A 57,671-nucleotide genomic window follows, 5' to 3' on the forward strand; every position below is an offset into this window, starting at 1 on the left:
CGTCCGGCTTGGGATTCTGGTCCATAGCGCGGTCGGCGGGGTTTGGCGGGTTTGGGGTTTCTTTGATCATGGTCTTGCTCCTAGAGATGGAGCTACCACCGAGTCTTCTCACGGACTGGAGGGTGGCAGCCGTACGCGGGGTGAGAATCCGGACTCTAGGAACCCGGCCACGCAGAAGCGTGCCCGCGCACAGCCGCCATAACATGATGCATAGGCGAAATGCGCCTGCACTTTATATGGTGGGCGCCTGTGCGCCTAGAGATGCTCGGATTCTCACGTCCGGTCGCTGAATTGGCAGCGACGCCCAAAGACTAGAACCCTGACTTCCGAGGGACAACCTTAAAAACATGTCGGAAATTTCGGGGCGTCTGACAGACCAACCATCTGATCCGGGATGTTTCCCACAGAGTTCGGGTAGCTTTTTTGGAGTTGAATGGGGGTACATATCCTTTGCTGCGGTCACGGCCGGTAATGGTTCCGCTTTTACAGCGGGTCACTTTTGGAAAGAGCGCCAAAAGTAACCAAAAACGCTCTGCCCCACCACTCGGCACCTCGCCAAGGCTCGGTGTCCCCTCACTCCGGCATTGCTCCGTGGGCCCGCCGCGAAGGGCCGTCCCTGGCCCAGCGCGGCTATCCCGGCATCCATGCCGGGATGCCCACTCCACAATGCCTGCGTTCGGCCAGCGTGGTTAACGGGGCGCCGAAATCAACGTCCGCCACGAGGCGGCCTGAAGCCGACCTGGTTTTGGTGGGACCGCACTCCTCCTGTGGGAGCGAGCCTGCTCGCGAAGAGGCCGGTACCGCCAACATCTTCATCGGCTGTGACATCGCCTTCGCGAGCAGGCTCGCTCCCACATTGGGTCTTCAGCAACTACAAAATTTGCGTAGGCCACAGCCCCTGTGGAGCGAGCCTGCTCGCGAAGAGGCCGGCACATCCAGCCTCTTCATCGACTGACATTCCGCCTTCGCGAGCAAGCTCGCTCCCACATTGGATCTTCAGCAGCTACAAAATTTGCGTACGCCACAACCCCTGTGGGAGCGAGCCTGCTCGCGAAGAGGCTGGTACAGCCAACATCTTCATTAACTGAAAGTCCGCTTTCGCGAGCAGGCTCGCTCCCACATTGGATCTTCAGCAGCTACAAAATTTGCGTACGCCACAGCCCCTGTGGGAGCGAGCTTGCTCGCGATGAGGCCGGCACATCCAGCCTCTTCATCGACTGACATTCCGCCTTCGCGAGCAGGCTCGCTCCCACAGATGGATCGAAGTACCACCGCCAAAGACAGGCCGGCTCTTGCTCTTGCTCTTGCCGTGCTTTTGACTTTGATCTCAGCGCCCCGTTAACCACGATGGCCGAACGCAGGTATTGTGGAGTGGGCATCCCGGCATGGATGCCGGGATAGCCGCGCTGGGCCAGGGACGGCCCTTCGCGGCGGGCCCACGGAGCAATGCCGGAGTGAGGGCACACCGAGCCCAGGCGAGGTGCCGAGTGGTGGGGCAAAGCGCTTTTGGTTACTTTTGGCGCTCTTCCAAAAGTGACCCGCTGTAAAAGCGGAACCATAAGTAGCCATCACCGCAGCAACGGATATACACGCCGCCCCCTCCGGTCGCAAAAAAATAAATATCAAATCCCCTAATTTACAACCCATGCATACCACTGCCCTCCTGAAACCACCACCCAACGCCGTACGCTCACGAACCCTCCTCCGCCCGGTAATACCACTTAAAGCCAACCCCCTCGAAACACCCCATAAACGCCCAAAAACCAACCAGATCCCACGTTGACATGGTATTCAAGTGGTATTAGCTTCCACCCCACTTACCGAGCGACAACGCCCAAAAAAACCGCATCGGACATCCCCATGAACGACATCCAGACCCTGCGCCCTGACGATACCCAACCCACCCCGCTCTACCTGCAACTGGCCCGCAACCTGGAAGCCGCCATCCACGCCGGCCAATGGAAAGCCGAGCAGGCAATGCCGTCCGAGCGCAGCCTCAGCGAACAACTGGGCATCTCCCGGGTCACCGCCCGCAAAGCATTGGAAGTGCTGTTCGAACAAGGCCTGATCCGCCGTAACCAGGGTTCGGGCACGTTCATCACCCCGCGCCTGGAACAACCGCTGTCACGCCTCAGCGGCTTCAGCGAGATGCTCCGACTCAAGGGCTTTGTGCCCGGTTCGCAATGGCTGGAGCGCGAGATCACCCCGCCGACCCACGAAGAACTGATCCGCCTGGGCCTGTCGCCCACCGACAAAGTCGCGCGGCTCAAGCGCTTGCGCAAGGCCGATGACACGGTCATGGCGATTGAAATGAGCACCCTGCCCGCATCGATCATTCCCAAGCCACAGGCAGTGGGCGATTCGCTGTACGAGTTCCTCGATGGCATTGGCAAACCGGTCGTTCGCGCGCTGCAGCACATCCAGGCGATCAACGCTTCGGATGAATTCGCCGCCCTGGTGGGCATCGCCCCCGGCACCGCGATGTTGCTGATGACGCGGGTCGGCTACCTGGAAGACAACACGCCCATCGAAGTCACCGACACCTATTGCCGTAACGACTACTACGACTTTGTTGCCGAGCTGCGGCGCTAGAGACCAGAGAATTCCCATGTCCGAAGACAACATCCTCACCGCCAACGGCTGGATACGCGGCCGCCTGGTCCACGAACACGGCAAGGTCGCGGCCATCGAAGGCCAGCCCTGCGACCCGGCGAGCAACGACCTGCCCTATCTGCTGCCCGGCTTCATCGACCTGCATGTGCACGGCGGTGGCGGCAAGGACATCATGGAGGGCGCGACGGCGTTCGAGACGATCGCCCGAACCCACGTGCGCTTCGGCACCACGTCGCTGCTCGCCACCACCATGACGGCACCGAGCGAAGAAATCGCCGGGGTGCTAAAGGCCCTCGGCGAATACTGCGAACAGCGGCCCGGCGGCAGCGCGCGGGTGCTCGGCGTGCATCTGGAAGGGCCTTATATCAACCCCGGAAAACTCGGCGCCCAACCGAATTTCGCCCACACCGCGTTGACGGCGGAAGTGGAGGCTTATCTCGCCCTGGCGCCGATCCGGGTGATCACCATTGCGCCGGAAATCGCCGGGCACGATGCCTTGATCCGCGCGCTCAGCGCCCGCGGCGTGCGCATGCAGATCGGCCATACCCTCGGCAGCTACGAAGAAGGCGTCGCGGCGCTGGCCGCCGGGGCCAGCAGTTTTACCCATTTGTATAACGCCATGAGCCCGCTGCATCACCGCGAACCGGGCATCGTCGGCGCGGCGCTGGCCCATGCGCAATATGCCGAATTGATCCCGGATCTGCTGCACGTTCACCCCGGGGCCATGCGCGTGGCCTTGCGTTCGATCCCGTGCCTGTATTGCGTCACCGACTCGACGGCCGCCGCCGGGATGCCCGACGGCGAATACAAGCTGGGCAGCCACACCGTGACCAAATGCCTGGGCGGCGGGCGGCTGGCCGACGGCACGCTGGCCGGCAGTACCCTGACCATGGACCAGGCCCTGCGCAACCTGGTGAAGATCGGCCTGCCCATCGCCGAAGCCTCGCAACGCCTGTCGCAATTTCCCGCCGATTACCTCGGCCTGCCCGAACGCGGACGCCTGCGCCCCGGCGCCTGGGCCGACTGTGTGCGCCTTGACCGTTCCCTGAACCTGACCGACGTGATGGTCGAAGGAGAAGCCATTGTCTTCCAGAATGCTTGAAGAGGCCCTCGCCTCGTCCGATGCCGTCGAGCGCCAGTTGCAGCGGCTGGATCCGGCCCTGCAGGAAATCGCCGGACGCCTGAGCCGCCAGCCGCCGCAAGTGGCGATGACTGTCGCCCGGGGCAGTTCCGATCATGCCGCCAGTTACTTCGCCTACCTGACCATGCAGCACCTGGGCTTGCCGGTGGCGTCGTTGCCCATGTCGGTGGTAACCCTGCAACAGGCGCCGCTCAAGGTCAGCGGCCAGGTGGCCTTTGCCTTTTCCCAGTCCGGGCAGAGCCCCGACCTGGTGAACAGCCTGCGTCTGTTGCGCAAGCGTGGCGCGCTGAGCGTGGCGATGGTCAACGCCGAGGATTCGCCGCTGGAGGCTGCCTGTGAATTCAGCGTGCCGCTGTGCGCCGGCGTCGAAAACAGCGTCGCCGCGACCAAGAGTTTCATCGCCACCCTCAGCGCCAGCACGCGGCTGGTGGCGCACTGGAAGGACGATTCCGAGTTACTGGAGGCTGGCCGCGCGTTGCCCGAAGGCTTGCGCGACGCCGCGCGCCAGGATTGGAGCCCGGCCGTCGAGGCCCTGCGCGACTGTACCCGGTTGATGGTGATCGGCCGTGGCGCCGGGTTCGCCATCGCCCAGGAAGCGGCGCTCAAATTCAAGGAAACCTCGGCGATTCAAGCCGAGGCCTTCAGCAGCGCCGAAGTCCGTCACGGGCCGATGGCGCTGATCGACGAACACTACCCGCTGCTGGTCTTCGCTCCGCGGGGAGCCGAGCAGGCCGGCGTGTTGAGCCTGGCCGCCGACATGCGCCAACGCGGCGCGCGGGTGCTGCTGGCCGCCCCCGATGACATTGCCGAACGCGACCTGACCCTGTCCCGCGCCGGACACCCGGCCCTGGATCCGATCCTGGCGATCCAGAGCTTTTATGGCATGGCCGCCCGGCTGGCCGTGGCCCGAGGCCTGGATCCGGACCAGCCACGGCACTTGAGCAAGGTCACCCGAACCCACTGAGCCGACGGCGTCTTTTAACGCAAGGCCAACCCGATTTCAAAGAGAGCGAGCCCATGCCCAATAACAATAAAGAGCTGACCCTCAGCGCCCCGCTCAGCGGTCCGCTGCTCACCCTCGCTAACGTCCCGGACGCGGTGTTCGCCAGCGGCGCGATGGGCGACGGGATTGCCATCGATCCACTGAACGACACGCTCTACGCGCCCTGTGACGGCGAGGTAATCCATGTCGCTCGGACCGGCCACGCCGTGACCCTGCGCGCCGACAACGGCGCCGAACTGCTGCTGCACCTGGGGCTGGATACCGTCGATTTGCAGGGCGACGGGTTCTCGATGCTGGTCAAGCAAGGCGCCCGGGTCAGCAACGGGCAGGCGTTGCTGCGCTATGACCTGGACCGCGTGGCACTGCGCTGCAAAAGCCTGGTGAGCCTGCTGGTCATCACCAATGGCGAGCGCTTCCAGGCACGGCCCATCACCCTCAAAGCGGTCAAGGTCGGCGAGCCGTTGCTGCATATCGTCGCCCGGGCGGCGGGCGAAACCCGCAGCGATGAACCGCAGGTCGGCATCGAAGTGTCCGGCCAGATCCGCATCGTCCATCGAGGTGGCCTGCACGCCCGCCCCGCCGCCCTGGTTCGTCAGACCGCGCAACGCTTCAAGAGCCGCTCGCACCTGCATTTCGGCGACCGCTCGGCGCCGTGTGACAGCGTGATGGGCATGATGGGCCTGGCAATCACCGAGCAGGCCGAAGTCCATGTCAGTTGCCGCGGCAGCGATGCCGAAGCGGCGTTGCAAGCGTTGTTGAAGACATTATCCACAGCCTTGGCCGAAGAGGTTCACGCCGACACGCCACGGGTCCAGGCGCCGAACCATGCCGCCGAGGATGGCGTGCTGCAGGGTGTCTGCGCCGCACCCGGCCTGGTCACCGGCCCGCTGGTTCGATTGGAGGGCATTCAATTGCCCGAGGACCCCGGTGGTCACGACGTTGAAGAACAACGACAACGGCTGCGCCAAGCCCTGGAGCAGGTCAGCCGCGACATCGGTGTTACGTTGGAAAACGCCAAGGCCCGGCACCACGCGGATGAGCAGGCGATTTTCAGCGCTCATCTGGCGCTGCTGGAAGACCCGGTCCTGCTGGACGCCGCTTACCTTTCCATTGATCAGGGTTGCGCGGCGGCCCACGCCTGGAGCCGCTCCATCGACGTGCAGTGCCAGGTGCTGCGGCAATTGGGCAGCACGTTGTTGGCCGAGCGCGCCAATGATCTGCGCGACTTGCGTCAGCGGGTCTTGCGGGTGTTGCTTGGTGAAGCGTGGCAATTCGACGTGCCGGTGGGCGCGATTGTCGCCGCGCAGGAGCTGACCCCCTCGGACCTGCTGCAACTCGGCGCCCAGGGCGTGGCCGGCGTATGCATGGCCGAAGGCGGCGCGACGTCCCACGTAGCGATCCTGGCCCGGGGCAAAGGCCTGCCCTGCCTGGTGGCGTTGGGCGAGGCGCTGCTCGAACAGGCGCCGGGGCGAACGGTGGTGCTGGACGCTGACAATGACCGCCTCGAACTCACGCCCAGCGCCGAGCGCCTGACGCAGGTCCGCCAAGCCCAAGCCCAACGCGCCGCCCTGCGCACCTGGCATCAGTCCCTGGCCCACACGCCGGCGCGAACCGTTGATGGGGTCGATGTCGAAATCGCCGCCAACGTCGCTTCCAGCGCCGAAGCGGGCGAGGCCTTCGCCAACGGTGCCGATGGCGTCGGTTTGTTGCGCACCGAATTTCTTTTTGTCGACCGTCACACGGCCCCCGACGAAAGCGAGCAACGCCAGGCCTATCAAGCCGTGCTCGATGCCATGGGCGACAGGCCGGTGATCATCCGCACCATTGATGTCGGCGGCGACAAGCAGCTGGATTACCTGCCGCTGCCGGCCGAAGCCAACCCGGTGCTCGGCCTGCGCGGCATACGCCTGGCCCAGGTACGCCCGGAATTGCTCGATCAACAGTTGCGCGCCCTGCTGCAGACCCGTCCGTTGAATCGCTGCCGAATCCTGTTGCCAATGGTCACCGAAGTCGACGAACTGCTGCACATCCGCCAGCGCCTTGATGCCTTGGGCACCGAGCTGGGCCTGGGCGAGCGTCCGCATCTGGGGGTGATGATCGAAGTGCCGGCCGCCGCCCTGCTCGCCGAGCAACTGGCCGAGCACGCGGACTTCCTGTCCATCGGCACAAACGACCTGTCCCAGTACACCCTCGCCATGGATCGCGACCACGCCGGCCTCGCCGCCCGGGTCGATGCCCTGCACCCGTCGCTGTTGCGGCTGATCGCCCAGACCTGCGCCGGCGCGGCCAGGCATGGACGCTGGGTCGGCGTGTGTGGCGCCCTGGCTTCCGATCCCCTGGCGACACCGGTGTTGATCGGGCTGGGTGTACGGGAGCTATCGGTCAGCCCGCCACAGATTGGTGAAATCAAGGACCGCGTGCGCCACCTCGACGCTGCCCAATGCCGCCGCATCAGTACCGATTTGCTGAATCTGCCGAGCGCCGCCGCTGTGCGCCAGGCCTGTCACCAACACTGGCCTCTGGGCTGAGCCACGTCGAACAACAACAAAAAGGAGAGACGCCATGTACCAGCATTTCATCGAAGGGCTGCAACGCCTCGGCCGGGCGCTGATGCTGCCCATCGCGATCCTGCCGATTGCCGGCCTGCTGTTGCGCCTGGGTGACACGGACCTGTTGAATATCGCCATCATTCACGACGCCGGCCAGGCGATCTTCGCCAACCTGGCACTGATTTTCGCCATCGGCATTGCCGTGGGCTTCGCCCGGGACAACAACGGCACCGCCGGGCTGGCCGGGGCGATCGGCTACCTGGTCATGATCGCGACGCTGAAGGTACTCGACGCGACCATCAACATGGGCATGCTCGCCGGGATCATCAGTGGCCTGCTGGCCGGCGCGCTGTACAACCGTTTCAAGGACATCCGGTTGCCGGAGTACCTGGCGTTTTTTGGCGGCCGGCGTTTCGTGCCGATTGTCACCGGTTTCAGTGCCGTGGGCCTGGGCGTCGTGTTCGGCCTGATCTGGCCGCCGATCCAGCATGGCATCAACGGCTTCGGCGAACTGCTGATGGCCAGCGGCAGCTTCGGCGCGTTCGTGTTCGGCGTCTTCAATCGGCTGCTGATCGTCACCGGCCTGCACCACATCCTCAACAACATGGCCTGGTTCATCTTCGGCAGCTTCACCGACCCGGCGACCGGCGCGGTGGTCACCGGTGACCTGACCCGCTATTTCGCCGGCGACCCCAAAGGCGGCCAGTTCATGACCGGCATGTTCCCGGTGATGCTCTTCGGTCTGCCCGCCGCGTGCCTGGCCATGTACCGCAACGCCCTGCCCCAGCGGCGCAAGGTGATGGGCGGGATCCTGCTGTCGATGGCGCTGACCTCGTTCCTGACCGGCGTCACCGAGCCGATCGAATTCGCCTTCATGTTCCTTGCGCCACTGTTGTACCTGGTCCACGCGTTGCTCACCGGTCTGTCGATGGCGGTGACCAACCTGTTGGACATTCACCTGGGCTTCACCTTTTCGGGTGGTTTCATCGACATGGTGCTGGGCTGGGGCAAATCCACCAACGGCTGGCTGGTCGTCCCGGTGGGCCTGGCGTATGCGCTGATCTATTACCTGGTGTTCGACTTCTGCATCCGCCGCTTCGATCTCAAGACCCCGGGGCGTGAAGAGGTGCCGGCGGGCGACAAACCGGTCATCACCGAAAACCAGCGAGCCGCAGCCTACATCCAGGCGCTGGGCGGTGCCGACAACCTGATCACCGTCGGCGCCTGCACCACTCGCCTGCGCCTGGACATGGTGGACCGCAACAAGGCGTCCGACGCCCAGCTCAAGGCCCTCGGCGCCATGGCCGTGGTTCGCCCGGGCTATGGCGGTAGCTTGCAGGTGGTGGTCGGGCCGATGGCTGACAGCATCGCCGATGAAATCCGCCTGGCATTGCCCTCCTCCGAACAGAAGGCCCCTGTCGCTGTACTGGATAGCGTTGAACCGTCACCACAGGTCGGCGCTGTCGAAGCACAGAAATGGCTGGATGCCTTGGGCGGCAATCACAACGTGGTGCAACTGGATTGCGTGGCGATGAGCCGGTTGCGGGTGCAATTGGCCGATGGTAAGGGATTGTCGGAAAGCCAGCTAAAGGCGTTTGGCTGCCAGGGGGTCAGCGCGCTGGAGGATGGCGTGTGGCATTTGTTGCTGGGGGAAAAAGCGCCCGGGGTGTGGCGGGCGTTGGAGGCGGTGGTGGTGAGTCGTAAGGCGGATGTCAAAGCCTGATCTTTCATTGCCTGGAAGTACGCCATCGCGAGCAAGCTCGCTCCCACAATGGATTTTTTTGATGTGCAGATATTTGTGATTCACACCCTACCCTGTGGGAGCGAGCTTGCTCGCGATGGGGCCGGCACAAGCAACATCAAATATCCGATACACACAATCCCCGTGGCGAGGGAGCTTGCTCCCGCTGGGTCGCGCAGCGGCCCCGGTTTTTTGCGACTGCTACGCAGCCGAGCGGGAGCAAGCTCCCTCGCCACGGGATTTGCGTACACCGAATCGCAGCCAATAAAAAACCCGCTGAATCAATCAGCGGGTTTTTCATTTCGGCCTGAGGAGGATCAGAAATCCTCCAAGCGCCACACTTCATACGCCGGTGTCTCGTAGGGGTGGCTCTGTTTCAGGGCCTCCACCACGGACCGGATCAACCCGTCGGCCACTACCAGCTCAACCTTCCATTCCTCGACCTGCTCGACCTGCCCCGCCTCGCCAATGAACGGCTGGCTGCCGTCCAAGGGGCGAAACTGGCCCAGGCCCAGCACTTGCCAGGCGCAGTGGTCATACGCGCCGATCCGTCCGCCACCGGCGGCGAATACAGCGTTTTTGACCACGTCCACATGGCTGGCCGGGACGAAGAAGCAGAGTTTGTACACCGCCTCAGTTCACCCAGACGCGCGCGTTGCGGAACATGCGCATCCATGGCGCGTCTTCGTTCCAGTCGTCCGAACGCCACGAGTTCTGCACCGCGCGGAATACCCGCTCCGGGTGCGGCATCATGATCGTGACGCGGCCGTCGCGGCTGGTCAGGCCGGTGATCCCGCGTGGCGAGCCGTTCGGGTTGGCCGGGTAGGTTTCGGTGACCTTGCCATGGTTGTCGACAAAACGCAGCGACACACAACCGGACAGATCGGCTTCAAGCAATGCTTCTTCGCTTTCGAATTCCGCATGGCCTTCGCCGTGGGCAATGGCGATCGGCATGCGCGAACCGGCCATGCCCTGCAGGAAGATCGAGTTCGACTCCTGCACCTGGACCATCGCCACGCGCGCTTCGAACTGCTCGGAGCGGTTGCGCACGAAATGCGGCCAGAACTCGCTGCCTGGGATCAGCTCGTGCAGGTTGGACATCATCTGGCAACCGTTGCACACGCCGAGGGTGAAGCTGTCGGTGCGTTCGAAGAAGCCCTGGAACGCGTCGCGGGCGCGGCTGTTGAACAGCGCCGACTTGGCCCAGCCTTCACCGGCACCCAGCACGTCGCCGTAGGAGAAGCCGCCGCAAGCGACCATGCCCTTGAAGTCGTTCAGGTCGACACGGCCGGCGAGGATATCGCTCATGTGCACGTCGATCGCGTTGAAGCCGGCGCGGTCGAACGCCGCGGCCATTTCCACCTGGCCGTTGACGCCCTGCTCGCGCAGGACCGCCACTTGCGGGCGAATGCCTTTCTTGATGTAAGGCGCGGCCACGTTGTCGTTGACGTCGTAGCTGAGCTTGGCGCTCAGGCCCGGGTTGTCTTCTTCCAGGATTGCGTCGAATTCCTGCTCGGCGCAGTCGGCGTTGTCGCGCAGGCGCTGGATCTGGTAGCTGGTCTCGGCCCACTGGCGCTGCAACAGGCGGCGCTGGCCTTCAAAGACGGTGTCGCCATTGAAGGTGATGTTGATGTGGGCATTGTTGATCGGCTGGCCGATCACCGAGACGCACTCGGCCAGGCCGGCGGCGCTGAACTGGGCGAGGATATCCGGGGTGGCGTCCTGACGAACCTGGATCACCGCACCGAGCTCTTCGTTGAACAGGATGGCCGGGATTTCGCTGGCCGATTCGGCCACGCTGTCCAGGGTCAGGTTCAGGCCGCAGTGGCCGGCGAAGGCCATTTCCATCACGGTGGTCAGCAAGCCGCCATCGGAACGGTCATGGTAAGCCAGCAGATGACCGTCGGCGTTGAGGCCCTGGATCACGGCGAAGAACGCCTTCAGGTCTTCGGCATCGTCGACGTCCGGCGCTTGCGAGCCGAGCTTGCCATGCACCTGGGCCAGGATCGAGGCGCCCATGCGGTTCTGGCCACGGCCCAGGTCGATCAGGATCAGATCGGTGGTGCCCTTGTCCATGCGCAGTTGCGGGGTCAGGGTCTGGCGGATGTCGGTGACCGGGGCAAAACCGGTCACGATCAGCGACAGCGGCGAGGTCACGCTCTTGTCCACGCCTTCATCGTTCCAACGGGTGGCCATGGACATGGAGTCCTTGCCCACCGGAATGGTGATGCCCAACTCAGGGCACAGCTCCATGCCGACAGCCTTGACGGTGTCGTACAGGCGGGCGTCTTCACCAGGATGGCCGGCGGCGGACATCCAGTTGGCCGACAGCTTGATGTCGGAGATCCTGCCGATGCGCGAGGCCGCGATGTTGGTCAGGGTCTCGCCGATCGCCATGCGGCCCGACGCCGGGGCGTCCAGCAGCGCCAGCGGGGTACGTTCGCCCATGGCCATGGCTTCGCCAGTGTAAACGTCGAAGCTGGTGGCGGTCACGGCCACGTCGGCCACCGGCACCTGCCATGGGCCGACCATCTGGTCGCGCGCCACGAGGCCGGTGATGCTGCGGTCGCCAATGGTGATCAGGAAGCTCTTGCTCGCCACGGCCGGGTGATGCAGGACGCGCTCGATGGAGTCGGCGATGTCGAGGGTGGACGGATCGAAATCATCCCCCAGCTCGGCTTCGCGGACGGCCGAACGGTGCATGCGCGGGGCTTTGCCCAGCAGCACTTCCAGCGGCATGTCCACCGGGCTGTTGCCGAAATGACTGTCGGTGACGGTCAGTTGCGGCTCGGCGGTGGCTTCGCCGACGACCGCGAACGGGCAGCGCTCACGCTCGCAGATCGCCTTGAAGCGCTCGAAGTCGGCCGGGCCGACCGCCAGGACGTAACGTTCCTGGGATTCGTTGCTCCAGATTTCGTGCGGGGCCATGCCCGGCTCGTCGTTCGGAATGTTGCGCAATTCGAAGCGACCACCACGACCGCCGTCGTTGACCAGCTCCGGGAAGGCATTGGACAGGCCGCCCGCGCCGACGTCATGGATGAAGCTGATGGGGTTCTGCTCGCCCAGCTGCCAGCAACGGTCGATGACTTCCTGGCAGCGGCGTTCCATTTCCGGGTTTTCGCGCTGGACCGAGGCGAAGTCCAGGTCCGCCGAGCTGGTGCCGGTGGCCATGGAGGAAGCGGCGCCGCCACCCAGGCCGATCAGCATGGCCGGGCCGCCGAGGACGATCAGCTTGGAGCCGACCAGGATCTCGCCCTTCTGTACGTGTTCGGCGCGGATGTTGCCCATGCCGCCGGCGAGCATGATCGGCTTGTGATAGCCACGAACCTCTTCACCGCGCGGGGTGTTGATGGACTGCTCGAAAGTACGGAAGTAACCGGTCAGGGCCGGACGGCCGAATTCGTTGTTGAATGCCGCGCCGCCGAGCGGGCCTTCGATCATGATGTCGAGGGCGTTGACGATGCGCTCAGGCTTGCCGTAAGGCTTTTCCCACGGCTGTTCAAAGCCCGGGATCTGCAGGTTCGACACGGTGAAGCCGGTCAGGCCGGCCTTGGGCTTGGCGCCACGGCCGGTAGCGCCTTCGTCGCGGATCTCGCCACCGGAACCGGTGGACGCGCCCGGGAACGGGGCGATGGCGGTCGGGTGGTTGTGGGTTTCGACCTTCATCAGGATGTGCACCGGCTCCTGGACCGCACCGTACTGGCGGGTCTCAGGGTTCGGGTAGAAGCGACCGGCAACGTTGCCGACGATCACCGCCGCGTTGTCCTTGTAGGCCGACAGCACACCTTCGTTGTGCATCTGGTAGGTGTTCTTGATCATGCCGAACAGGCTTTTTTCCTGGCTCTGGCCGTCAATGTCCCAACTGGCGTTGAAGATCTTGTGGCGGCAGTGCTCGGAGTTGGCCTGGGCGAACATCATCAGTTCGATGTCGTGCGGGTTGCGCTGCAAGCCCTGGAAGGCGTCGACCAGGTAATCGATCTCGTCTTCGGCCAGGGCCAGGCCCAGCTCGGCGTTGGCTTTTTCCAGCGCGGCGCGGCCACCGCCCAGCACGTCGATAGCGGTCAGCGGCTTGGGTTCGGCGTGGCTGAACAGGCCGGCGGCCTGCTCCAGGTTGCCCAGAACGACCTGGGTCATGCGGTCATGCAGGCCATCGGCAATCAGTTGGGCCTCGGCCTCGCTGAACTCACCGGCGACATAAAAGGCAATGCCGCGCTCCAGACGCTGGATTTTCGCCAGGCCGCAATTGCGCGCAATATCGCTGGCCTTGCTCGACCACGGCGAAATGGTGCCGAAACGCGGCAATACCAGGAACAGACGACCGGTCGGCTCCTGGACGGGAACGCTGGGACCGTACTTCAGAAGGCGCGCGAGCACCTGCTGTTCGTCGCCGGTCAAACCGCCGGTGACTTCGGCGAAGTGAGCGAATTCAGCATACAAGCCACTGACAGCCGGAACGCATCGGCTCAGTTGCTCAAGGAGTTTGCTGTGGCGAAAGGCAGAAAGGGCAGGAGCGCCGCGCAGGATCAACATCTTCGGGACAGCCTCGGGAAGGGGGTGTGCTTTGAGGCCGTGCATTCTAGCCTAAACCGCTGGCAACGGCACCCGAAACGCTACGTGCGATGCCAGCCGGACGTCGGTCATCCCTTGGACGGCTGCAGCCAGGCGTCATTGGGATAATTCAGCGGAGTTATTTTTTTCCGGCGCAACCGCCGCCGCACGCCGGCCCGCCTGTGTTGCGGACACGTTTTGCAACCTCTAGCAGACTGGCCTTTTGCTGTCGATATATGGCGGTCGAGGCCGTTTGCGTATACTGCGCAGATGTTTTCCCCAACGGCTTTGCGTCCGCGGTACGCCAGATGGCTGATCGCAACCGGACTCTTCCTGGTGCTCAGTGGTTGTGTTGAGAAACCCAACACACTGGAGCGCGTAAAGGAGGATGGCGTGCTGCGGGTGGTTACCCGGAACAGCCCCGCCACCTACTTCCAGGATCGCAATGGTGAGACCGGCTTCGAATACGAGCTGGTGAAGCGCTTCGCCGAGGATTTGGGGGTCGAGCTGAAGATCGAGACCGCTGACAACCTTGACGACCTGTTCAGCCAGGTCGGCAAGCCCAATGGCCCGGTGCTGGCCGCGGCGGGCCTGGTCAGCAGCGAACAGCGCAAGAAACAGGTACGGTTCTCCCACGCCTACCTGGAGGTTACCCCGCAGGTCATCTACCGCAACGGCCAGTCCCGCCCCACCGATGCGGCCGCCCTGGCGGGCAAGAAGATCATGGTGCTCAAGGGCAGCTCCCACGCGGAGCAGCTCGCGCAGTTGAAACAGCAGTATCCGGGAATCGAATACGAGGAATCCGACGCGGTTGAAGTCGTCGACCTGCTGCGCATGGTCGATGAAGGCCAGATCGACCTGACGCTGGTGGATTCCAACGAAGTGGCGATGAACCAGGTGTACTTCCCTAACGTGCGCGTGGCGTTCGACCTCGGCGATGCCCGCAGCCAGAGCTGGGCGGTGGGCCCCGGCGAAGACAACAGCCTGCTCAACGAAATCAACGCCTACCTCGACAAGGTGCAGAAGAACGGCACGCTGCAACGCCTCAAGGACCGCTATTACGGGCACGTCGACGTCCTCGGCTACATGGGCGCGACCACCTTCGCCCAGCATCTGCAGCAACGCCTGCCCAAATACGAGCAACACTTCAAGACCTACGCCAAGAAGGAAAAGGTCGACTGGCGCCTGCTGGCTGCCATCGGCTACCAGGAATCGCTGTGGCAACCGACGGTCACCTCCAAGACCGGCGTGCGCGGCCTGATGATGCTGACCCAGAACACCGCCCAGGCCATGGGTGTGTCCAACCGCCTCGATCCGAAGCAGAGCATCATGGGCGGCGCCAAGTACCTGGCCTATATGAAGGAGCAACTGGACGAGAGCATCGAGGAGCCGGACCGCACCTGGTTCGCCCTCGCCGCCTACAACGTGGGCAGTGGTCACCTGGACGACGCGCGCAAGCTCGCCGCCAAGGAAGGACTGAACCCGAACAAGTGGCTCGACGTGAAGAAGATCCTGCCGCGCCTGTCCCAGAAACAGTGGTACAGCAAGACCCGCTACGGCTACGCCCGCGGTGGCGAACCGGTGCATTTCGTGGCGAACATCCGTCGCTACTACGACATCCTCACCTGGGTGACGCAGCCACAGCTCGAAGGTGACCAGGTAGCCGAGGGCAACCTGCATGTACCGGGCGTGGACAAGAGCAAGCCTAACCAGGAATCTCCACAGCTCTAAAAAGCTGAACACAATTCCTGAGGCTGCGGTGCCCCCGTGGCGAGGGAGCTTGCTCCCGCTGGGCTGCGAAGCGGCCCCGAGATTTTGCGGTTGCTACGCAACCGAGCGGGAGCAAGCTCCCTCGCCACAACGGATCAGGCACGCCTTAAGTAAGCTTTATGGAATGGGCTCAGGATTTGGCAGCCGCCAGGATCAACGCTTTCATCTCCGCCACAGCCGACTTGAACCCGACAAACAACGCATGGGCCACCAGCGCGTGGCCGATGTTCAGCTCGTTGATGCCCTTGATGGCCGCGACGGCTTCAACGTTGTGGTAATGCAGACCATGGCCGGCATTGACGATCAGCCCCTGGGCCAGGCCGAAGCTGACGCCGTCGGCGACCCGCTGCAGCTCATCGGCCACGTCCGTAGGTGTCTCGGCGTCGGCGTAACGGCCGGTGTGCAGCTCGATGGCCGGCGCACCGACACGCTTGGAGGCTTCGATCTGCCGTTCATCGGCATCGATGAACAGCGAGACCTCGGCGCCGATCTTCGACAGGCGCTCCACCGCCAGGCTGATCCGCGACTCCTGCCCCGCTACATCCAGGCCGCCTTCGGTGGTCAGTTCCTGGCGCGTCTCCGGAACCAGGCAGATGTGCGCCGGACGGATGCGTTCGGCGAACGCCATCATTTCCTCGGTCACGCCCATTTCAAAATTCATGCGAGTCTGCAGCACATCCTTGAGCAGCAGAACGTCGCGTTCCTGGATATGTCGACGGTCTTCGCGCAAGTGCACGGTGATGCCGTCGGCGCCCGCCTCCTCGGCGTCCAGCGCGGCCTTGACCGGGTCCGGGTAACGCGTACCACGGGCCTGGCGCAGAGTGGCGACATGGTCGATGTTCACGCCGAGAAGAATGCGATTGCTGGTGCTCACGAAAAGCGCTCCTGAATGGACAGAGATTCGGCCCACAGCATACGGGGAGATCAGGGCTTGCGAAACAACTCGCGACTGACCAGCGGCCGGCCGCCCAGATGAACCGCCAGGGCCTGGCGCATCAGCCGCTTGGCCGCCGCCAGCGCGCCAGGCGCTGTCCAGTCGGCTTGCGCCATGGCCAGCAACTCGACGCCGTTGAACAGTCCCGGTTGCAGCAGGTAGACCCGCTCCAGGCCTGCATCCACTTGCAGGCGATACAGACCGTCGGCCGCAATAGGATCGCCGTGCAGGTCGGCGTCCAGGGCAAAACCGTAGCCCAGGTCATCCAGCAGGCGCCATTCGAAAGAGCGCAGCAATGGCTCCAAGGGTCGACCCTCGGCCAGGGCCAGCAACGTGGCGGTGTAATGGTCGAACACGGCGGGATGGGGATCTTCGGCGGGCAGCAGGCGGATCAGCAATTCGTTGAGGTACAGGCCACTGAACAGCGCTTCGCCATTGAGCCAGGAGGCGACGCCATTGCTTTCCATGCGCCCGACATTCTTCAACTCACCCCGGCCGCGAAACTCGACTTCCAGCGGCACGAACGGCCGCGCCAGGGTCCCGGCCTTGCCCCGAGCCCCCCGCAACACCGCCCGCAGCCGCCCTTGAGGCGTGAGGAAGTCCACCAGGGCGCTGCTTTCGCGGTAGGCGCGGCTGTGGAGGACGTAGGCGGATTGAGCGGTGGGTTGAGACATCGAAGTCACAGTTCTCGATGAGCGAGCACAATTTTATAAACACCCCGAAACCAATGTGGGAGCGAGCTTGCTCGCGATAGCGGTCTGTCAGTCAACACAGATGTTGAATATCAGCCCCTCATCGCGAGCAAGCTCGCTCCCACAATGGTTCTCGGTATATCCAGTCAGATAATCAGAGGTCGCCGTAACCCAGCGAGCGCAGCGCCCGCTCGTCATCGGACCAGCCGCCCTTCACCTTGACCCACAGGTTGAGCATGATCTTGGAGTCGAACAGCAGCTCCATGTCCTTGCGCGCCTCGGTGCCGATGCGCTTGATGCGCTCGCCCTTGTCGCCAATGATGATTTTTTTCTGGCCGTCACGCTCGACGAGGATCAAGGCATGGATGTGCAGGGTCTTGCCCTGCTGCTTGAACTCTTCGATTTCCACCGTGATCTGGTACGGCAGCTCGGCACCCATCTGGCGCATGATTTTCTCGCGGACCAGTTCGGCGGCGAGAAAACGGCTGCTGCGGTCGGTGATCTGGTCTTCGGGGAAGAAGTGATCGTTTTCCGGCAGGTGCTCGGCGATTACCCGCTCCAGCGCGTCGAGGTTGTGACCGTGCTGGGCAGAGATCGGGATGATCTGGGCATTCGGCAACTGCTCTTGCAACCAGCTCAGGTGCGGCATCAGCTCGGCCTTGTCTTCGATGCGGTCGGTCTTGTTCAGCGCAACGATCAAGGGACCGGTCACGTACTGGACACGCTCGAGGACCATCTGGTCTTCTTCGGTCCACTTGGTGCGGTCGACCACGAAGATGACCACGTCAACGTCCTTCAACGCCGCCGAGGCCGTCTTGTTCATGTAGCGGTTCAGGGCCTTCTCGCCGCCCTTGTGCATGCCGGGCGTGTCGACGTAGATCGCCTGGACGGCGCCTTCGGTCTTGATGCCGAGCATGTTATGGCGAGTGGTCTGCGGCTTGCGCGACGTGATCGCCAGCTTCTGGCCGAGAATGTGGTTGAGCAATGTCGACTTGCCCACGTTCGGCCGGCCAACGATGGCGACATAGCCGCAGCGGGTGACGGTTGTATCAGTCATTGCCATTCTCCACGCCCAGGGCGATCAGTGCTGCAGCGGCCGCTACCTGTTCGGCAATACGACGGCTGACGCCCTGGCCTCGGCTTTTTTCATTCAATAGGACCACTTCGCATTCGACGAAGAAGGTTCGGCAATGCGGCTCACCCTGGATATCCACCACTTCGTAGCGCGGCAGTTCGCAGCTGCGCGACTGCAGGAATTCCTGCAAGCGCGTCTTGGGATCCTTGTTGGTGTCCACCAGCGTCAGGCTGTCGATCTCGGAAGTCAGCCAGGCCAGCACACGCTCGCGGGCCATTTCCATGCCGGAATCCAGATAGATCGCGCCAATCAGCGCTTCCAGGGCATCGGCCAGGATCGATTCGCGACGAAAACCGCCACTTTTCAACTCGCCGGAGCCCAGGCGCAGGTAATCGCCCAGGTCGAAACCACGGGCCAGTACCGCCAGGGTCTCACCTTTTACCAACCGTGCACGCAAACGCGACAACTGGCCTTCCCGCGCCAGGGGGAAGCGTTCGAACAACGCCTCGCCGGCCACGAAGTTGAGGATGGCATCGCCGAGGAATTCCAGGCGTTCGTTGTTGCGCCCGGCAAAACTGCGGTGAGTCAGGGCCAGGAGCATCAGCTCCTGATCCTTGAAAGTGTAGCCGAGCTGACGCTCGAGACGGCTTAGAGAAACGCTCACGGTTTACCCACGCTGAGTTCGTGGCTGGATTCCACCGCCACGGCGACTGAGCGCCGTTGGCTTGGGACAATTAACGCTGTGTTCAAAAATGACGTCCTGACTATCGTTGGCTTCATGCCTTCGGGCAGCCTTGTGCAGGCTCCAGAAATGCATTCGGCGCTGTGTTCAACAGCGCCGTGTGTGATTACTTGATCAGGCCAACCCGCGAGAAATTCGGCAGGTGACTGAGTTTGGGTTCCGGCCAGCTCATCCAGACCGCAAAGGCCTTGCCGACGATGTTGCGGTCGGGGACCATGCCCAGCATGTCCCTGGGAATGTTCGGATCATCCCAGTAGCGGCTGTCGTTGGAGTTGTCGCGGTTGTCGCCCATCATGAAATAGTGCCCGGCCGGCACGGTCCACGAATGGTCCGGCGTGGCGCGGTAGCGGCTCATTTCCTTGCGGATCAGGTGTTCCGCCTCGCCGAGTTTTTCCTTGTAGAGCTCGGCACTGCCCAGCGTGCCCGGCTCGGAGCCGATCAACTGCTCGGCCACCAGTTCGCCGTTGACGAACAGACGCTTGTCGGCGGTGTAGCGAATCCTGTCGCCCGGCAGGCCGACCACACGCTTGATGTAGTTGACGTTCGGGTCGCTCGGGAAGCGGAACACCATCACATCACCCCGTTGCGGGTCGCCGATCTCGATGACTTTCCTGTCGATCACCGGCAGCCGGATCCCGTAGGAAAACTTGTTCACCAGGATGAAGTCGCCCACGTCCAGGGTCGGCTTCATCGAGCCGGACGGGATCTGGAACGGCTCCACCAGGAACGAGCGCAGCACCAGGACGATGAACAGCACCGGGAAGAACGACTTGCCGTATTCGACCAGCAGCGGTTCCTTGTTGAGCTTTTCGATGACCACGCCATCAGGCTGGCTGACGCTGCCCTGATATGAGGCAATGGCGGCCCGACGCCGAGGCGCCAGGAACAACAGATCAAGCAACGCCAACAGGCCGCAGACGAACACGGCGATCACCAGCAACAGCGGGAAATTTAGCGACATAGGACCTAACTATCCAACCTGAGCACCGCAAGGAAGGCTTCCTGTGGAATTTCCACGTTACCGACCTGCTTCATGCGTTTTTTACCGGCCTTCTGCTTTTCCAACAGCTTGCGCTTACGGCTGACGTCGCCGCCGTAGCATTTGGCCAATACGTTCTTTCTGAGTGCCTTGACGGTTGTGCGCGCCACAATCTGCCCGCCAATGGCGGCCTGGATTGCCACGTCGAACATCTGCCGCGGAATCAGCTCCTTCATCTTCTCGGTCAACGCGCGACCTTTGTAGTGCGCGTTGTCACGGTGCACGATCAATGCCAGGGCATCGACTTTTTCGCCGTTGATCAACACATCCAGCTTCACCAGATTAGCCGATTGGTAACGATCGAAATGATAGTCCAGCGAAGCATAGCCGCGGCTGGTGGATTTCAGGCGGTCGAAGAAGTCCAGCACCACTTCGTTCATCGGCAAGTCGTAGGTCACCTGGACCTGCGTGCCGAGGAACAGCATGTCGTGTTGCACGCCGCGCTTCTCGATGCACAGGGTAATGACGTTGCCCAGGTGTTCCTGAGGCACAAGGATATTCGCCCGCACGATTGGCTCGCGCATGTCCTCGATGGCCGACAGGTCCGGCAGCTTGGACGGGTTGTCGACGTAGATGGTCTCGCCACTCTTGAGCAGCAGCTCGAAGATTACCGTCGGCGCCGTGGTGATCAGGTCCAGGTCGTATTCGCGCTCCAGGCGCTCCTGGATGATTTCCATGTGCAGCATGCCGAGGAACCCGCAGCGGAAACCGAAGCCCAGGGCGTCGGAGCTTTCCGGGGTGTACTGCAGGGACGAGTCGTTCAGGGTCAGCTTCTGCAGGGCTTCGCGGAAATCCTCGAAGTCGTCGGAGCTGACCGGGAACAGGCCGGCATAGACCTGCGGCTGGATGCGCTTGAAACCCGGCAGCACGTCGACATCGGGGGTCGAACTCAAGGTCAGGGTGTCGCCAACCGGCGCACCGTGGATGTCCTTGATGCCGGCGATGATGAAGCCGACTTCGCCGGCCTTCAGGTCGACGGTGGCGGAGTGTTTCGGATTGAACACACCGACGCTGTCCACCAGGTGGATCTTGCCGGTGGACTTGACCAGGATCTTGTCGCCCTTCTTCACGCGGCCATGGCGCACGCGAACCAGGGAGACCACGCCCAAGTAGTTGTCGAACCACGAGTCGATGATCAACGCTTGCAGCGGATCTTCGATATTGCCGGTCGGCGCCGGAATGGTAGTGACCAGGCGCTCGAGCACTTCATCCACGCCCAGGCCGGTCTTGGCGCTGCAAGTGACCGCGTCGGTGGCGTCGATGCCGATGATTTTCTCGATTTCTTCTTTCACGCGGTCCGGATCGGCCTGGGGCAGGTCGATCTTGTTCAATACCGGCATGACTTCCAGGCCTTGCTCGATGGCCGTGTAGCAGTTGGCGACCGACTGGGCCTCGACGCCCTGGCCGGCATCGACAACCAGCAGCGCGCCTTCGCAGGCCGCCAGCGACCGGCTGACTTCATAGGTGAAGTCGACGTGGCCGGGGGTGTCGATGAAGTTGAGCTGGTAGGTGACGCCGTCGCGAGCCTTGTAATAGAGGGTAACGCTGTGGGCCTTGATGGTGATCCCGCGCTCACGCTCGAGGTCCATGGAGTCCAGGACCTGGGCTTCCATTTCACGCTCGGCCAGACCGCCGCACATCTGGATGAAGCGATCAGCCAGCGTCGACTTGCCATGGTCAATGTGGGCGATGATGGAGAAATTGCGGATATGACTCAAATCACTCACGGATCAACACTCAAAAAGGCTGCAGGCAAGGCCCGCCGAAAAATAGCCGGGAATTGTACCTGATCCATCGTGCAAGCGTCACGTGTGGCGAGGGAGCTTGCTCCCGCTGGGCTGCGAAGCGGCCCCTCGATTATGCGCCACGGCGATGTGTCAGGCAGGCTGCAGGGGACTGCTGCGCAGTCCAGCGGGAGCAAGCTCCCTCGCCACAGAAGCTCCCCTGCCACAATAAAATGGATCAACCCGCCCGGCGCAGCAGCCAGAGCCCGGCCAGCGCGCAGACCGTGGCCGGCACCAGCACCGCGAGCAGCGGCGAAAAACCGAACACCAGGCTCGATGGCCCCAGCAGGTCCTGGGCGATACGGAAGGTGAAGCCCACCAGCACGCCGGTGAAGACGCGCTGGCCGAGGGTCACCGAGCGCAGCGGACCAAAGATGAAGGAAATCGCCATCAACACCAGGGCGGCAGTAACCAGCGGCTGCAATACCTTGACCCAAAATGCCAGCCAGTAGCGGCCATTGTTCAGGCCCTGGTCCGCCAGATAGTGGATGTAACCCCACAAACCGGTGATCGAAAGCGACTCCGGCGCCATCACGACGGTGCTGAGCAACTGTGGGCTGATCTGCACGTCCCAACGTTCCTGCGGAGCGGCGACCACCTCGGTGCGCTTGTCATGGAACAAGGTGGTGGTGACGTCGGTCAGTTGCCAGTGATCCTCGGCGAAATTGGCGCGTTTGGCGAAGCTCGACGACAACAGGTGCCGCTCTTCGTCGAAGCGATACCGGGTCACGCCGTACAGCGTGCCGTTAGGCTGGACCGAGTTGATGTGGATGAACTCGTCACCCTGGCGGTGCCACAAGCCATGCTTGGCGCTTTGGGCATCGCCGCCGCCCTGGGCCAGGGAGCGATTGGCCTGGGCGGTGTTCTCGGTGGCCGGCGCGACGTACTCGCCAACCAGCAGCCCGACCAGCATCAGCACCAGCATCGGTTTCATCACCGCCCACACGATGCGGCCGATGGACACGCCGGCGGCGCGCATGATGGTCAGTTCGCTGTTGCTCGCCAGGCTCCCCAGGCCGATCAGGCAACCGATCAGCGCAGCCATCGGCAACATGTCGTACAGGCGCCTTGGTGCCGTCAGCAACACGTAGCTCGCCACGTCCAGCAATGTATAGGTATCGCTGACATCGCCCATCTCGTCGATGAACGCGAACAGGGTCGCCAGGCCAAGAATGATCCCCAGCACCGCGAGGATCGCCATGAACACGCTGCTGCCGATATAGCGGTCGAGTTTAACCACGGGCCACCTCCAGCGCGCTGCGACGACTGGCCAGCTTCAAGCGCAACGGCTCCCAATAGAGCAAGCCCAGGCCAATGACCAGGAAGATCGAATGCACCCACCACAGGCCCAGGGCCGGCGGGATCTTGCCTTTCTCCAGGGCACTGCGGGCGGAAATCAGGATGGTCAGGTAGGCCATATACAAAAGAATCGCCGGCAGCAGCTTGAGGAAACGACCCTGGCGCGGATTGACCCGCGACAGCGGGACCGCCATGAGGGTCACAATGAACACCAGCAACGGCAGCGACAGGCGCCATTGCAGTTCGGTGCGGGCGCGGATGTCATCACTGCCCAGCAGGCTGGCGGTAGGCATCGCATCGCGGTCGGTGACTTCATCGCTGACATCGGGCTTGGGCAGCAGCACACCGTAGGTGTCGTACTTGATCGCCCGGTAATCGGCCTGTCCCGGGGTGCCATCGTAGCGATAGCCGTTCTCCAGGATCAGGTAGCGGTTGCCGTCGGGGTTGATTTCCTGGCGGCCTTTCTCAGCCACCAGCACGGAAATGCCGCGGTCCTTCTTGGTGTCCGAAGAGACGTTTTTCTGGGTGATGAAGACGCCGCCGAGGTTGACCCGGTCGTCCGACAGTTGTTCGGTGTAGGTGACACGCGTCCCGTCGCGCAGGGCCTGGAAGCGCCCCGGTACCAGGGTGTCGAATTCGGTCATGGCGTCCTGCTGGTTGATCAGCAGCTGGAACTGGTTGGCGCCCTGGGGCGACAGGCTCAGGCTCAGCCAGGCCACCACCAGCGCCACCAATGTGGCCGGGAACAGAGTGATGCGAAACAGACGCTGCTGACTCATGCCGGTGGCCGACAGCACGGTCATTTCACTGTCCAGGTAGAGGCGACCGTAGGCCAGCAGGATCCCGAGGAACAATCCCAGCGGCAGGATCAGTTGCAGGAAGCCCGGCAGGCGGAACCCCATGATCAGGAACAGCGAGCCCGGATCGAGGGCGCCCGAAGCCGCCTGGGCAAGGTACTTGATGAAGCGCCCGCTCATGATGATGACCAGCAGCACGGCACTGACCGCGCTCAGGGTCAGCAGGACTTCGCGGGATAGATAACGGAAGACGATCAAACCAGACACTCCACGATTGTCAGGCTAGGCGGCCAAACAAGAAACGTATCGAGCCGACGCATACTGCGAGCAGCCGAAAAAAGAGCCGCATTATCCTGTGATTGGAGGCGCCTGTCACTGCGCATGCTTTAAGCAGACGCTCCCCAGCCAAAAAAGTTAACCGCTGCGAGGGTTGTCAGCTTCGGGCGCCGGGGTTCAAACTGCGGCCTTTGTCGCCGGCAAGCTCCGGCGCTTCTTTTATATAGAAGACAGCTGTTCAGCGCGCCACTGTCGTCGCGGCGCCTGGCCTCTTGACCATTGACTCAAGGATCCGGACATGGAACTGGTTGTAAAAAGCGTCAGCCCAGAAACGTTGAAGACCGCCACGCTGGTGGTTGCCGTTGGTGAGAACCGCCAGCTCGGCGTCGTCGCCACCCAGCTCGACGCCTTGAGCGGCGGCGCCATCAGCGCCGTACTCAAGCGCGGCGACCTGGCCGGCAAGGTCGGCCAGAGCCTGCTGCTGCACAGCCTCCCCAACCTCAAGGCCGAGCGCGTGTTGCTGGTGGGCGTTGGCAAGGACGCTGAACTGGGCGACCGTCCGTTCCGCAAGATCATTGCCGGCGTCTTGGGCACCCTGAAAAACCTGGGCGGTGGCGACGCCGTGCTGGCCTTGGACGAACTGGTTGTAAAAGGCCGCGACAGCTACGGCAAGAATCGCCTGCTGGCCGAGACCCTGGTGGATGGCGAATACCAGTTCGACCAGTTCAAGAGCCAGAAAGCCGAACCCCGTGCGCTGAAAAAAATCACCCTGCTGACCATCAAGGCCGCCCAGGCCGAAGTCCAGCGCGCCGTGACCCACGCCACCGCGATCGCCAACGGCATGGCCTTCACCCGCGACCTGGGCAACCTGCCGCCGAACATCTGCCACCCGACCTTCATGGGTGAACAGGCCAAGGCACTGGGCAAGGAATTCAAGGGTCTGAAGGTCGAGGTCTTCGACGAGAAGAAAATCAAGGACCTGGGCATGGGTTCGTTCTATGCCGTCGGCCAAGGCAGCGCCCAGCCGCCACGCCTGATCGTGATGCAATACAACGGCGGCAAGAAATCCGAGAAGCCGTACGCCCTGGTGGGCAAGGGCATCACTTTCGACACCGGCGGCATCAGCCTCAAGCCCGGCGCCGGCATGGATGAAATGAAATACGACATGGGCGGCGCCGCCAGCGTGTTCGGCACCCTGCGCGCCGTGCTCGAGCTGCAATTGCCGATCAACCTGGTCTGCATCCTCGCCTGCGCCGAGAACATGCCCAGCGGCACGGCTTCGCGCCCGGGCGACATCGTCACCACCATGAGCGGCCAGACCGTGGAAATCCTCAACACCGATGCCGAAGGCCGTCTGGTGCTGTGCGACGCCCTCACCTATTCCGAACGCTTCAAGCCGCAAGCGGTGATCGACATCGCCACGCTGACTGGCGCCTGCGTCGTCGCCCTGGGCGCCCATACCTCGGGCCTGCTGGGCAACAATGACGAGCTGATCGGCCAACTGCTCAGCGCCGGCCAGCAGGCCGACGATCGCGCCTGGCAATTGCCGCTGTTCGATGAGTACCAGGAACAGCTGGACAGCCCGTTCGCCGACATCGCCAACATCGGTGGCCCGAAAGCCGGGACCATCACCGCAGCGTGCTTCCTGTCGCGCTTCACCAAGAACCTGAACTGGGCCCACCTGGACATCGCCGGCACGGCCTGGACCAGCGGCGGCAAGGACAAGGGCGCCACCGGCCGTCCGGTACCCCTGCTGACCCAGTACCTGCTGGACCGCGCCAAGGCCTGACACCGATGATCGCCGGTGCGTCGCCCTCGGGTGACGCCTCGGCGATTCAAGGAACGCAATGACCAAAGTCGACTTCTACATCCTGCCCAGCGCCGATCCCTCGGCGCGACTGGATTTCGCCTGCAAGCTCACCGAGAAAGCCTGGCGCATGGGCCATCGCATCTATCTGCATTGCAGCGATGCCGCTCAGCGCGAAGACCTGGACGCGCGCCTGTGGGCGTTCAAGGGCGAGAGTTTCGTGCCCCACGGTCCGGCCGAAAGCGAACCCGAAGGGCTGATCGTGCTGGGACTGGGGGAAGACTGCGGTCAGCATCAGGACCTGCTGGTCAATCTCGACCTGAAAGTGCCGGCGTTTGCCCAGCGTTTCGCCCGCGTGGCGGAAGTCGTGGTCGAAGACCCGGCCATCCGCCAAGCCGCGCGGGAGAGTTTCCGTTTCTACCGCGAACAGGGCTATGCTCTGCAAGACCACCGTTTACAGCGACTCTGAGCCTACGATGGACACTCCAAAACCGCCGCAAAAACCTGCTCACCTGCTGGATGACCTCGAGTCGATCCGCCAACTGCTCGGTGACGACACCCTGCAGCCACCGCTGTTGACCGACACGGTGGAACACGAAGCCGTGCATGACGAGCAGATTCCGCTGCTGTTCGAACCGATCAACGGCCAGCCCGAACCCAAGCCAGCCCCCAATGCTGAACCAAAAGGCCCCGACGCCCTGTTGCATCTGGACCAGGAATTGCGCGCCGCCGCCCAACTGATCCTGCAAGACGTGATCGACGATTTCGCCCCGCACATCGAAACCGAGATCAAGCGCCGGTTGGATGCGCGTATGGAGCGGTTGTTGAGCCAGTACGAATAGATAACAGACCTACTGATCTTCCTCTGTGGGAGCGAGCTTGCTCGCGATGGGGCCGGCACATCCAATATAAGTGCAGGCTGAACCACCGCCATCGCGAGCAAGCTCGCTCCCACAGGGTTCACTGCCCCTATATATACCCGACGTGCCGCTCCCAGCCTGTGGCTTGCACTCGCCCCGCCCGCTATACTTCCCGGCTTTTCCTGAATAAATGCCAATAGGGTCCCGCCGCGCATGGATAAGACCTACCAGCCGCACGCCATTGAAACTTCCTGGTACAACACCTGGGAGTCCGAGAACTATTTCGCTCCGCAAGGCGCGGGCGATTCCTACACCATCATGATCCCGCCGCCGAACGTCACCGGCAGCCTGCACATGGGCCACGGTTTCAACAACGCGATCATGGACGCCCTGATCCGTTTCCGTCGCATGCAAGGCCGCAACACCTTGTGGCAGCCGGGCACCGACCACGCCGGTATCGCCACGCAAATGCTGGTGGAACGTCGCCTTGAAGCCCAGGGCCAGAATCGCCATGACCTGGGTCGCGAGAAATTCCTCGAGAAAGTCTGGGAATGGAAAGACGAATCCGGCGGCAACATCAGCCGGCAGATCCGTCGCCTCGGCTCGTCCGTGGACTGGAGCCGCGAGCGCTTCACCATGGACGACGGCCTGTCCGAAGCGGTCAAGGAAGCCTTCGTGCGCCTGCATGAAGACGGGCTGATCTATCGCGGCAAGCGCCTGGTCAACTGGGACACCAAGTTGCACACGGCGATTTCCGACCTCGAAGTGGAGAACCACGACGAGAAAGGTTTCCTGTGGAACCTGAAGTACCCGCTGGCCGACGGCGCCAAGACCGCCGAAGGCAAGGATTACCTGATCGTCGCCACCACGCGTCCGGAAACCATGCTGGGCGACTCCGCCGTAGCGGTGAACCCGAACGACGAGCGCTACCAGGCGCTGATCGGCCAGTTCGTCGAGCTGCCGCTGGTTGGCCGTCGCATCCCGATCATTGGCGACGACTATTGCGATCCTGAATTCGGCACCGGTTGCGTGAAAATCACCCCGGCCCACGACTTCAACGACTACGAAGTCGGCAAGCGCCACAACCTGCCGCTGCTGAACATCTTCGACAAGAACGCCAATGTCTTGCCGGCCGCCCAGGCATTCAACCTCGACGGTACCCTGAACGAAAGCGTCGACGGCCAGATCCCGGCCGAATACGCCGGCCTGGATCGCTTCGAAGCGCGCAAGCAGATCGTTGCTGCGTTCGAGGCCGCCGGCCTGCTGGTCAGCGTCGACGACCATGCCCTGAAAGTCCCGAAAGGCGATCGCTCTGGCACCATCATCGAGCCGTGGCTGACCGACCAGTGGTACGTGTCGACCAAGCCGCTGGCCGAGCCGGCGATTGCCGCCGTGGAAGACGGCCGCATCCAGTTCGTGCCCAAGCAATACGAAAACATGTACTTCTCGTGGATGCGCGACATCCAGGATTGGTGCATCAGCCGCCAGCTGTGGTGGGGCCACCGCATCCCGGCCTGGTACGACGAGTCGGGCAAGGTCTACGTCGGTCGCGATGAAGCCGAAGTCCGCGCCAAGCACAACCTTGGCCCGGACGTAGCGCTGGCGCAGGACAACGACGTTCTCGACACCTGGTTCAGTTCGGGCCTGTGGACGTTCTCGACCCTGGGCTGGCCGCAACAGACCGAGTTCCTGAAGAAATTCCACTCCACCGACGTGCTCGTCACCGGCTTCGACATCATTTTCTTCTGGGTCGCCCGGATGATCATGCTGACCATGCACTTGGTGAAGAACGAGGACGGCACGCCGCAAGTGCCGTTCAAGACTGTCTACGTCCATGGCCTGGTGCGCGACGGCCAGGGCCAGAAGATGTCCAAGTCCAAGGGCAACGTCCTCGACCCGCTGGACATCATCGACGGCATTGACCTGGAAACCCTGGTGCAGAAACGCACCTCGGGCCTGATGCAGCCGAAACTGGCGAAGAAGATCGAGAAGGCCACCCGCGAAGAATTTGCCGAGGGCATCGCCAGCTACGGCACCGACGCTCTGCGGTTTACCTTCTGCTCGCTGGCATCCACCGGTCGCGACATCAAGTTCGACATGGGCCGCGTCGAAGGCTATCGCAACTTTTGCAACAAGATCTGGAACGCCGCGCGCTACGTGCTGGACAAGGGCGAAGACTGCGGCCAGAACGGCGAAACCTACGAGCTGAGCCTGGCTGACCGCTGGATCATTTCGCAACTGCAACGCACCGAAGCCGAAGTGACCCGCCAGCTCGACCAGTTTCGTTTCGACCTGGCCGCACAAGCGCTGTACGAGTTCATCTGGAACCAGTATTGCGACTGGTACCTGGAACTGTCCAAGCCGGTACTGTGGGACGAAAACGCACCGGTCGAGCGCCAGCGCGGCACCCGTCGCACCCTGGTTCGCGTATTGGAAGTGGCCCTGCGCCTGGCGCATCCGTTCATGCCGTTCATCACCGAGGAAATCTGGCAGCGCGTCGCACCGCTGGCCGGTGCCCAGGGCAAGACGATCATGCTGCAACCGTGGCCGGTGGCCAACGAAAGCCGCATCGATCCGGCAGCCGAAGACGACATCGAGTGGCTGAAGACCTTCATGCTCGGCCTGCGCAACATCCGCGCCGAAATGAACATCGGCCCAGGCAAACCGCTGACCCTGTTCCTGAAAAACGCCAACGCCGAAGACCTGCGCCGTCTCAACGAGAACGAAGCGCTGCTCAAGAAGCTGGCGAAACTGGAATCGGTGACGGTACTGGCTACGGGCGAAGAAGCACCGTTGTCGGCCACCGCCCTGGTTGGCGAGATGGAAGTGCTGGTGCCAATGGCCGGCCTGATCGACAAGGCCGCCGAACTGGCGCGCCTGGACAAGGAAATCCTGCGTCTGAAGGGCGAAGTCCAGCGCGTCGGCGGCAAGCTGTCGAACGCCGGCTTCGTCGACAAGGCACCGGCCGAAGTCATCGAGAAGGAGCGGGCCAAACTGGCCGAGGCCGAACAGGCCCTGGGCAAGCTGGCCGAGCAGCACGCGCGGATTGCCAGCCTGTAACGGTGGTTCGTGATTGAAAAGGGAGGCCCAGGTGGCCTCCTTTTTTTCTGCCTGTCCTTTCCCAAAGCAAGCGCCTCCCCCTGTGGGAGCGAGCCTGCTCGCGATGACGGTGGCAAAATTCAACATCCATGCAAGCTGATCCACCGCTTTCGCGAGCAGGCTCGCTCCCACACAGGTTCCCCCCGCTCATTTGAATAGCGCAGTCATCAAGACCGCGCCGAATGTGGGACAATGCCCGCCACTTTTTGAGCCAGCCCTGAATCGACCCGCCATGACCGCCCCTCGCCCTCCCCGCCCTCCCCGCCAGAAGCCCAAGCCCGTCGCCGAGGCCAAAGCGCCGCGGGAGAAGGCCAGCCTGCATCCGCGCAATCGCCATCAGGGCCACTATGACTTCCCGGCGCTGATCAAGAGCACACCGGAACTGGCGAAGTTCGTGATCATCAATCCCTACGGCAAGGAAAGCATCGACTTCGCCAGCCCCGAGGCGGTGCGAGTGTTCAACCGGGCGCTGCTCAAGTCCTTCTATGGCATCGCCTATTGGGACATTCCGGCTGACTACCTGTGCCCTCCCGTGCCGGGGCGCGCCGACTACGTGCATTTTCTCGCCGACCTGCTCGCCAGCCACAATGAAGGCGAAATTCCTCGCGGCGCGGCGGTCAAGGTGCTGGACGTTGGCACCGGCGCCAACTGCGTTTATCCGCTGATCGGCTACAGCGATTACCGCTGGCACTTCCTGGGCTCGGAAATCGACCCGACGGCAATCGCGTCGGCCAAGGCCATCGTCCAGTCCAACGGCCTGAACAAAGCCATCCAGCTGCGCCAGCAACCCAACCGCAAGCACATCCTGTCAGGGCTTCTGGAAAGTACCGAACGGTTCGACCTGACGATGTGCAACCCGCCGTTCCACGCCTCCCTGGAGGAAGCCACCAAGGGCAGCCAGCGAAAATGGCGGGCACTGGGCAAGGCGGATCCGAAGCGCAAGTTGCCGGTCTTGAATTTCGGCGGCCAGGCGGCGGAGCTGTGGTGCGAGGGTGGCGAGGCGCGCTTCGTCACGCAGTTGATCAGTGAGAGCGCCCAGATCGCCGGGCAAGTGCTGTGGTTCAGCACGCTGGTATCGAAGGCCTCGAACCTGCCGGCGATTCAAGCCGCGCTGAAAAAGGCCGGAACGCTGCACAGCCAGGTGGTGGAAATGTCCCAGGGGCAGAAGCAGAGTCGGTTCGTGGCTTGGACCTTCCAGGACCAGGCGCAGCAACAAGCCTGGCGCCAGGCGCGCTGGGCTCGCAAGGACTGAACCTCCCTCAACACAGCCTGATGCGGTTCACTTAAGGTATCGGCATTCCCGTGGCGAGGGAGCTTGCTCCCGCTGGGCTGCGTAGCGGCCCCAAAACCTGCCGAATACGCAGCATCAAACACACCGTACCCGCCGGAATACGACTGCTTCGCAGCCGAGCGGGAGCAAGCTCCCTCGCCACAGGTACGTCGTTTTTCTTGAGTGATCAGCATTACTCACCACTGGCCACTTTTTCAAGGCAACAAAAAACCGTGCCCGGATCGCTCCGCGGCACGGTTTTTCATAAAACGATCTTACTTGTTGACCGCGTCGGTCAGGCCTTTGGCCACAACCAGCTTGATCACTTTCTTGGCCGGGATTTCGATGGCTGCGCCAGTCGAAGGGTTGCGACCGGTACGGGCAGGACGCTCGGTGACTTTCAGCTTGCCAACACCTGGCAAGGTCAGTTCGCCGCCGTTTTCCAGCTGATCGGCAACCACTTGGCCCAGTTGGTCCAGCAGCGCACGCACGGTAGCTTTTGGTGCGTCTACAGATTCAGCCAAATCAGCGATCAGTTGGTCTTTAGTAAGAGCCATGTAGTGTTCCTTCCCTATCAAATTCATATGGATTGCAGAGTGCAGTGTCAGCCATCGAGCCGATCTATCTGATCAGCCGCCCTCGGTCATCACCACGACGGATCGGGGTAATAGATGCCGAAATCCGGGTTTGGTTCGACCTGACAAATGCTGAATGCACGCTTAACGCAGTGACTTCGCGTAAGACCGGGCAAAACTAGCACAACGCCTGTGAAATATCCGCCTCTACCTACCCATTTGGTCAGCTTTATTGCGCTAAATCGGTAAAAAAATGCTCGCCGGGTGTCAGACCGGTCTGAAAGGGCCTTCACCACGATCCAAAACCAGTGATTGCGGTACACTGGGCCCTTTTTCGGGGAGCGCGCCCTCCCCTCTTTCATCAGCCGAGAAATCCATGCCGATCCGTCATTGCATCGTCCACCTGATCGACAAAAAACCCGACGGCACGCCCGCTGCGCTCCATGCCCGCGACTCCGAACTGGCGGAGTCCACGGCCATCGAGAACATGCTCGCCGACCTCAACGAGAGCTATAACGCCAAGCAAGGCAAGGCCTGGGGCTTCTTCCATGCCGAATCAGGGGCGCATCCGTTCAGCGGCTGGCTGAAGGAATACCTCGACGGCGGCAAGGACTTCACTGCGTTCAGTCGCGTGGCGGTGGAACACCTGCAAAAGCTGATGGAAGAATCCAACCTGTCGGTGGGCGGCCACGTGCTGTTCGCTCATTACCAGCAAGGCATGACCGACTACCTGGCGATCGCCCTGCTGCACCACAGCGAAGGCGTGGCCGTGACTGACGAGCTGGACGTGACCCCGTCGCGCCACCTGGACCTGGGCCAGTTGCACCTGGCGGCGCGGATCAACGTGTCGGAATGGCAGAACAACAAACAGTCCAGACAGTACATCTCGTTCATCAAGGGCAAGAACGGCAAGAAGGTTTCGGAGTACTTTCGCGACTTCATCGGTTGCCAGGAAGGCGTCGACGGCCCCGGCGAAACCCGCACCCTGCTCAAGGCTTTCAGCGACTTCGTCGAAAGCGAAGACCTGCCCGAAGACGACGCCCGGGAGAAAACCAAGACCCTGGTGGACTACGCCAGCAGCCAGGCCAAGCTCGGCGAGCCGATGGGCCTGGAAGAGCTCTCGGAGCTGATCGACGAAGAGCGCCCGAAAGCGTTCTACGACCACATCCGCAACAAGGACTACGGCCTGTCGCCGGAAATTCCGGCGGATAAACGCACCCTCAATCAGTTCCGCCGCTTCACCGGCCGCGCCGAAGGCTTGTCCATCAGCTTCGAAGCGCATCTGCTGGGCTCGAAGATCGAATACGACGAAGAGGCCGGCACGCTGATCATCAAGGGTTTACCGACCTCGCTGACCGATCAGCTCAAGCGGCGTAACTGATGCTCACCGGGGTACTGAAGAAGTGCCTGCTGGTTCTGCTGGTGGTGGTCGCGTACCAGAACTGGGGCAAGATCGAGCGGGTGCTCAATCCGTCGCAAATGGTTTCGAAACAGGTTCGCAGCAACGCCCGCGTCGTGCTGTACGCCACCGACTGGTGCGGATACTGCAAGGCAACCCGACGATTCCTGGACGAGAAAGGCGTGCCGTTTCGCGAGTTCGATATTGAAAAGGACGCCGAAGCGCGCAAGACCTATGAGGCGCTGGGCGGCCGGGGGATTCCGATCCTGGATGTGAATGGCACGTTGATTCGTGGGTATGAGCCGGAGAATATTCTCAAGGCATTAGCCGCGATATAAATCCACCGGGCCAGCAGTGATGTCGGCCCCGCCCCCCTTTCGCGAGCAGGCTCGCTCCCACAGTGATTGCGGCAAACACAAATCCTGGGCCCACCCCCGGCCAAATGTGGGAGCGAGCCTGCTCGCGAAAGCGGAAGCCCAGTCACCACCTCAGCAAAAATCAGACCGCCTCGAGGCGAAACCCGAACCGCGGAAAGTGCACATGCACCACCCCGCCACGCTCGTCCTGACGACGCAGAATCAATTCTTCGCTACCGGCAAACAACAACTCCCCAACCACCGGATCGACACCGTAATCAGTCGCCGCGATGCTCACCCGCTGCCCCGCCACAAATCCGTTCGGCTCCTTGAATGACTCATCCGGCAGCGCTGCCGGCGTCGCATCGCGAGACACCTCCAGGGCCTCTTCGGAACTCATCTGGCTCGACGCACCGTGGCCGAAACCCAACACCCGCGCCAGCCACGCCGATACCGCAGGGTGAGCATCCACCAAAGGTGAAGTGACAGGCGTGCCCTTGAGGAACCACAGCGGATGCGCCATGGCAAAGTCGGCAATCGACGGATCACCTAGCAGGAAGTCGCCGTCTTCACGCTGCAACTGCTGCTCCAGGCGCGCCATGATCACAGGCCATTGATGCTTGGCCTGCTCGGCGGACAGACGCGTGGCCGTGCCGCCACTGAACAGCCCGGCACGGTCGCTGATGAACGCCTTGATCGCCTCGGGCGGCAACTTGGCAAAACGCACCGCCACCGATTCCGGCTGGAACACCAGGCTTACCGCATGCTGAAACACCACCGAATCCGCCCATGCCGCAAAGGACGCAGCGATCATTTCCCGGCCCTCGGGAAACAGCGCCGGGGAGGCTTTCTGTTGCTCCAGTCGCCGGGCTATCAACGCCGTGTCGCAGTAGATGTCAGCGCCGATCTGCAACACCGGCGTCTTGCGGTAACCACCGGTCAAGGCCGTCAGGTCCGGCTTGGGCATCATCGGCGGTATACCTACCGAACGCCAGGACAAGCCCTTGAAACCCAGCAGCAGGCGGGCTTTCTCTGCGAATGGGGAGGTTGGGTAATGATGGAGGATCAGTTCAGACATGAGAATCGCCACTGCTGGGATGAAGTCTTGCAGCTTAGCGCGCCTGACCGGACCAGCCTACCGGCCTGATGAAGGCCTATCAGCCTGGCTGATGAAGCGACAGCGCACTGGCCACCAAGCATTCCTTGGCGCTTTTCTTGAGCTTCTTGATCAACCGCTCCTGCCGCAACGCCTCGCCCTTGTCACGGCAGGCCTCGGTATAGACCAGCGCGACCGCCGGGCTGGAGAGAAAGAAACGCGCGCCCTTGCCGCTCTGATGCTTGGCGAAACGCCGCACCGGGTCATCGCTGATGCCGCAGTACAGCGAGCCGTTGGCGGCGCGCACCAGGTAGACGAACCAGGGCTTGGCCGGTTCGGGTGTGGCGGGGGCAGCGAGGTCGGGGGGTGATTCAACGGTGGTCACGGAAATATTCAACAGCCGCGATGGAAACAAGCCGCGATCTTATCAGCGACTGGCCTGGAACGCCCGCAGCCCCTTGAGCGCCTGGGCGCGGACGGCGTTGCGCACCAGCGGTGTCCAGCCCAACAGCAGGCCTTTGGTGCCCAAGGCCTGGCGCGACCAGCGCCACAGGTCGAAATGATCGTGGTGCTCGCAGATCTTGCCGTCACGAAAAACGAAGCGCGCCTGGATGTCGTTTACCACTGTATTGCCGGTCTGGCTGAACAGATAAGTCGCCACCCAATGGGCGCCGCCGGAACGTTCGTCGCTGCGCACGTTATCGAACGTCAGGGAAAAATCCTTGGCCCGCGTGGTGAGCATGCGCCACATGTCGCCGGCATCGCGCCCACGCAGTTCGCCGAAGGCCGGATCACTGAACACCACGTCATCGGTGTAGCAGGCACTCATGGCCTCGGCATCGAGGCGCTGGAATGCCTGGTAAAACCGGGTGATCAGGGCTGTGTGGGCATCGCTCATGGACGGACTCCGGAGATCGTTTCAGTAGGCCTGCACGATAATCTGCCACCGCGTGGAACACTATCGTCATTCGCTATGAAAATGACATTAGCGAAGCTCGCCGACTCTTTCGCTGACGACACCGACATACAACGCCCGGCCGGCGCCGAGGCCGGCGATGATCGCGCCCAGGCCAACCAGGCCAAAGATCCAGCCCAGGGCATTCCAGCCGCCGGTCAAGTCATGTACCACGCCGACCGCGAACGGCCCCAGTGACGCCAGCGTATAACCAAAACCCTGGGCCATGCCGGAGAGGTTGGCGGCCACATGGGCGTCGCGCGAGCGCAGCACGATCAGCGTCAGAGCCAGGGCGAACGTCGCGCCCTGCCCCAGGCCCAACAGGACCGCCCAGCCCCACAGCCCTTCGATGGGCGCGTAGAGGCAGCCGAACAACCCGCCGAGCACCATCAGCATGACGATCACGATGGCCAGGCGCTGGTCTTTGCCGCGCGTTGCCAGCCAGGGCGCCGCGAGGGAGCTGACCAGTTGCACGATTACCGAGCCGGACAGCACCAGCCCCGCCTGGGTCGGGGTCAGCCCGCGACCGATGAGGATCGACGGCAGCCAGCCGAACACGATGTAGGCCAGGGACGATTGCAGCCCCATGTACAAGGTCACCTGCCAGGCCAGGGGATCACGCAGCAACCCGTGGACACGATACGCCGCTTGATGCGCCCCGTGTTTCTGGCCCACTTGCGGCAGCCAGAACACGGCGGCCAGCAGGGCCGGCAGCATCCAGAAGCCCAGGCCGAGGGCCCAGTCATGGCCCAGATGTTCGCTCAATGGCACCGTCGCGCCGGCCGCCATCGCCGCACCCAGGCACAGCGCCATGGTGTAGACACCGGTCATGGTGCCGGCCTGCTTGGCGAAGTCGCGCTTGACGATGCCCGGCAGCAACACGCCGATCACACCGATGCTGGCGCCAGCGAGGATGCTGCCCGCGAACAGGCCGAACTGACCGAACGAGCTGCGCAGGATGATTCCGCCGGCCAGCGTCAGCAGGATGCCGAGCACCACTCGCTCAGCGCCGAAGCGCCGCGCCAGCACTGGCGCCAATGGCGCGAACAGGCCCAGGCAGAGCACTGGCAGGGTTGTCAGCAGACCGGCCTGGGCGGCCGACAGGCCGAGGCTCTTCGACACTTCGCTGAGCAGCGGCGCCATGCTCGACAAGGCCGGGCGCAGGTTCAACGCGACCAGGATCAGGCCCAGCAGCAGCAACCAGGGCCGGCGCACCAGCGGGTGGCTCTGCTGGGCCTGCTCGTCGTCCGCCTCGGCGTCGATCAGCAATTCTTCGAGTTCGGCGCCGCGTTTGTTCGGCGTTGCGGTAGTGCGGTCAAGCGGATCGCGGGACATGGAAAGCTCGGGTTCAGGGTTCATTGATCAACTGCCGGCAGAGGGCCTTGGCCCGCTCCGGATCCTGGCGTTCAACGGCTTCGAGGATTTCGATGTGCAGGTCGAACACGTGTTGATGGCGCGGAATGATATTGAGGCTCTGACGCAACTGAGCGCCGATCACGCTGGAGAAATAGCGATACAGCTCGCTCAGGGCCGGGTTGTGCGCGGCGTCCACGAGCAGGCGATGGAACACCAGGTCGCAGGCGATGTAGTGCTCCAGGTCGCCGTGATAATGCTCGCCGCTGGTTTTCAGCGCTTGGCGCAAGGCAAGCAGATCGTCCTCGGTGCGCCGTAGCGCCGCCAAGCCGATGGCCTCGACTTCAAGGATGTGCCGGGTTTCCCGGGCCTGCTCCAACGAGCAACGGGAGAGCGCCTTGAGCGTGTCCAGCGGGTCGACGACCGCACGCACGTAACTGCCGTCGCCCTGACGAATCTCGATCAATCCGGAAAACGCCAGTACGCGCATGGCTTCGCGCACCGTGTTGCGGCTGATGCCTAGCTCGGCGACCAATTCCGGCTCGGTAGGCAGGCGCTGGCCGACAGCCCACACGCCGTCGCTGATGCGTTGGCGCAGTTGCTCCAAGGCTTGATCGACCAGGGAGCGCTTTATTAGCGGGGACATTTCTGACATGGGGCTCGCCTTTTCATCCAATCATGGGATGAATTTTCTGACATGTTAGTCAGCTTCACGTAGGACGGCAACCGCCTACGTTTTATTGGAGGCAAAGAATCCGAATTTTCGATTAGTCAGATTTACCCTTTATGGGTAATCATTGAGACAAGGCAAACGGCTTCTTATGGAAAAGAGCACACCCCATTACGACCTGACAGTGGTCAAGGCCGAGGTTCACAGGTTGGGAAGCAAGGCGTTCACATTGAACGCCCGCGAAGGCGGACGAAGGATGATGTTGAGTCTCGCCCGGATGCTGCGGATCGTTCACCTGTTGGAATACAGGATGCTGCATAAATCGATGACCACGTATGCCGATCACCGAATCTGGCAAGACGTCTATCACACAACATTTCAGGATCGGGAGATTTACATCAAGGTGACTTACCGCCCCGGCGGTGGGCATCCGGTGGTCTCCTTCAAGGAGAAAAACCAATGAAACCCCAGCAATGTGTCAGCTGCGGCAGCATCGACGCGATGCATCATTTCAAAGGCCGTAGCTTTACGGTCGACTACAGGCAGGTGACTCGGCAAGTACACGATATTGCCGGATGGGAATGCCGGATCTGCGGTGAAATCGAATTCGATCACGACACTGACAGCGCCGAACATTACTCCAGGGCCAGCGACCAATTGCTGGAAGATTACGCGCTGGCGACAGGTGCGGAAATCAAACGCATCCGCCGCAAACTGCATCTCACGCAAAAAGACGCGGTGAAGCTGCTATCCGGAGGCGGGCATAACGCGTTTTCCCGTTATGAACGCGGCGAAGTTACCCCGGCTCAGTCGTTATTCGTGCTGATGCGCCTGCTTGATCGGCATCCGCACCTGATGGCTGAAGTCCACTCGCTGAACGACGAAGCCCATTTGCAGCAACTGTTGTCGGGTCGCCATCCGGAACATGACACGGCGGATCTCTGACCCGAAAAAAAAACAAACCCGGACAAGTCCGGGTCTATTTTCACTGCCTGAGATCGGATCAGTGCAGGATCTGGCTCAGGAACAACTTCGTACGGTCATTCTGCGGGTTGTCGAAGAAGTCATTCGGCGCAGCCTGCTCAACGATTTCGCCTTTGTCCATGAAGATCACGCGGTTGGCCACGGTGCGGGCGAAGCCCATCTCGTGGGTCACGCACAGCATGGTCATGCCGTCTTCGGCCAGGCCGATCATGGTGTCCAGAACCTCTTTCACCATTTCCGGGTCGAGGGCCGAGGTCGGTTCGTCGAAGAGCATGATTTTCGGTTTCATGCACAGGGCACGGGCGATCGCCACGCGCTGTTGCTGACCGCCGGAGAGCTGGCCCGGGTACTTGTGCGCCTGCTCTGGAATGCGTACGCGTTCCAGGTAATGCATGGCGATTTCCTCGGCCTTGCGCTTGGGCATCTTGCGCACCCACATCGGCGCCAGGGTGCAGTTCTGCAGGATGGTCAGGTGCGGGAACAGGTTGAAGTGCTGGAACACCATGCCGACTTCGCGACGGATCGCTTCGATCTGCTTGAGGTCGTTGGTCAGTTCCACGCCATCGACCACGATGCGACCCTGCTGGTGCTCTTCCAGGCGATTGAGGCAGCGGATGGTGGTGGATTTGCCGGAACCCGACGGGCCGCACAGCACGATACGCTCGCCCTGCTTGACGTTCAGGTTGATGTCTTTCAACACGTGGAACTGGCCGTACCACTTGTTCACGCCCTGCATCTGAATAATGCCTTCAGGGCTCACAGGCTGTTTGATCGCTTCACTCATGAGTCAACTCCTAACGCTTGTGGCCAGTGTCCAGCTTGCGTTCCAAATGCATGGAATAGCGGGACATACCAAAACAGAAAATCCAGAACACCAGGGCGGCAAACACATAGCCTTCAGTGGCCATGCCCAGCCATTTCGGGTCGGCGGCAGCTTGTTTCACGCTGTTGAGCAGGTCGAACAGACCGATGATGATCACCAGGCTGGTGTCCTTGAACAGCGCAATGAAGGTGTTGACGATCCCCGGGATCACCATCTTCAGCGCCTGCGGAAGGATAACCAGGCCCATGCTGCGCCAGTAGCCCAGGCCCATCGCCGCGGCCGCTTCGTATTGCCCCTTGGGAATCGCTTGCAGACCGCCACGCACCACTTCGGCCACGTAGGCCGACTGGAACAGGATCACGCCGATCAATGCCCGCAGCAGCTTGTCGAAGTTCATGCCCTCAGGCAGAAACAACGGCAGCATCACCGAGGACATGAACAGCACCGTGATCAACGGCACGCCGCGCCAGAACTCGATGAAGGTCACGCAGACCACGCGAATCGCCGGCATGTTCGAGCGCCGGCCCAGGGCCAGGACGATGCCCAGCGGCAGAGCACCGACGATACCGACGGTGGCGATCACCAACGTCAGCATCAGGCCGCCCCACTGGCTGGTCGCCACGGTATCCAGACCGAAAACGCCACCGTGCAGCAGGCACCAGGCAATGATCGGGTACAGCACCAGGAAGCTGAGGCCGTAGATCGCCTTGCGCGGGAAGCGCGAGATGAACAGCGGCGCCACGCCAAGCACTGCCGCCCACACCGTCAGGTCTACGCGCCAGCGCAGGCCTGTCGGGTAATAGCCGTACATGAACTGGCCGAAACGCTGTTGGATGAACACCCAGCAGGCGCCTTCCTTGGTGCAGTCGGCCTGGGTGGTGCCGACCCAGTTGGCATCGAGGATAGCCCAACCGAGGATCGGTGGAACTATCAGGTAGATCAGGTAGAACGCGAACAACGTCAGCAGCGTGTTGAGCCAGCTGGAGAACATGTTCGCGCGCATCCATGCCACCGGCCCGAACACTTTGCTCGGTGGCGGCATATCAGGTTTGAAAGTATGGGATGTCATGCGCTTTTCCTCACCGCTCGATCAGCGCAATGCGCTTGTTGTACCAGTTCATCAGCAAGGAAATGCTGATACTGATCGCCAGGTACACGCTCATGGTGATCGCGATCACCTCGATGGCCTGACCGGTCTGGTTCAACACCGTGCCGGCAAACAGCGAAACCATTTCCGGATAACCGATACCGGCCGCCAGCGAAGAGTTCTTCGCCAGGTTCAAGTATTGGCTGGTCAGCGGCGGGATGATCACGCGCAGGGCTTGCGGGATGATCACCTTGCGCAGGGTCGGACCGTTGCGCAGGCCCAGCGAGTGAGCCGCCTCGGTCTGGCCATGGCTGACCGACTTGATGCCAGAACGCACGATCTCGGCGATGAACGCCGCGGTGTACACCGTCAGCGCCAGGGTCAAGGCCAGCAGTTCCGGGATGAGAACCCAGCCACCAACGAAGTTGAAACCCTTGAGCTGCGGCATTTCCCAATGCACGGGCGCGCCGAAGATCAGTGCGCACAACGCCGGGATCACCAGGAACAGCGCCAGGCCGACCCAGAATTTATGGAACGGCTCGCCCGTTGCTTCGAAACGCTTGTTGGCCCAGCGGGTCATCAGCACGATGGCGACGATCGCCAGCACGACACTGGCCACGAACGGCCAGAACCCTTCCGCCACCAGCGCCGCCGGCATGTTCAGGCCACGGCTGCTGACGAAGAAGGTGTCGCCGAAGTTGTGGGCAGCCCGTGGTCCCGGCATCGTCAGGAATACCGCGAAGTACCAGAACAGGATCTGCAACAGCGGTGGGATGTTACGAAAGACCTCCACGTAGACGGTCGCCAGCTTGGAGATTATCCAGTTCTTCGACAAGCGTGCGACGCCGATGATGAACCCCAGGATGGTCGCCAGAATCACGCCAATGAAGGTCACCAGGAGGGTGTTGAGCAAACCGATGACAAAGACGCGGGCATAACTGTCCGCTTCGGTGTAGTCGATCAGGTGTTGGGCGATGCCGAAACCGGCACTGCGCTCCAGAAAGCCGAAACCGGACGTGATGCCCCGGTGTTCCAGGTTGGTCTGTGTGTTATCGAACAGAAACCAGCCCAGCGAAATAACCGCCACGATGGTGACGATCTGAAATACCCACGCACGCACTCGTGGATCGCTGAGGCTGAGCCTCTGCTTAGGTGCGCCGATTGAATTTTGCATGAAGTGCCCCGCAAAGAATGGAACAGAACATCACCCGGTGGTTGGCCCACCGGGTGATAGAACCATCAGCGCACTGGTGGTGCGTATTGGATGCCGCCTGCGTTCCACAGAGCGTTCAGACCGCGATCGATCTGCAGCGGGGTGTCCTTGCCGAGGTTGCGCTCGAACATTTCACCGTAGTTGCCGACTTGCTTGACGATCTGCACAACCCAGTCTTTCGGCAGCTTCAGGTCTTTACCGTATTCACCGTCAGCGCCCAGCATACGAGCGACGTCCGGGTTCTTGGTGGACTTGGCTTCAGCTTCGACGTTCTTCGAGGTCACGCCTGCTTCTTCGGCATTGAGCATGGCGAAGCCAGTCCAACGCACGATGGCCAGCCACTCGTCGTCGCCGTTACGCACGACCGGGCCCAGTGGCTCCTTGGAGATGGTTTCCGGCAGGACCACGTAGTCCTTCGGCGAAGCCAGCTTGCTGCGCTGGGCGAACAGTTGGGACTTGTCGGAGGTCAGCACGTCGCAACGACCGGATTCCAGCGACTTGGCGCTTTCATCGGAGGTGTCGAAAGTGATCGGGGTGTACTTCAGGCCGTTGGCGCGGAAGTAGTCGGACACGTTCAGCTCGGTGGTGGTACCGGCCTGGATGCAGATGGTTGCACCGTCCAGTTCCTTGGCGCTCTTGACGCCCAATTTGCTGTTGGCCAGGAAGCCGATGCCGTCGTAGTAGGTAATGAAGCCCGGGAATTTCAAGCCCATGCCCGCATCACGGGAGCTGGTCATGGTGGAGTTGCGCGACAGCACGTCGATTTCGCCGGATTGCAGCGCGGTGAAGCGCTCCTTGGCGTTCAACTGGCTGAACTTGACCTTGGTCGCATCGCCAAACACCGCAGCGGCCACGGCACGGCAGAAGTCAGCGTCGATACCCACGATCTTGCCGGTGGAATCAGGCACCGAGAAACCCGGCAGGCCATCACTTACACCACATTGCACAAAACCTTTCTTCTGCACGGCATCCAGGGTTGCACCCGCCTGAGCGAACCCGCTGACACCGAGGACTGCTGCTGCAGTCACGACTGCCAGGGTGGATTTCAGTAACTTCATTCAAACCTCCAGTTTTGCTCTTGTTGTGTCGGAGCTGGGACCCTGTCGCACCCTTTTGAGGCATTGCCGACCCTTGTTGGCTTTTTTTAGGGTCAACCGACGTCTGGGCCTTCGCTATGAGTCTAATAATGAGAGCGGCTATAAACGGCGCCTTACTCACTTCTCACCAATCGGCCGAACGGGCTGTAGCCCTTCACGTTCGCGAAGCCCGTAGCGGCTATTGGCGAACATCCATCACCGGATTTCTGATATCCCATGCGTCGCGTCGAGCTGATAGTGTTACCGCGCTGCGTAAGAATCATCATTCGGCTAAACCAATAGCAAAGCCCGTACCACACCGCTGCGCTTGTCCGTTACTGGCGACGTCAAGACAAAAACTTGTAGCATTGCGACATCTAATTAACTGAGGCACCAGGCGCGCACCGCAATCAGGCACTGATTGAGCGCACCCGCACATTTTTGGAGCACACCATGACCGACCCCTTGATTCTCGAGCCCTCCAGCACCGCCGATGCGTGCGTTATCTGGCTCCACGGCCTGGGCGCCGATCGCTACGACTTCATGCCGGTCGCCGAAATGCTGCAGCAAAGCCTGCTGACTACGCGCTTCGTATTGCCCCAGGCGCCGACGCAACCGGTGACCATCAATGGTGGCTACGCCATGCCCAGCTGGTATGACATTCGGGCCTTGAGCCCGGCGCGGGCGATCGACGAGCAACAACTGGACGCCTCGGCGCAACGGGTCATCGACCTGATGGAAACCCAGCGAGCCAGCGGAATAGACGCCTCGCGGATTTTCCTGGCAGGTTTTTCCCAAGGCGGAGCAGTGGTTTATCACACGGCATTCGTCAAGTGGCAGGGGCCGCTGGGTGGCGTGATTGCGCTGTCCACTTATGCGCCAACTTTCGGCGAAGAACTGCAGTTGTCAGCCAGCCAGCAACGCGTTCCGGTACTGGCGCTGCACGGACAGTACGACGAAGTGGTACTCAACCCGATGGGCCGGACCGCCAAAGAGTATCTGAAGCAGCATGGTGTCACCGTGACATGGCAAGAATACCCAATGGGCCACGAAGTGTTACCCGAGGAGATTCGCGACATCGGTACCTGGCTGGCGGAACGCTTGCGCTAAGAGGCAGATAGCCACGCCAGCGCTTTGATGATCACACTACGCCGCGCCCGTTTCTTGCATTACACTGGCCGGCGTACATTCCTTAACCAACCGATGAGATGACCGTGCTCAAAGCACTCAAGAAGATGTTCGGTAAAAGCGAGGCCGAGCAACTCGCGCCTGAAGCCAGCGCCCCCGTCCACGGCGCGAGCCGCACCGATGCGCACCAACCACGTCGGACCGCCCCCGTTGCGGACGCAAAACTATCGCCGTCGACCGCATCCGTTGCGCAACCTGTGGCGGCATCCGAGCCGGAAAAACCACGCAGCGAAGCCCCCAAGCCACGTCGCGAGCGCGCACCCAAACCGCCGGTCGTTGCCTGGAAGCTCGAAGACTTCGTCGTAGAACCTCAGGAAGGCAAGACCCGCTTCCACGATTTCAAGCTCGCCCCCGAGCTGATGCATGCCATCCAGGACCTGGGCTTCCCGTACTGCACGCCGATCCAGGCGCAAGTGCTGGGCTATACCCTCGCCGGCAAGGACGCTATCGGTCGTGCCCAGACCGGCACCGGCAAGACCGCCGCGTTCCTGATTTCGATCATCACCCAGTTGCTCCAGACCCCGCCCCCCAAGGAACGCTACATGGGCGAGCCGCGGGCGCTGATCATCGCGCCAACCCGTGAGCTGGTGGTGCAGATCGCCAAGGATGCCGCCGACCTGACCAAGTACACCGGCCTGAACGTGATGACGTTCGTCGGCGGCATGGATTTCGACAAGCAGCTCAAGCACCTCGAGGCCCGCCACTGCGACATCCTCGTGGCGACGCCGGGCCGCCTGCTGGACTTCAACCAGCGCGGCGACGTGCACCTGGACATGGTCGAAGTGATGGTGCTCGACGAGGCCGACCGAATGCTCGACATGGGCTTCATCCCCCAGGTACGCCAGATCATTCGCCAGACCCCGCCGAAAAACGAACGCCAGACATTGCTGTTTTCCGCCACGTTCACCGAAGACGTGATGAACCTGGCCAAGCAATGGACCACCGATCCTGCAATCGTCGAGATCGAAGCCGAAAACGTCGCCAGCGAAAATGTCGAACAGCACATCTATGCTGTCGCCGGTGCCGACAAGTACAAACTGCTCTACAACCTGGTCAACGACAACGGTTGGGAGCGGGTGATGGTCTTCGCCAACCGCAAGGACGAAGTGCGCCGCATCGAAGAACGCCTGGTGCGCGATGGCGTCAACGCCGCGCAACTGTCGGGCGACGTGCCGCAGCACAAGCGCATCAAGACACTCGAAGGTTTCCGCGAAGGCAAGATCCGCGTGCTGGTCGCCACCGACGTGGCCGGTCGCGGCATTCACATCGACGGCATCAGCCACGTGATCAACTTCACCCTGCCGGAAGTGCCGGACGACTACGTGCACCGTATTGGCCGCACCGGTCGTGCCGGGGCCGCCGGGGTTTCGATCAGCTTCGCCGGCGAGGATGATTCCTACCAGTTACCCTCGATCGAGGCACTGCTGGGCCGCAAGATCAGTTGCGAGATGCCGCCGACTCATCTGTTGCGGCCGGTCGAGCGCAAGCGACCTTAACCGTCTTCACAGTACCGAAAGCGCAGCCCAACCAGGCTGCGCTTTTTTTTGTATTGGATACCTGGCAGTTTCTACAGGTTGCCTACCGCTTCCAGCGATCCGCCGCCGCATGATCACTGTCCCGCCCCTCGACCCAACGCGGGCCGTCGGCGGTATTTTCCTTTTTCCAGAACGGTGCGCGGGTCTTCAGGTAGTCCATGACAAAGGCGCAGGCGTCAAATGCCGCCTGGCGATGGGCGCTGGCGGCGCCGACAAAAACGATCGGCTCACCCGGTTCCAGGGCGCCGATGCGGTGCAATACCTCAAGCTTGAGCAGCGGCCAGCGCTGCTCGGCTTCGGTGACGATCTTGCCCAGGGCTTTTTCGGTCATGCCCGGATAATGCTCGAGGAACATCCCGGACACATCGAGGCCGTCGTTGAAGTCGCGCACGTAGCCGACAAAACTCACCACGGCGCCGACGCCGACATTTGCTGCCTGCATCGCATTGACCTCGGCCCCCGGGTCGAACGGCTCGGCCTGCACCCGAATCGCCATGGCTCAGCCTCCGGTCACGGTGGGGAAGAAGGCCACTTCGTCGCCGTCCGCCAGCGGTTCATCGAGCTGGCACAGGTCTTCGTTGCGGGCGCACATCAGGTTCTGCTCTCGCAGCACTTCGGCTCCGTCACGCTGAGCGAGCAATGCGCGCACATCGTCAACCGTGGCGAAAACGCCCTCCACTTTCAGCGAATCCACGCCGAGCGCTTCGCGATAACGGGCAAAGAACTTCACGGTGATGTTCATGGCGCATCCGCCTGGAAGTGGCCGCTCTTGCCGCCGAGTTTTTCCAGCACACGCACGCCCTCGATGGTCATGCCCCGGTCTACGGCCTTGCACATGTCGTAGAGGGTGAGCGCGGCGACGCTGGCGGCGGTGAGCGCCTCCATCTCGACACCGGTCTGTCCCGACAGCTTGCAGCGGGCCACGATGCGCACGCGATCCTCGCCTTCGGCGGTCAGTTCGACCTTGACGCTGGTGAGCATGAGCGGATGGCAGAGCGGGATCAGGTCGCTGGTTTTTTTTGCCGCCTGGATACCGGCAATGCGCGCGACGGCGAACACATCCCCCTTGGGATGGCCGCCGCTGACGATCATTTGCAGAGTATCGGGCAGCATGCGCACAAAGGCTTCGGCGGTGGCTTCGCGGAACGTCACGGCCTTGTCGGTCACGTCGACCATGTTGGCGCGACCTTGGGAATCGAGATGGGTCAGCACAGGGTAACTCCTGATCAGGAGCGTCGATTGTAAACCTGTGAGTCAAATTCCGGCAGGGTTGATTGTCGTACCCAAAATTGGACAAACCCAGCAGATCCCTTGTGGGAGCGAGCCTGCTCGCGAAGGCGGTGTATCAGATAAGAATATTTGGCTGACATACTGCATTCGCGAGCAGGCTCGCTCCCACAGGGTTATGTGGTGCATGGAAGAACCGGGCGACCTTGATGGCCGCCCGGTTCGGCTGGGGTTACAGATGAGATTCGGCGTATTCGGCCAGGATCGAGCGCGGTACGCCCTGCAGGGTGATGTGGACGCCGTTGGGGAAGTCCTTGAAGCGTTCGGTCAGGTAGGTCAGCCCGGAGCTGGTCGCGGACAGGTAAGGGGTGTCGATCTGCGCCAGGTTACCCAGGCACACCACTTTGGAACCGGCGCCGGCACGGGTAATGATGGTTTTCATCTGGTGCGGGGTCAGGTTCTGGCATTCGTCGATCAGGATCAGGCTCTGCTGGAAGCTGCGGCCTCGGATGTAGTTGAGGGATTTGAACTGCAACGGCACTTTGCTGAGGATGTAGTCGACGCTGCCATGGGTGCTCTCGTCATCCATGTGCAAGGCTTCGAGGTTGTCGGTAATTGCACCCAGCCACGGCTCCATTTTTTCCGCTTCGGTACCGGGCAGGAAGCCGATTTCCTGGTCCAGGCCCTGCACGCTGCGAGTGGCGATGATGCGCCGGTAGCGCTTGCTGACCATGGTCTGTTCGATGGCGGCGGCGAGGGCCAGGATGGTCTTGCCGGAACCAGCGGCGCCGGACAGGTTGACCAGGTGGATGTCCGGGTCGAGCAAGGCGAACAGCGCCAGGCTCTGGTAGATGTCGCGAGGCTTGAGGCCCCACGCCTCCTGATGCAGCAGGGGTTCCTGGTGCAGGTCGAGGATCAGCAGCTTGTCGACCTGGATTTCCTTGATCCAGCCGACGAATCCTTGTTCATCGATAATGAATTCGTTGATGTGCACCGCCGGCAGGTTGTCGATCAGTTGCACCTGGTGCCAGGTGCGCCCATGGTCCTGGCGGGTCTCGACCTTGCTCACGCGGTCCCAGAAGGAGCCGGTCATGGTGTGGTAGCCGTTAGGCAACAGCGATACGTCGTCGACCAGTTGGTCAGTGCTGTAGTCTTCCGCCGCGATCCCACAGGCGCGGGCCTTGAGGCGCATGTTGATGTCTTTGGTCACCAGCACCACGGCTTGATCCTTGTTGCGCGCGTGCAGGTCGATCAGCTGGTTGATGATGATGTTGTCGTTCAGGTGTTCAGGCAGCACCAGGTTGGGCTCGGTGCGCTTGCTCATCAGGATCGAGAGCAGGCCCTTGGGGCCGCTCTTGCCGCGCTGGATCGGCACCCCCAGTTCAACGTCTTCTGGAGAGGCATCGCCCAGGGTCTTGTCGATCAGGCGGATCGCCTGCCGGCATTCAGCCGCCACGCTATGATGGCCACTCTTGAGCTTGTCCAGCTCTTCAAGGACGGTCATCGGCAGGGCAACATGGTGTTCTTCGAAATTCAGCAGCGCGTTTGGATCGTGGATCAATACGTTGGTATCGAGTACATACAGGATTGGCTGGTTGGAGGAAGGGCTACGTCCGTGGTCATCCATACTCGGTCACCTTTGTGGGGGCCATTCGACGCAATACCGTGACAGTGCTGCGCCTCGAGGTAGCCACCGAATTCACCCGCGAGGATTTCGGGTGAACTGCACACAATCTGGGTCTTGGAAGACGCCACCTGTGTTGCAGGTTTCGGCGGTCTGACTTCTTGATACTCCAAAAACGATGACAGGAAAAAGCACTTTGACGCTTTTTTGAAGTTTATTTTTCAGAGTGACGAATAACCCTTGGCGTAGTGCCCCGGCGCCGTTAAAGTCGGAAGTCCGGTCGCCCTGAATGCGCGCCCCGATTCCCGCCCCGCCCAATGTTTACGGGACTTTTGCCTTTTTTCAGCGAAACGCGTCCTGACACTCTTCCCAGCCGATCCCGCTTTGCGCCGTTTGCGTAACGAGCCAGGGCAGCGCCGTTTTCACCGCGTCCTGCTTGGCGTTGAAGTTGATGACCCCGTGGCGCCACAACAGCATCAGCGTCAGCGCGCGCTGGGCACTCTGCTCGGGCTTGAGGCGGTTGGTGCTGTCCTGGGGATCGATATCCCATAGCGCCACTTGCAGTCCCTGGTTCCTGAAGAATGCCTGGGCATCGCCTCGACGCTGGCCCTGTGGCGGACGGAACAAGGGCACGTAATTCTCCGGCAGCCGGCCCTTGACCAGGTCAACGCTGCGCCGTACCGAGTCCTGCCAGTCCTGCCAATGGCTGTGGGAGCGGAACTCCCATCCCTGCACCCCGACGCATTGCCCAGCAAACAGAGTCTGGAGATCATTTGCCGAGCCGTCTGTCAGGCGCGCCTGGATGTCCTTGCCCAGCACAAAAAAAGTGCCGTTCATGTTCGACTTGCGCAGGTACTCGGTCAGCCATGGCGTGTGGTCCGGCGCGACGTTGGCAGCGCTGTCGAAGGTCAGCAAGAACAGTCGGTCATTCATCTGCTCACCGTTGCGCTCGTAATCGCCGAAACGCTCGACTTCGCTGCTGACCTGGGGAAACAGAGCAGCCTTGCGCAGCAGCTCGTCGCGGTACTGCGTATGAAAGATCCGGCTCGGCTCGGCCCACTTGATGTAATAGGAATTGTCGTCGAGCCGGAACCGGGCCGCTTCTTCGCGCAGGGTCGCCATGTCCTCGACCAGGTAGCAGAAGGAGGCATCCAGCGTGCAACTGCGCTGGGCGAAGTTGTAGCTCGAAAGCAGGCGCTGCCACAGCCGCGCGCGCAAGGCGTTCACCGCGACCATATTGACCGAGCGCAGCCCCAGGTATTGCTTGAGGGCTATTTCGTCCATGGCATCGGCATCCAGCAATACCCGGGCGAACATCAGGACCTCGGCCCGCGAAGCCACATCGAACAGCGTCGGGCTGGTGAGCTGTTCAGGCCAGGTGCTGCGGTCCAGGGTAGCGACGTCGTTGGGCGCAGCGAAAGCGCCGAGGCTCAACAACCAGGCCGACAGTAAAAGGACGATACGCAAAAGGGATGCTCCATAACGAAACCCGCGCGGGATGATAGCTGATCTGGTGCGGCACTGGCCTGTGACCGCATCCTTCTTGGCGAACCTGCTTGTGTGGCGAGGGAGCTTGCTCCCGCTGGGTCGGTCCGACGCTTCGGGCGCAGCGGCCCCAGGATCTTACGGTCGCTGCGCAACCGAGCGGGAGCAAGCTCCCTCGCCACAAGGGCCTCTCTGCAATCAATCCGCCCACCACCCATCCCCTATCACCTCAATAGCTGGAGTCCACCCGGACAACCCCCTAGAATCGCCGCACCCTTAAAGGAGACGTTTGCATGCTGATGGTGATTTCCCCCGCCAAGACCCTCGATTACGAAACACCGCCGGCCACCGAGCGTTTTACCCAGCCGCAGTACCTGGATCACTCCCAAGAGCTGATTGAACAATTGCGCGAATTCTCGCCGGCGCAGATCAGCGAGCTGATGCACGTCTCCGACAAGATCGGCGGCCTCAATGCCGCGCGATTCGGCAGCTGGAACCCGGCGTTTACCCCGGCCAATGCCAAACAGGCGTTGCTGGCGTTCAAGGGCGATGTGTACACCGGCCTCGACGCGCAAAGCCTCGGTGAAGCTGATTTCGACTACGCCCAACAGCACCTGCGCATGCTCTCCGGCCTCTACGGTCTGCTGCGTCCGCTGGACTTGATGCAGCCTTATCGCCTGGAGATGGGCACGAAGCTGGCCAATGCCCGGGGCAAGGACCTTTATGCATTCTGGGGCACCCGCATCAGCGAATGGCTGAACGAAGCCTTGGCCGATCAGGGCGACGACGTACTGTTGAACCTGGCTTCCAATGAATATTTCTCGGCGGTCAAGCGCAGTGCACTGAAAGCCCGCGTCATCGATGCCGAGTTCAGGGATCTCAAGAACGGCCACTACAAGATCATCAGTTTCTACGCCAAGAAAGCCCGGGGCTTGATGAGCCGGTTTGTCATCGAGCAGCGCATCAACGATCCCGTGCAACTCAAACACTTCGATGTACAGGGCTATCGTTACAACGTCGAACAATCCTCCCCGAACAAGTTGGTCTTTTTGCGCGATCACGCCCCGCAATAACGCAACACCGGTTTCAGGCCCCGATAAGGGGCCTCGATCATCCCGCTATATGTCATCTCACTTCCCCACCGCACTTGACACTTTCTTGGCGTCAACAAAACAAACACCCCCTGCTCTAACTTTTCTTTCACTCGACAAATGTCAGATTTTTCCGTAGTGGCACGGAAATTTTTCATCAGTAGTGGCACAAAACTATCTACCCCCGCCAACTCCCCGAAACTAAAGGGCAAAAGCGCGCGTGCTATCAATTTGAGAGCAGTGCCATCTAGGCAAATATTTCGAAAAATTTCGAAAATGGCGATGAGCGGATCGGAACTATGTGAAATTGCACGGCTCATACCACCCGTAACGATTCTCGCCGAGTGTGTACGAGATAACTTACGTGGCACGTCGTCCGAAGTAACCGAGTTGTCACGACAATTTAGCGAAACGGTCGTCTAATTGGATCCACCCTTAAAAGGACGGGAGATAAAGCACCATTTGTATCCCCTACAAGGCCAAGGCTGCGCCCCTATAACGTGCTCACCCGAGCACACAAGCTTCTGATTTTGTGGGCTTTTTGCCAGAAATCGGAAAGTGAACGACCGTTGCACGAACGTCCCGCCAACGAGGACTGGCTGCATAACAGGGCAGGTCATAACAACTAGGCCGCTTTGCGCACAACTTGAGTGCATTTATTTAGACACTCGGAACTTAGTATGCCTGCACACGGCACTGTGGCGCCTGCATTCCACACTTCCGAGTGCGCGATGACCGCTGAACACTTATTAACTCCGGCCATTTGATGGCGTGAAAACAGAGGTAAATGCGATGCGCATTAGCATATTTGGTTTGGGTTACGTCGGTGCAGTATGTGCCGGTTGCCTGTCTGCACGGGGCCATGATGTAGTTGGCGTAGATGTCGCCAAAGACAAGATCGACATGATCAACGCCGGTAAATCACCGATCGTTGAACCGGGCCTGGGCGAGCTATTGGCGCAAGGCATTCAAACAGGTCGCCTGCGCGGTACTACCAACTTCGCCGAAGCTATTCGTGATACTGACCTGTCGATGATTTGCGTCGGTACACCGAGCAAAAAGAACGGCGACCTGGAACTGAACTACATCGAAGCCGTGTGCCGCGAGATCGGTTTTGTCCTGCGTGACAAGACCACCCGTCACACCATCGTGGTTCGCAGTACCGTACTGCCGGGCACCGTGGCCAATGTGGTCATCCCGATCCTCGAAGACTGCTCCGGCAAGAAAGCCGGCGTCGATTTCGGCGTCGCGGTCAACCCTGAGTTCCTGCGTGAAAGCACCGCGATCAAGGACTACGACCAGCCGCCAATGACCGTCATCGGCGAGTTCGACAAAGCGTCGGGCGACGTCCTGCAATCGCTGTACGAAGAACTCGACGCACCGGTCATCCGCAAGGACATCGCTGTCGCCGAGATGATCAAGTACACCTGCAACGTCTGGCACGCCACCAAGGTGACCTTCGCCAACGAGATCGGCAACATCGCCAAGGCTGTCGGCGTCGATGGTCGTGAAGTGATGGACGTAGTCTGCCAGGACAAGGTCCTGAACCTGTCCCAGTACTACATGCGTCCAGGCTTCGCTTTCGGCGGCTCGTGCCTGCCAAAAGACGTGCGTGCCCTGACCTACCGTGCAGGCTCGCTGGACGTGGAAGCGCCGCTGCTCAACTCGCTGATGCGCAGCAACGAATCCCAGGTGCAGAACGCCTTCGACATCGTCTCCAGCCACGACAAGCGCAAAGTCGCCCTGCTGGGCCTGAGCTTCAAGGCCGGCACCGACGACCTGCGTGAAAGCCCACTGGTGGAACTGGCGGAAATGCTGATCGGCAAGGGTTTCGACCTGAAGATCTACGACAGCAACGTCGAATACGCACGCGTCCACGGTGCGAACAAGGATTACATCGAGTCGAAGATTCCTCACGTCTCGTCCTTGCTCAATTCCGACTTCGACGCGGTGATCGACAACTCCGACATCATCATCCTTGGTAACCGCGACGAGAAGTTCCGCGCGCTGACCGAGAACGTACCGGAAGGCAAGCAGGTCATCGACCTGGTTGGCTTCATGTCCAAGGCCACCTCCCCGAGTGGCCGGACCGAAGGCATCTGCTGGTAAGTCTGTTAGCCGGCCGGGGCGTGCCCCGGCCGGCCTTTCGCCTGCCTTAACCCATCGGGCCGCCCACAAGGCCCGCCCGAGATAGAGACGGATGCAGATTATGCACAGGCTAAAGCACGGCCTGCTTCAGGCCGCCGGTTGGCTGTTTTACTTGAGTTTATTGATGGGCATCGCCACGGCGCTGCCCACGTCCACGTTCGACTCCGAATCGAAGGATTTCATCTTTCTGATCGGCGCCGTGGGCATCTGGCGTTATTCCATGGGCGCGACGCATTTCGTGCGCGGCATGATTTTCCTGTACATCGTCTACCCACACCTGCGCCGCAAAGTGCGCAAGCTGGGCAAGGCGGCGGATCCGTCCCACGTTTACCTGATGGTCACCAGCTTCCGCATCGATGCGCTGACCACCGCCCAGGTCTACAGCTCGGTCATCCGCGAAGCCATCGACTGCGGGCTGCCGACCACCGTGGTCTGCTCCATCGTGGAAATGTCCGACGAACTACTGGTCAAGAGCCTCTGGGCCCGCATGAACCCGCCAGAGCACGTCAAGCTGGACTTCGTGCGCATTCCCGGTACCGGCAAGCGTGACGGCCTGGCCTTCGGTTTCCGTGCCATCTCCCGTCACCTGCCGGACGACCGCGCCGTCGTGGCCGTGATCGACGGCGATACCGTCCTGGCCGAAGGCGTCGTGCGCAAGACCGTGCCGTGGTTCCAGCTGTTCGGCAACGTCGGCGGCCTGACCACCAACGAGTTCTGCGAAGTGCGCGGCGGCTACATCATGAGCGAGTGGCACAAGCTGCGTTTCGCCCAGCGTCACATCAACATGTGCTCCATGGCCCTGTCCAAGCGCGTATTGACCATGACCGGGCGCATGTCGGTGTTCCGCGCCACCGTCGTGACCAACCCGGACTTCATCGCCGACGTCGAAAGCGACTCGCTGCAACACTGGCGCCTGGGCCGCTTCAAGTTCCTCACCGGCGATGACAAGTCGAGCTGGTTCAGCCTGATGCGCCTGGGCTACGACACGTTCTACGTGCCGGACGCCGCCATCAACACGGTTGAGCACCCGCCGGAAAAAAGCTTCATCAAGGCGAGCCGCAAACTGATGTTCCGCTGGTACGGGAACAACCTGCGGCAGAACTCCCGGGCATTGGGCCTGGGCATGAAACGTCTGGGCCTGTTCACCTCGGTCGTGCTGTTCGATCAGCGCGTGTCGATGTGGACCTCGCTGCTGGGCCTGACCGTAGCGATCATCGCCAGTGTCAAGTACGGCACCGCGTTCATCCTGGTGTACCTGCTGTGGATCGGTATCACGCGGTTGCTCCTGACGCTGCTGCTGTCGTGCTCCGGACACCGGATCGGTCCGGCCTACCCGGCGATTCTCTATTACAACCAGATCGTCGGCGCGCTGGTGAAGATCTACGTGTTCTTCCGCCTCGATCAACAATCCTGGACTCGCCAGCCCACCCACCTGACCCGTGATCTCGCCAGCTTTCAACGTTGGTTCAACACTTGGTCGTCTCGGACCATGACCTTCTCCGCCGGCAGCATCTTTGTCGCCGTGCTGCTGACGATGGTCTGACCGGACTTGAATGAATTAACTAGGAAATCGCCCCTATGAACACCGCCGTGAATGTCAACGTAGTGCATGAATCCGAAGCCCAACGCCAACACGCCCGGGTCAAAATCCCGGCCAAGTTGCGCTTCTTCGGCCCCGACCGTACGCCGATGGAAGTCAAGGTCCTCGACCTGTCCGCCGGTGGGTTGTGCTTCAACGCCGGCCAACTGCCGCTCAAGGTTGGCGAGACCTACAAGGCGCGCCTGCAGTTCGTGATCGACAACCTCGGCCTGGCCATGGACGTCGAATTGCAGATCCGTTCCTACGACCGCCAGACCGGCCGCGCCGGTTGCCAGTTCCAGAACCTGGAGCCGCGGGACATCTCGACACTGCGCCACATCATCACCTCGCACCTGGCCGGCGACATCGTCGGCGTCGGTGATGTGCTGGCGACCCTGCAACGCGACAACTTCACCAAGGCTCGCAAGCAGAAAGATGAAAACGGTGGCATGAGCGCCTTCGGTCGCCTGCGCGCCGTGACCTTCAGCCTGGGCATCTTCATTGTCGGCCTGGCGGCATTCGGCTTCATCTTCAAGTCGGTGTACGGCATGTACTTCGTCAGCCACGCCCAGGCCGGCATCGTCAACGTACCGGGCATGGCCATCACCATGCCGCGCGACGGCACCGTGCAAAGCCTGGTCAAGGCCGACGGCCTGGCCGCCAAAGGCGCTCCGCTGGCGACCTTCAGCACCAGCATGCTCGACGTGCTCAAGGGTCACCTGGACGACAACCAGCTGCAGCCAGCCAAGGTCGAGGAACTGTTCGGCAAGCAAATGACCGGCACCCTGACCTCGCCATGCGATTGCATCGTGGCCCAGCAACTGGTTTCCAACGGCCAGTACGCCAGCAAGGGTGACGTGATCTTCCAACTGGTTCCTCGCGGCGCCGAAGCCAACGTCGAGGCACGTTTCTCCTATCGCCAGTTCGGCGACGTGCGTCCAGGCACCCCGGTCAGCTTCCAGGTAGCCGGCGAAGACGCCACCCGCACCGGCAAGATCGTCAGCAGCACCAGCCTGAAAAGCGCCGACCTGTCTTCCGATATCCGTGTGCTGATCCAGCCTGACGAAGCCCTGGACAGCGCGCTGGCCGGCCGTCCGGTGGAAGTCGTCAGCGACCGTGGCCCGAACTTGAACTGGCTGATCGACAAAGCCATGGCCGTCGGTCTTTAAGTCGAGGAAATGCCCGTGATCACTCCACAAAACAACAATGCACCGCATTCCCTGTGGGAGCGAGCTTGCTCGCGATGGGATCGACGCGGTCTGTCTGGTACACCGAGCGGCCTGCATCGCGAGCAAGCTCGCTCCCACACAGGATATGCGTTGTGTGCTCTGGCGCTGGCAGTCAGTCTTAGCGGTTGCGCCGGCCTGCCCGACCAGCGCCTGGCCAACGAAGCCCTCAAGCGCGGCGACACGGCGTTGGCGCAGCAGAACTATCAGCAACTGGCAGACCTGGGCTACAGCGAGGCCCAGGTGGGCCTGGCCGATATCCAGGTAGACAGCCGCGACCCCGAGCAGATGAGAAAGGCCGAGGCGACCTACCGCGCCGCCGCCGACATCTCGCCGCGCGCCCAGGCTCGCCTGGGTCGCCTGCTGGTGGCCAAGCCCGGCTCCACCGAAGCTGAAAAGCACGAAGCCGAAGGCCTGTTGAAAAAAGCCTTTGCCAACGGTGAGGGCAACACGCTGATCCCGCTGGCGATGCTGTACCTGCAATATCCCCACAGCTTCCCGAACGTCAACGCGCAGCAACAGATCAGCCAATGGCGCAGCGCCGGTTATCCGGAAGCGGGCCTGGCGCAGATCCTGCTCTATCGCACCCAGGGTACGTACGACCAGCATCTGGACGAAGTGGAAAGAGTCTGCAAGGCCGCCTTGGCGACCACCGACATCTGCTACGTCGAACTGGCCACGGTCTATCAGAAACGCGGCCAGCCGGAACAGCAGGCCGAGCTGATCAAGCAGATGCAGGCCGGTCACGCTCGTGGTGTGGTCTCGGCCCAGCGCGTGGACAGTGTCGCGCGTGTCCTGGCCGATTCCAGCCTGGGCAAGACCGACGAGAAAACCGCTCAGTCGCTGCTCGAAGGCATCGCGCCCGGCAACCCTGCTTCCTGGGTCAGCCTGGCGCAGCTGCTCTACGATTTCCCTGAGTTGGGCGACGTCGACAAGATGATGCAGTACCTGGAAAACGGCCGCGCCGCCGACCAGCCGCGCGCCGAGCTGTTGCTGGGCAAGCTGTACTACGAAGGCAAGTGGGTACCCGCCGACGCCAAGGTCGCCGAGGCGCATTTCCAGAAAGCCGTGGGCCGTGAAGTGGCCGCCGATTACTACCTCGGCCAGATCTATCGTCGCGGCTACCTGGGCCAGGTGTACTCGCAAAAGGCCCTGGATCACCTGCTCAAGGCCGCCCGCAACGGCCAGAACAGCGCCGACTACGCCATTGCCCAGCTGTTTTCCCAAGGCAAGGGCACCAAGCCCAACCCGGTCAACGCTTATGTGTTCAGCCAGTTGGCCAAGGCGCAAAACACCCCGCAAGCCATCGAGCTTGCCCAGACCCTCGAAGAACAATTACCGCCGGAACAACTTGCACAAGCGCAACGCCTGCTACAACAAGAGCAGGCCATTCGCGGCGCCATGAGCCCCGATACGCTGGAACTGCAAGCCCTAAAAGAAGATGACGGCGAGGAACCTCTATGAAGCTTTTGAAGCTCAATCCTTTTGTACAGGCTGGTATTGGCCTGTCGTTTGCCCTGCTGTGGTCCTGCCCGACCCTGGCGGCCCTGACCGATAGCAAGAATTTCGGCCTGGAAGTGAAGATCACCGGCCAGTCCGAAGATGACCGCGACCTCGGCACCCAGCGTGGTGGCGACGTCAACGGCATCGGCCTCGACCTGCGCCCTTGGGTCTACGGCGAAAGCGGTGCGTGGAGTGCCTATGCCATGGCCCAGGCCGTGACGTCCACCGACATCATCGAGACCGACACCCTGCAACAGTCGGACGACGCGACCCAGCAAACCGACAGCGGCGACCGCGAGGCCAAGAAAAGCTACCTGGCCATGCGCGAATTCTGGATTGGCTACCGGGGCCTGACCCCTTATCCGGGCGAGCAGTTGAAGTTCGGCCGCCAACGCCTGCGCAATGACGACGGGCAATGGCGCGACACCAACATCGAAGC

50 protein-coding genes (2 of these 50 running past the window's edge) are annotated in these 57,671 nt (G+C 61.8%); 23 read left to right on the forward strand and 27 right to left on the reverse strand.

The genetic code is table 11. The features are described from left to right. Positions 1-70, reverse strand: the start of a protein-coding gene (locus J3P84_RS21990; RefSeq protein WP_434625854.1) for a DUF6124 family protein. Its footprint begins 239 nt before the window's first position; only the first 70 of its 309 coding nucleotides appear in the window; its start codon is at positions 68-70; its stop codon lies beyond the left edge, outside the window. 1,790 nt (positions 71-1,860) lie between these two features. Between J3P84_RS21990 and J3P84_RS21995 the strand changes: the two genes are divergently transcribed. Genes J3P84_RS21995 through nagE form a run of 5 tightly spaced genes read left to right on the forward strand, consistent with a single transcriptional unit; the run spans position 1,861 to position 9,029 of the window. Next, positions 1,861-2,592, forward strand: a complete 732-nt coding sequence (locus tag J3P84_RS21995) for a GntR family transcriptional regulator (protein ID WP_305496537.1) — start codon at positions 1,861-1,863, stop codon at positions 2,590-2,592. A gap of 16 nt (positions 2,593-2,608) precedes the next feature. Then, positions 2,609-3,715 carry an N-acetylglucosamine-6-phosphate deacetylase gene (gene nagA, locus J3P84_RS22000; protein ID WP_434625858.1) on the forward strand — a complete coding sequence of 369 codons (1,107 nt, stop codon included), beginning with the start codon at positions 2,609-2,611 and terminating at the stop codon, positions 3,713-3,715. Further along, the gene (locus J3P84_RS22005) at positions 3,696-4,718 is read left to right on the forward strand and encodes an SIS domain-containing protein (protein WP_434625860.1); all 1,023 of its coding nucleotides are present in this window, start codon (positions 3,696-3,698) and stop codon (positions 4,716-4,718) included. Before nagA ends, J3P84_RS22005 begins: the two co-directional genes overlap by 20 nt. A gap of 53 nt (positions 4,719-4,771) precedes the next feature. Beyond that, positions 4,772-7,285: a phosphoenolpyruvate--protein phosphotransferase gene (ptsP, locus tag J3P84_RS22010; protein ID WP_434625862.1), complete on the forward strand. Its 2,514-nt coding sequence runs from the start codon at positions 4,772-4,774 to the stop codon at positions 7,283-7,285. 34 nt (positions 7,286-7,319) lie between these two features. Next, positions 7,320-9,029: an N-acetylglucosamine-specific PTS transporter subunit IIBC gene (gene nagE, locus J3P84_RS22015; protein WP_434625864.1), complete on the forward strand. Its 1,710-nt coding sequence runs from the start codon at positions 7,320-7,322 to the stop codon at positions 9,027-9,029. A gap of 335 nt (positions 9,030-9,364) precedes the next feature. Here the strand turns inward: nagE and J3P84_RS22020 are convergent, their stop codons facing one another. Together J3P84_RS22020 and purL are read right to left on the reverse strand one after the other, a co-directional pair. Next, a complete protein-coding gene (locus tag J3P84_RS22020) occupies positions 9,365-9,676 on the reverse strand; it encodes an NGG1p interacting factor NIF3 (protein ID WP_434625866.1) in 312 nt (103 codons plus the stop codon). Positions 9,677-9,680: 4 nt separating this feature from the next. Beyond that, entirely contained in the window at positions 9,681-13,577 is a 3,897-nt protein-coding gene (purL, locus tag J3P84_RS22025) for a phosphoribosylformylglycinamidine synthase (RefSeq protein WP_434625868.1), read from the reverse strand. 288 nt (positions 13,578-13,865) lie between these two features. Between purL and mltF the strand changes: the two genes are divergently transcribed. Beyond that, positions 13,866-15,326 carry a membrane-bound lytic murein transglycosylase MltF gene (gene mltF, locus J3P84_RS22030; RefSeq protein ID WP_305496550.1) on the forward strand — a complete coding sequence of 487 codons (1,461 nt, stop codon included), beginning with the start codon at positions 13,866-13,868 and terminating at the stop codon, positions 15,324-15,326. Between the two features lie 169 nt (positions 15,327-15,495). On the opposite strand, the gene pdxJ is transcribed toward mltF, so the two are convergent. The 8 genes from pdxJ to lptF form a co-directional block, all read right to left on the reverse strand. After that, the gene (gene pdxJ / locus J3P84_RS22035) at positions 15,496-16,239 is read right to left on the reverse strand and encodes a pyridoxine 5'-phosphate synthase (protein WP_434625871.1); all 744 of its coding nucleotides are present in this window, start codon (positions 16,237-16,239) and stop codon (positions 15,496-15,498) included. Positions 16,240-16,289: 50 nt separating this feature from the next. Further along, complete coding sequence (gene recO, locus J3P84_RS22040) at positions 16,290-16,973, reverse strand: DNA repair protein RecO (RefSeq protein WP_434625873.1); 684 nt, start codon at positions 16,971-16,973, stop codon at positions 16,290-16,292. Positions 16,974-17,145: 172 nt separating this feature from the next. After that, positions 17,146-18,048: a GTPase Era gene (era, locus tag J3P84_RS22045; protein WP_072345611.1), complete on the reverse strand. Its 903-nt coding sequence runs from the start codon at positions 18,046-18,048 to the stop codon at positions 17,146-17,148. Beyond that, positions 18,041-18,730, reverse strand: a complete 690-nt coding sequence (gene rnc, locus J3P84_RS22050) for a ribonuclease III (protein WP_030139612.1) — start codon at positions 18,728-18,730, stop codon at positions 18,041-18,043. The genes era and rnc overlap by 8 nt, the downstream gene beginning before the upstream one ends. 184 nt (positions 18,731-18,914) lie before the next feature. Then, complete coding sequence (gene lepB, locus J3P84_RS22055) at positions 18,915-19,769, reverse strand: signal peptidase I (RefSeq protein WP_434625875.1); 855 nt, start codon at positions 19,767-19,769, stop codon at positions 18,915-18,917. 5 nt (positions 19,770-19,774) lie between these two features. After that, the gene (lepA, locus tag J3P84_RS22060) at positions 19,775-21,574 is read right to left on the reverse strand and encodes a translation elongation factor 4 (protein WP_212799143.1); all 1,800 of its coding nucleotides are present in this window, start codon (positions 21,572-21,574) and stop codon (positions 19,775-19,777) included. A 235-nt stretch (positions 21,575-21,809) separates the two neighbouring features. Beyond that, positions 21,810-22,871, reverse strand: a complete 1,062-nt coding sequence (gene lptG, locus J3P84_RS22065) for an LPS export ABC transporter permease LptG (RefSeq protein ID WP_434625877.1) — start codon at positions 22,869-22,871, stop codon at positions 21,810-21,812. Next, positions 22,864-23,985, reverse strand: a complete 1,122-nt coding sequence (gene lptF, locus J3P84_RS22070; RefSeq protein WP_434625879.1) for an LPS export ABC transporter permease LptF — start codon at positions 23,983-23,985, stop codon at positions 22,864-22,866. Before lptF ends, lptG begins: the two co-directional genes overlap by 8 nt. Before the next feature lie 316 nt (positions 23,986-24,301). Between lptF and J3P84_RS22075 the strand changes: the two genes are divergently transcribed. The 5 genes from J3P84_RS22075 to rlmF all read left to right on the forward strand — a co-directional run bounded on the left by J3P84_RS22075 (position 24,302) and on the right by rlmF (position 31,021). Then, positions 24,302-25,792, forward strand: a complete 1,491-nt coding sequence (locus tag J3P84_RS22075) for a leucyl aminopeptidase (RefSeq protein WP_305496564.1) — start codon at positions 24,302-24,304, stop codon at positions 25,790-25,792. A gap of 58 nt (positions 25,793-25,850) precedes the next feature. After that, complete coding sequence (locus tag J3P84_RS22080; RefSeq protein ID WP_305496566.1) at positions 25,851-26,279, forward strand: DNA polymerase III subunit chi; 429 nt, start codon at positions 25,851-25,853, stop codon at positions 26,277-26,279. A gap of 7 nt (positions 26,280-26,286) precedes the next feature. Beyond that, positions 26,287-26,652: a DNA polymerase III subunit chi gene (locus tag J3P84_RS22085; protein ID WP_434625881.1), complete on the forward strand. Its 366-nt coding sequence runs from the start codon at positions 26,287-26,289 to the stop codon at positions 26,650-26,652. 231 nt (positions 26,653-26,883) lie between these two features. Continuing rightward, positions 26,884-29,730, forward strand: a complete 2,847-nt coding sequence (locus J3P84_RS22090) for a valine--tRNA ligase (protein WP_434625883.1) — start codon at positions 26,884-26,886, stop codon at positions 29,728-29,730. A 271-nt stretch (positions 29,731-30,001) separates the two neighbouring features. Next, positions 30,002-31,021, forward strand: a complete 1,020-nt coding sequence (gene rlmF, locus J3P84_RS22095) for a 23S rRNA (adenine(1618)-N(6))-methyltransferase RlmF (RefSeq protein WP_434625885.1) — start codon at positions 30,002-30,004, stop codon at positions 31,019-31,021. A gap of 293 nt (positions 31,022-31,314) precedes the next feature. Here the strand turns inward: rlmF and J3P84_RS22100 are convergent, their stop codons facing one another. Continuing rightward, on the reverse strand, positions 31,315-31,596 hold the full coding sequence (locus J3P84_RS22100) for an HU family DNA-binding protein (RefSeq protein ID WP_030139622.1): 282 nt from the start codon (positions 31,594-31,596) through the stop codon (positions 31,315-31,317). 394 nt (positions 31,597-31,990) lie between these two features. On the opposite strand from J3P84_RS22100, the gene yejK reads away from it, so the two are divergent. Together yejK and J3P84_RS22110 are read left to right on the forward strand one after the other, a co-directional pair. Next, on the forward strand, positions 31,991-32,995 hold the full coding sequence (gene yejK / locus J3P84_RS22105; protein ID WP_434625887.1) for a nucleoid-associated protein YejK: 1,005 nt from the start codon (positions 31,991-31,993) through the stop codon (positions 32,993-32,995). Further along, a complete protein-coding gene (locus tag J3P84_RS22110; protein ID WP_434625889.1) occupies positions 32,995-33,351 on the forward strand; it encodes a glutaredoxin family protein in 357 nt (118 codons plus the stop codon). Before yejK ends, J3P84_RS22110 begins: the two co-directional genes overlap by 1 nt. A gap of 160 nt (positions 33,352-33,511) precedes the next feature. Here the strand turns inward: J3P84_RS22110 and J3P84_RS22115 are convergent, their stop codons facing one another. The 5 genes from J3P84_RS22115 to J3P84_RS22135 form a co-directional block, all read right to left on the reverse strand. Beyond that, a complete protein-coding gene (locus tag J3P84_RS22115; RefSeq protein WP_434625891.1) occupies positions 33,512-34,447 on the reverse strand; it encodes a glutathione S-transferase family protein in 936 nt (311 codons plus the stop codon). Between the two features lie 79 nt (positions 34,448-34,526). Further along, positions 34,527-34,850, reverse strand: a complete 324-nt coding sequence (locus J3P84_RS22120) for a GIY-YIG nuclease family protein (RefSeq protein ID WP_434625893.1) — start codon at positions 34,848-34,850, stop codon at positions 34,527-34,529. A gap of 42 nt (positions 34,851-34,892) precedes the next feature. Further along, positions 34,893-35,363 carry a nuclear transport factor 2 family protein gene (locus tag J3P84_RS22125; protein WP_434569706.1) on the reverse strand — a complete coding sequence of 157 codons (471 nt, stop codon included), beginning with the start codon at positions 35,361-35,363 and terminating at the stop codon, positions 34,893-34,895. Between the two features lie 87 nt (positions 35,364-35,450). Then, positions 35,451-36,779 (reverse strand): CynX/NimT family MFS transporter, encoded by a 1,329-nt coding sequence (locus J3P84_RS22130; protein WP_434625895.1) that lies wholly within the window; start codon positions 36,777-36,779, stop codon positions 35,451-35,453. After that, on the reverse strand, positions 36,769-37,428 hold the full coding sequence (locus J3P84_RS22135) for a FadR/GntR family transcriptional regulator (protein ID WP_434625897.1): 660 nt from the start codon (positions 37,426-37,428) through the stop codon (positions 36,769-36,771). The genes J3P84_RS22130 and J3P84_RS22135 overlap by 11 nt, the downstream gene beginning before the upstream one ends. 166 nt (positions 37,429-37,594) lie before the next feature. On the opposite strand from J3P84_RS22135, the gene J3P84_RS22140 reads away from it, so the two are divergent. Together J3P84_RS22140 and J3P84_RS22145 are read left to right on the forward strand one after the other, a co-directional pair. Next, positions 37,595-37,906 (forward strand): type II toxin-antitoxin system MqsR family toxin, encoded by a 312-nt coding sequence (locus J3P84_RS22140; protein ID WP_434625899.1) that lies wholly within the window; start codon positions 37,595-37,597, stop codon positions 37,904-37,906. Next, positions 37,903-38,388, forward strand: coding sequence for a type II toxin-antitoxin system MqsA family antitoxin (locus J3P84_RS22145; protein WP_434625901.1), 486 nt, complete (start codon positions 37,903-37,905; stop codon positions 38,386-38,388). Before J3P84_RS22140 ends, J3P84_RS22145 begins: the two co-directional genes overlap by 4 nt. A gap of 58 nt (positions 38,389-38,446) precedes the next feature. On the opposite strand, the gene J3P84_RS22150 is transcribed toward J3P84_RS22145, so the two are convergent. From J3P84_RS22150 to J3P84_RS22165, 4 genes are all read right to left on the reverse strand, one after another. Further along, on the reverse strand, positions 38,447-39,211 hold the full coding sequence (locus tag J3P84_RS22150) for an amino acid ABC transporter ATP-binding protein (RefSeq protein ID WP_003178331.1): 765 nt from the start codon (positions 39,209-39,211) through the stop codon (positions 38,447-38,449). 10 nt (positions 39,212-39,221) lie between these two features. Continuing rightward, positions 39,222-40,319: an amino acid ABC transporter permease gene (locus J3P84_RS22155; RefSeq protein ID WP_186705160.1), complete on the reverse strand. Its 1,098-nt coding sequence runs from the start codon at positions 40,317-40,319 to the stop codon at positions 39,222-39,224. A 10-nt stretch (positions 40,320-40,329) separates the two neighbouring features. Beyond that, the gene (locus J3P84_RS22160; RefSeq protein ID WP_434625904.1) at positions 40,330-41,511 is read right to left on the reverse strand and encodes an amino acid ABC transporter permease; all 1,182 of its coding nucleotides are present in this window, start codon (positions 41,509-41,511) and stop codon (positions 40,330-40,332) included. Between the two features lie 65 nt (positions 41,512-41,576). Beyond that, on the reverse strand, positions 41,577-42,608 hold the full coding sequence (locus J3P84_RS22165) for an amino acid ABC transporter substrate-binding protein (protein ID WP_186610954.1): 1,032 nt from the start codon (positions 42,606-42,608) through the stop codon (positions 41,577-41,579). A gap of 471 nt (positions 42,609-43,079) precedes the next feature. On the opposite strand from J3P84_RS22165, the gene J3P84_RS22170 reads away from it, so the two are divergent. Together J3P84_RS22170 and rhlB are read left to right on the forward strand one after the other, a co-directional pair. Beyond that, entirely contained in the window at positions 43,080-43,736 is a 657-nt protein-coding gene (locus tag J3P84_RS22170) for an alpha/beta hydrolase (protein ID WP_434625906.1), read from the forward strand. Positions 43,737-43,834: 98 nt separating this feature from the next. Continuing rightward, the gene (gene rhlB, locus J3P84_RS22175) at positions 43,835-45,310 is read left to right on the forward strand and encodes an ATP-dependent RNA helicase RhlB (RefSeq protein ID WP_434625908.1); all 1,476 of its coding nucleotides are present in this window, start codon (positions 43,835-43,837) and stop codon (positions 45,308-45,310) included. A gap of 82 nt (positions 45,311-45,392) precedes the next feature. Here rhlB and moaE read toward each other — a convergent pair whose 3' ends face one another. The 5 genes from moaE to J3P84_RS22200 all read right to left on the reverse strand — a co-directional run bounded on the left by moaE (position 45,393) and on the right by J3P84_RS22200 (position 49,667). After that, on the reverse strand, positions 45,393-45,845 hold the full coding sequence (gene moaE, locus J3P84_RS22180) for a molybdopterin synthase catalytic subunit MoaE (protein ID WP_434625910.1): 453 nt from the start codon (positions 45,843-45,845) through the stop codon (positions 45,393-45,395). 3 nt (positions 45,846-45,848) lie between these two features. Then, positions 45,849-46,091, reverse strand: coding sequence for a MoaD/ThiS family protein (locus tag J3P84_RS22185; RefSeq protein ID WP_305496595.1), 243 nt, complete (start codon positions 46,089-46,091; stop codon positions 45,849-45,851). Continuing rightward, positions 46,088-46,561 carry a cyclic pyranopterin monophosphate synthase MoaC gene (gene moaC / locus J3P84_RS22190; RefSeq protein WP_434625912.1) on the reverse strand — a complete coding sequence of 158 codons (474 nt, stop codon included), beginning with the start codon at positions 46,559-46,561 and terminating at the stop codon, positions 46,088-46,090. Before moaC ends, J3P84_RS22185 begins: the two co-directional genes overlap by 4 nt. Before the next feature lie 247 nt (positions 46,562-46,808). Further along, a complete protein-coding gene (locus J3P84_RS22195) occupies positions 46,809-48,203 on the reverse strand; it encodes a PhoH family protein (protein WP_030139644.1) in 1,395 nt (464 codons plus the stop codon). Positions 48,204-48,542: 339 nt separating this feature from the next. Continuing rightward, positions 48,543-49,667, reverse strand: coding sequence for a polysaccharide deacetylase family protein (locus J3P84_RS22200; protein WP_434625914.1), 1,125 nt, complete (start codon positions 49,665-49,667; stop codon positions 48,543-48,545). 311 nt (positions 49,668-49,978) lie between these two features. Between J3P84_RS22200 and yaaA the strand changes: the two genes are divergently transcribed. Beyond that, positions 49,979-50,758 (forward strand): peroxide stress protein YaaA, encoded by a 780-nt coding sequence (gene yaaA, locus J3P84_RS22205; protein WP_434625916.1) that lies wholly within the window; start codon positions 49,979-49,981, stop codon positions 50,756-50,758. Here yaaA and J3P84_RS22210 read toward each other — a convergent pair. Next, entirely contained in the window at positions 50,743-51,096 is a 354-nt protein-coding gene (locus J3P84_RS22210) for a hypothetical protein (protein ID WP_434625918.1), read from the reverse strand. The two genes, yaaA and J3P84_RS22210, sit on opposite strands and share 16 nt — an antisense overlap. 472 nt (positions 51,097-51,568) lie before the next feature. Here J3P84_RS22210 and J3P84_RS22215 point away from each other — a divergent pair, with 472 nt between their 5' ends. The 5 genes from J3P84_RS22215 to J3P84_RS22235 form a co-directional block, all read left to right on the forward strand. Next, the gene (locus J3P84_RS22215; RefSeq protein ID WP_305496603.1) at positions 51,569-52,885 is read left to right on the forward strand and encodes a nucleotide sugar dehydrogenase; all 1,317 of its coding nucleotides are present in this window, start codon (positions 51,569-51,571) and stop codon (positions 52,883-52,885) included. A 100-nt stretch (positions 52,886-52,985) separates the two neighbouring features. Continuing rightward, positions 52,986-54,467 carry a mannuronan synthase gene (gene alg8 / locus J3P84_RS22220; protein ID WP_370870998.1) on the forward strand — a complete coding sequence of 494 codons (1,482 nt, stop codon included), beginning with the start codon at positions 52,986-52,988 and terminating at the stop codon, positions 54,465-54,467. 35 nt (positions 54,468-54,502) lie between these two features. Beyond that, positions 54,503-55,672, forward strand: a complete 1,170-nt coding sequence (locus J3P84_RS22225; protein ID WP_305496605.1) for an alginate biosynthesis protein Alg44 — start codon at positions 54,503-54,505, stop codon at positions 55,670-55,672. Between the two features lie 9 nt (positions 55,673-55,681). Next, positions 55,682-57,193 (forward strand): alginate biosynthesis TPR repeat lipoprotein AlgK, encoded by a 1,512-nt coding sequence (algK, locus tag J3P84_RS22230; RefSeq protein ID WP_434602882.1) that lies wholly within the window; start codon positions 55,682-55,684, stop codon positions 57,191-57,193. Positions 57,194-57,198: 5 nt separating this feature from the next. Further along, positions 57,199-57,671: the 5' end (the start) of an alginate export family protein gene (locus tag J3P84_RS22235; protein ID WP_434631468.1), read on the forward strand. 1,012 nt of this gene lie beyond the right edge of the window; only the first 473 of its 1,485 coding nucleotides appear in the window; it begins with the start codon at positions 57,199-57,201; its stop codon lies beyond the right edge, outside the window.

Origin of the sequence: Pseudomonas sp. Z1-29 (assembly GCF_051131995.1) — a bacterium.
Classification (GTDB): domain Bacteria; phylum Pseudomonadota; class Gammaproteobacteria; order Pseudomonadales; family Pseudomonadaceae; genus Aquipseudomonas.

Bases quoted from the DNA above. Each gene is read 5' to 3' on its own strand.
- J3P84_RS22080 (WP_305496566.1), top strand. From the start codon at position 25,851: ATGACCAAAGTCGACTTCTACATCCTGCCCAGCGCCGATCCCTCGGCG.
- J3P84_RS22215 (WP_305496603.1), top strand. From the start codon at position 51,569: ATGCGCATTAGCATATTTGGTTTGGGTTACGTCGGTGCAGTATGTGCC.
- ptsP (WP_434625862.1), top strand. From the start codon at position 4,772: ATGCCCAATAACAATAAAGAGCTGACCCTCAGCGCCCCGCTCAGCGGT.
- J3P84_RS22100 (WP_030139622.1), bottom strand. From the start codon at position 31,596: ATGGCTCTTACTAAAGACCAACTGATCGCTGATTTGGCTGAATCTGTA.
- J3P84_RS22125 (WP_434569706.1), bottom strand. From the start codon at position 35,363: ATGAGCGATGCCCACACAGCCCTGATCACCCGGTTTTACCAGGCATTC.
- yaaA (WP_434625916.1), top strand. From the start codon at position 49,979: ATGCTGATGGTGATTTCCCCCGCCAAGACCCTCGATTACGAAACACCG.
- J3P84_RS22150 (WP_003178331.1), bottom strand. From the start codon at position 39,211: ATGAGTGAAGCGATCAAACAGCCTGTGAGCCCTGAAGGCATTATTCAG.
- era (WP_072345611.1), bottom strand. From the start codon at position 18,048: ATGACTGATACAACCGTCACCCGCTGCGGCTATGTCGCCATCGTTGGC.
- J3P84_RS22170 (WP_434625906.1), top strand. From the start codon at position 43,080: ATGACCGACCCCTTGATTCTCGAGCCCTCCAGCACCGCCGATGCGTGC.
- recO (WP_434625873.1), bottom strand. From the start codon at position 16,973: ATGTCTCAACCCACCGCTCAATCCGCCTACGTCCTCCACAGCCGCGCC.
- rlmF (WP_434625885.1), top strand. From the start codon at position 30,002: ATGACCGCCCCTCGCCCTCCCCGCCCTCCCCGCCAGAAGCCCAAGCCC.
- J3P84_RS22085 (WP_434625881.1), top strand. From the start codon at position 26,287: ATGGACACTCCAAAACCGCCGCAAAAACCTGCTCACCTGCTGGATGAC.
- J3P84_RS22210 (WP_434625918.1), bottom strand. From the start codon at position 51,096: ATGAGCCGTGCAATTTCACATAGTTCCGATCCGCTCATCGCCATTTTC.
- alg8 (WP_370870998.1), top strand. From the start codon at position 52,986: ATGCACAGGCTAAAGCACGGCCTGCTTCAGGCCGCCGGTTGGCTGTTT.
- rhlB (WP_434625908.1), top strand. From the start codon at position 43,835: ATGACCGTGCTCAAAGCACTCAAGAAGATGTTCGGTAAAAGCGAGGCC.
- J3P84_RS22195 (WP_030139644.1), bottom strand. From the start codon at position 48,203: ATGGATGACCACGGACGTAGCCCTTCCTCCAACCAGCCAATCCTGTAT.
- nagA (WP_434625858.1), top strand. From the start codon at position 2,609: ATGTCCGAAGACAACATCCTCACCGCCAACGGCTGGATACGCGGCCGC.
- purL (WP_434625868.1), bottom strand. From the start codon at position 13,577: ATGTTGATCCTGCGCGGCGCTCCTGCCCTTTCTGCCTTTCGCCACAGC.
- J3P84_RS22140 (WP_434625899.1), top strand. From the start codon at position 37,595: ATGGAAAAGAGCACACCCCATTACGACCTGACAGTGGTCAAGGCCGAG.
- lepB (WP_434625875.1), bottom strand. From the start codon at position 19,769: ATGTCGCTAAATTTCCCGCTGTTGCTGGTGATCGCCGTGTTCGTCTGC.
- J3P84_RS22110 (WP_434625889.1), top strand. From the start codon at position 32,995: ATGCTCACCGGGGTACTGAAGAAGTGCCTGCTGGTTCTGCTGGTGGTG.
- J3P84_RS22130 (WP_434625895.1), bottom strand. From the start codon at position 36,779: ATGAACCCTGAACCCGAGCTTTCCATGTCCCGCGATCCGCTTGACCGC.
- algK (WP_434602882.1), top strand. From the start codon at position 55,682: ATGCCCGTGATCACTCCACAAAACAACAATGCACCGCATTCCCTGTGG.
- moaE (WP_434625910.1), bottom strand. From the start codon at position 45,845: ATGGCGATTCGGGTGCAGGCCGAGCCGTTCGACCCGGGGGCCGAGGTC.
- J3P84_RS22115 (WP_434625891.1), bottom strand. From the start codon at position 34,447: ATGTCTGAACTGATCCTCCATCATTACCCAACCTCCCCATTCGCAGAG.
- J3P84_RS22165 (WP_186610954.1), bottom strand. From the start codon at position 42,608: ATGAAGTTACTGAAATCCACCCTGGCAGTCGTGACTGCAGCAGCAGTC.
- nagE (WP_434625864.1), top strand. From the start codon at position 7,320: ATGTACCAGCATTTCATCGAAGGGCTGCAACGCCTCGGCCGGGCGCTG.
- J3P84_RS22145 (WP_434625901.1), top strand. From the start codon at position 37,903: ATGAAACCCCAGCAATGTGTCAGCTGCGGCAGCATCGACGCGATGCAT.
- J3P84_RS22075 (WP_305496564.1), top strand. From the start codon at position 24,302: ATGGAACTGGTTGTAAAAAGCGTCAGCCCAGAAACGTTGAAGACCGCC.
- J3P84_RS22090 (WP_434625883.1), top strand. From the start codon at position 26,884: ATGGATAAGACCTACCAGCCGCACGCCATTGAAACTTCCTGGTACAAC.
- J3P84_RS22155 (WP_186705160.1), bottom strand. From the start codon at position 40,319: ATGACATCCCATACTTTCAAACCTGATATGCCGCCACCGAGCAAAGTG.
- J3P84_RS22185 (WP_305496595.1), bottom strand. From the start codon at position 46,091: ATGAACATCACCGTGAAGTTCTTTGCCCGTTATCGCGAAGCGCTCGGC.
- J3P84_RS22160 (WP_434625904.1), bottom strand. From the start codon at position 41,511: ATGCAAAATTCAATCGGCGCACCTAAGCAGAGGCTCAGCCTCAGCGAT.
- J3P84_RS21995 (WP_305496537.1), top strand. From the start codon at position 1,861: ATGAACGACATCCAGACCCTGCGCCCTGACGATACCCAACCCACCCCG.
- J3P84_RS22225 (WP_305496605.1), top strand. From the start codon at position 54,503: ATGAACACCGCCGTGAATGTCAACGTAGTGCATGAATCCGAAGCCCAA.
- yejK (WP_434625887.1), top strand. From the start codon at position 31,991: ATGCCGATCCGTCATTGCATCGTCCACCTGATCGACAAAAAACCCGAC.
- J3P84_RS22135 (WP_434625897.1), bottom strand. From the start codon at position 37,428: ATGTCAGAAATGTCCCCGCTAATAAAGCGCTCCCTGGTCGATCAAGCC.
- mltF (WP_305496550.1), top strand. From the start codon at position 13,866: ATGTTTTCCCCAACGGCTTTGCGTCCGCGGTACGCCAGATGGCTGATC.